This window comes from Rhodococcus sp. P4_B6 (assembly GCF_056402215.1).
The window spans coordinates 1-56,991 of the sequence record NZ_JBFUHV010000034.1 but is presented as its reverse complement, the minus strand read 5'-3'; the positions used below and the strand labels follow the sequence as shown (position 1 = coordinate 56,991).

General features: G+C 66.3%; 54 protein-coding genes and 2 pseudogenes (1 of these 56 only partly in view). 12 read left to right on the top strand and 44 right to left on the bottom strand.

Annotated elements, in window-relative coordinates:
- The 4 genes from AC1DWT_RS18695 to AC1DWT_RS18680 form a co-directional block, all read right to left on the bottom strand.
- On the bottom strand, window positions 1-404 hold the 5' portion of the coding sequence (locus AC1DWT_RS18695) for a dihydrofolate reductase family protein (protein WP_206013962.1). Its footprint begins 217 nt before the window's first position; the window shows 404 of its 621 coding nt (coding positions 1-404); the start codon lies at window positions 402-404; its stop codon lies beyond the left edge, outside the window.
- 285 nt (window positions 405-689) lie between these two features.
- The gene (locus AC1DWT_RS18690; protein WP_095861549.1) at window positions 690-1,172 is read right to left on the bottom strand and encodes a hypothetical protein; all 483 of its coding nucleotides are present in this window, start codon (window positions 1,170-1,172) and stop codon (window positions 690-692) included.
- Complete coding sequence (locus tag AC1DWT_RS18685; protein ID WP_206013963.1) at window positions 1,172-1,930, bottom strand: ParA family protein; 759 nt, start codon at window positions 1,928-1,930, stop codon at window positions 1,172-1,174. Before AC1DWT_RS18685 ends, AC1DWT_RS18690 begins: the two co-directional genes overlap by 1 nt.
- A 305-nt stretch (window positions 1,931-2,235) precedes the next feature.
- The gene (locus AC1DWT_RS18680) at window positions 2,236-2,679 is read right to left on the bottom strand and encodes a hypothetical protein (protein WP_241031392.1); all 444 of its coding nucleotides are present in this window, start codon (window positions 2,677-2,679) and stop codon (window positions 2,236-2,238) included.
- Window positions 2,680-2,756: 77 nt separating this feature from the next.
- On the opposite strand from AC1DWT_RS18680, the gene AC1DWT_RS18675 reads away from it, so the two are divergent.
- From AC1DWT_RS18675 to AC1DWT_RS18655, 5 genes are all read left to right on the top strand, one after another.
- Entirely contained in the window at window positions 2,757-3,110 is a 354-nt protein-coding gene (locus AC1DWT_RS18675; protein ID WP_241031393.1) for a hypothetical protein, read from the top strand.
- Window positions 3,111-3,411: 301 nt separating this feature from the next.
- Window positions 3,412-3,921, top strand: a complete 510-nt coding sequence (locus tag AC1DWT_RS18670) for a Chromate resistance protein ChrB (protein WP_241031394.1) — start codon at window positions 3,412-3,414, stop codon at window positions 3,919-3,921.
- Entirely contained in the window at window positions 3,918-4,349 is a 432-nt protein-coding gene (locus AC1DWT_RS18665) for a chromate resistance protein ChrB domain-containing protein (protein ID WP_477921675.1), read from the top strand. Before AC1DWT_RS18670 ends, AC1DWT_RS18665 begins: the two co-directional genes overlap by 4 nt.
- A gap of 60 nt (window positions 4,350-4,409) precedes the next feature.
- Window positions 4,410-5,807: a chromate efflux transporter gene (chrA, locus tag AC1DWT_RS18660; RefSeq protein WP_477921673.1), complete on the top strand. Its 1,398-nt coding sequence runs from the start codon at window positions 4,410-4,412 to the stop codon at window positions 5,805-5,807.
- 287 nt (window positions 5,808-6,094) lie between these two features.
- A complete protein-coding gene (locus AC1DWT_RS18655; protein WP_072947255.1) occupies window positions 6,095-6,355 on the top strand; it encodes a hypothetical protein in 261 nt (86 codons plus the stop codon).
- Between the two features lie 210 nt (window positions 6,356-6,565).
- On the opposite strand, the gene AC1DWT_RS18650 is transcribed toward AC1DWT_RS18655, so the two are convergent.
- From AC1DWT_RS18650 to AC1DWT_RS18610, 9 genes are all read right to left on the bottom strand, one after another.
- Entirely contained in the window at window positions 6,566-7,357 is a 792-nt protein-coding gene (locus AC1DWT_RS18650) for a D-glutamate cyclase family protein (RefSeq protein WP_072947256.1), read from the bottom strand.
- On the bottom strand, window positions 7,354-8,673 hold the full coding sequence (locus AC1DWT_RS18645; RefSeq protein WP_083395704.1) for an MFS transporter: 1,320 nt from the start codon (window positions 8,671-8,673) through the stop codon (window positions 7,354-7,356). The genes AC1DWT_RS18650 and AC1DWT_RS18645 overlap by 4 nt, the downstream gene beginning before the upstream one ends.
- 141 nt (window positions 8,674-8,814) lie before the next feature.
- Window positions 8,815-9,267, bottom strand: coding sequence for a VOC family protein (locus AC1DWT_RS18640; protein WP_072947257.1), 453 nt, complete (start codon window positions 9,265-9,267; stop codon window positions 8,815-8,817).
- Window positions 9,268-9,325: 58 nt separating this feature from the next.
- A complete protein-coding gene (locus AC1DWT_RS18635) occupies window positions 9,326-10,249 on the bottom strand; it encodes a 5-oxoprolinase subunit C family protein (RefSeq protein WP_072947258.1) in 924 nt (307 codons plus the stop codon).
- Window positions 10,250-10,885 carry a 5-oxoprolinase subunit B family protein gene (locus tag AC1DWT_RS18630; RefSeq protein WP_206013965.1) on the bottom strand — a complete coding sequence of 212 codons (636 nt, stop codon included), beginning with the start codon at window positions 10,883-10,885 and terminating at the stop codon, window positions 10,250-10,252.
- Window positions 10,878-11,672, bottom strand: a complete 795-nt coding sequence (locus AC1DWT_RS18625; protein WP_206013966.1) for a LamB/YcsF family protein — start codon at window positions 11,670-11,672, stop codon at window positions 10,878-10,880. The genes AC1DWT_RS18630 and AC1DWT_RS18625 overlap by 8 nt, the downstream gene beginning before the upstream one ends.
- Window positions 11,672-12,364 carry a GntR family transcriptional regulator gene (locus tag AC1DWT_RS18620; RefSeq protein ID WP_477921669.1) on the bottom strand — a complete coding sequence of 231 codons (693 nt, stop codon included), beginning with the start codon at window positions 12,362-12,364 and terminating at the stop codon, window positions 11,672-11,674. The genes AC1DWT_RS18625 and AC1DWT_RS18620 overlap by 1 nt, the downstream gene beginning before the upstream one ends.
- Before the next feature lie 127 nt (window positions 12,365-12,491).
- Entirely contained in the window at window positions 12,492-13,343 is an 852-nt protein-coding gene (locus AC1DWT_RS18615) for a crotonase/enoyl-CoA hydratase family protein (protein WP_206013967.1), read from the bottom strand.
- Between the two features lie 99 nt (window positions 13,344-13,442).
- Complete coding sequence (locus AC1DWT_RS18610; RefSeq protein ID WP_206013968.1) at window positions 13,443-14,336, bottom strand: LysR family transcriptional regulator; 894 nt, start codon at window positions 14,334-14,336, stop codon at window positions 13,443-13,445.
- Between the two features lie 126 nt (window positions 14,337-14,462).
- On the opposite strand from AC1DWT_RS18610, the gene AC1DWT_RS18605 reads away from it, so the two are divergent.
- Window positions 14,463-15,383: a LysR family transcriptional regulator gene (locus AC1DWT_RS18605; RefSeq protein WP_072947263.1), complete on the top strand. Its 921-nt coding sequence runs from the start codon at window positions 14,463-14,465 to the stop codon at window positions 15,381-15,383.
- Window positions 15,384-15,387: 4 nt separating this feature from the next.
- On the opposite strand, the gene AC1DWT_RS18600 is transcribed toward AC1DWT_RS18605, so the two are convergent.
- The 13 genes and pseudogenes from AC1DWT_RS18600 to mmsA form a co-directional block, all read right to left on the bottom strand.
- Window positions 15,388-17,448 carry a 3-hydroxyacyl-CoA dehydrogenase NAD-binding domain-containing protein gene (locus AC1DWT_RS18600; RefSeq protein WP_206013969.1) on the bottom strand — a complete coding sequence of 687 codons (2,061 nt, stop codon included), beginning with the start codon at window positions 17,446-17,448 and terminating at the stop codon, window positions 15,388-15,390.
- Window positions 17,449-17,452: 4 nt separating this feature from the next.
- Window positions 17,453-18,883 carry an MFS transporter gene (locus AC1DWT_RS18595; protein WP_206013970.1) on the bottom strand — a complete coding sequence of 477 codons (1,431 nt, stop codon included), beginning with the start codon at window positions 18,881-18,883 and terminating at the stop codon, window positions 17,453-17,455.
- A 150-nt stretch (window positions 18,884-19,033) separates the two neighbouring features.
- A complete protein-coding gene (locus tag AC1DWT_RS18590; RefSeq protein ID WP_477921666.1) occupies window positions 19,034-21,337 on the bottom strand; it encodes an acyl-CoA dehydrogenase in 2,304 nt (767 codons plus the stop codon).
- On the bottom strand, window positions 21,328-21,984 hold the full coding sequence (locus AC1DWT_RS18585; RefSeq protein ID WP_477921689.1) for an enoyl-CoA hydratase/isomerase family protein: 657 nt from the start codon (window positions 21,982-21,984) through the stop codon (window positions 21,328-21,330). The genes AC1DWT_RS18590 and AC1DWT_RS18585 overlap by 10 nt, the downstream gene beginning before the upstream one ends.
- A 136-nt stretch (window positions 21,985-22,120) precedes the next feature.
- The gene (locus AC1DWT_RS18580; protein WP_095861542.1) at window positions 22,121-23,119 is read right to left on the bottom strand and encodes an NAD(P)H-dependent flavin oxidoreductase; all 999 of its coding nucleotides are present in this window, start codon (window positions 23,117-23,119) and stop codon (window positions 22,121-22,123) included.
- A 13-nt stretch (window positions 23,120-23,132) separates the two neighbouring features.
- Window positions 23,133-24,278, bottom strand: a complete 1,146-nt coding sequence (locus AC1DWT_RS18575) for an acyl-CoA dehydrogenase family protein (RefSeq protein WP_206013973.1) — start codon at window positions 24,276-24,278, stop codon at window positions 23,133-23,135.
- A 27-nt stretch (window positions 24,279-24,305) separates the two neighbouring features.
- Window positions 24,306-25,439: a thiolase family protein gene (locus AC1DWT_RS18570; RefSeq protein ID WP_206013974.1), complete on the bottom strand. Its 1,134-nt coding sequence runs from the start codon at window positions 25,437-25,439 to the stop codon at window positions 24,306-24,308.
- 140 nt (window positions 25,440-25,579) lie between these two features.
- Window positions 25,580-25,888 carry a DUF202 domain-containing protein gene (locus AC1DWT_RS18565; protein WP_241031395.1) on the bottom strand — a complete coding sequence of 103 codons (309 nt, stop codon included), beginning with the start codon at window positions 25,886-25,888 and terminating at the stop codon, window positions 25,580-25,582.
- 31 nt (window positions 25,889-25,919) lie between these two features.
- Window positions 25,920-26,288 carry a YidH family protein gene (locus AC1DWT_RS18560; protein ID WP_095861539.1) on the bottom strand — a complete coding sequence of 123 codons (369 nt, stop codon included), beginning with the start codon at window positions 26,286-26,288 and terminating at the stop codon, window positions 25,920-25,922.
- The gene (locus AC1DWT_RS18555; RefSeq protein WP_477921662.1) at window positions 26,285-27,499 is read right to left on the bottom strand and encodes a CaiB/BaiF CoA transferase family protein; all 1,215 of its coding nucleotides are present in this window, start codon (window positions 27,497-27,499) and stop codon (window positions 26,285-26,287) included. The genes AC1DWT_RS18560 and AC1DWT_RS18555 overlap by 4 nt, the downstream gene beginning before the upstream one ends.
- Window positions 27,500-27,703: 204 nt before the next feature.
- Window positions 27,704-28,585 (bottom strand): LysR family transcriptional regulator, encoded by an 882-nt coding sequence (locus AC1DWT_RS18550; RefSeq protein WP_206013976.1) that lies wholly within the window; start codon window positions 28,583-28,585, stop codon window positions 27,704-27,706.
- 92 nt (window positions 28,586-28,677) lie between these two features.
- Window positions 28,678-29,217, bottom strand: a complete 540-nt coding sequence (locus AC1DWT_RS18545) for an enoyl-CoA hydratase/isomerase family protein (protein ID WP_095861536.1) — start codon at window positions 29,215-29,217, stop codon at window positions 28,678-28,680.
- Window positions 29,210-30,345: pseudogene (gene mmsA / locus AC1DWT_RS18540) on the bottom strand (CoA-acylating methylmalonate-semialdehyde dehydrogenase); the annotation flags it as partial. The gene AC1DWT_RS18545 and the pseudogene mmsA, both read right to left, overlap by 8 nt.
- A 14-nt stretch (window positions 30,346-30,359) precedes the next feature.
- On the opposite strand from mmsA, the gene AC1DWT_RS18535 reads away from it, so the two are divergent.
- A complete protein-coding gene (locus tag AC1DWT_RS18535) occupies window positions 30,360-30,665 on the top strand; it encodes a LysR substrate-binding domain-containing protein (protein ID WP_095861535.1) in 306 nt (101 codons plus the stop codon).
- A 163-nt stretch (window positions 30,666-30,828) separates the two neighbouring features.
- Here the strand turns inward: AC1DWT_RS18535 and AC1DWT_RS18530 are convergent, their stop codons facing one another.
- The 7 genes from AC1DWT_RS18530 to AC1DWT_RS18500 form a co-directional block, all read right to left on the bottom strand.
- A complete protein-coding gene (locus AC1DWT_RS18530; RefSeq protein WP_167372189.1) occupies window positions 30,829-31,515 on the bottom strand; it encodes a FadR/GntR family transcriptional regulator in 687 nt (228 codons plus the stop codon).
- 148 nt (window positions 31,516-31,663) lie between these two features.
- Window positions 31,664-32,398, bottom strand: coding sequence for a cache domain-containing protein (locus tag AC1DWT_RS18525; protein ID WP_143051431.1), 735 nt, complete (start codon window positions 32,396-32,398; stop codon window positions 31,664-31,666).
- A 149-nt stretch (window positions 32,399-32,547) separates the two neighbouring features.
- Window positions 32,548-34,182, bottom strand: coding sequence for an APC family permease (locus tag AC1DWT_RS18520; protein ID WP_072947277.1), 1,635 nt, complete (start codon window positions 34,180-34,182; stop codon window positions 32,548-32,550).
- A 19-nt stretch (window positions 34,183-34,201) separates the two neighbouring features.
- Entirely contained in the window at window positions 34,202-35,470 is a 1,269-nt protein-coding gene (locus AC1DWT_RS18515; RefSeq protein ID WP_206013977.1) for a D-arabinono-1,4-lactone oxidase, read from the bottom strand.
- 49 nt (window positions 35,471-35,519) lie between these two features.
- The gene (locus AC1DWT_RS18510; RefSeq protein ID WP_083395701.1) at window positions 35,520-37,028 is read right to left on the bottom strand and encodes an aminobutyraldehyde dehydrogenase; all 1,509 of its coding nucleotides are present in this window, start codon (window positions 37,026-37,028) and stop codon (window positions 35,520-35,522) included.
- A 619-nt stretch (window positions 37,029-37,647) separates the two neighbouring features.
- Window positions 37,648-37,968 carry an LAGLIDADG family homing endonuclease gene (locus AC1DWT_RS18505; RefSeq protein ID WP_373560136.1) on the bottom strand — a complete coding sequence of 107 codons (321 nt, stop codon included), beginning with the start codon at window positions 37,966-37,968 and terminating at the stop codon, window positions 37,648-37,650.
- Between the two features lie 346 nt (window positions 37,969-38,314).
- Window positions 38,315-39,775, bottom strand: a complete 1,461-nt coding sequence (locus AC1DWT_RS18500) for a glyceraldehyde-3-phosphate dehydrogenase (RefSeq protein ID WP_072947279.1) — start codon at window positions 39,773-39,775, stop codon at window positions 38,315-38,317.
- 993 nt (window positions 39,776-40,768) lie between these two features.
- Between AC1DWT_RS18500 and AC1DWT_RS18495 the strand changes: the two genes are divergently transcribed.
- Window positions 40,769-41,476, top strand: a complete 708-nt coding sequence (locus AC1DWT_RS18495) for a cutinase family protein (RefSeq protein WP_095861533.1) — start codon at window positions 40,769-40,771, stop codon at window positions 41,474-41,476.
- A 257-nt stretch (window positions 41,477-41,733) separates the two neighbouring features.
- Here the strand turns inward: AC1DWT_RS18495 and AC1DWT_RS18490 are convergent, their stop codons facing one another.
- Together AC1DWT_RS18490 and AC1DWT_RS18485 are read right to left on the bottom strand one after the other, a co-directional pair.
- A complete protein-coding gene (locus AC1DWT_RS18490; RefSeq protein WP_072947281.1) occupies window positions 41,734-42,069 on the bottom strand; it encodes a hypothetical protein in 336 nt (111 codons plus the stop codon).
- A gap of 274 nt (window positions 42,070-42,343) precedes the next feature.
- Complete coding sequence (locus AC1DWT_RS18485; RefSeq protein ID WP_095861531.1) at window positions 42,344-43,204, bottom strand: GNAT family N-acetyltransferase; 861 nt, start codon at window positions 43,202-43,204, stop codon at window positions 42,344-42,346.
- A gap of 325 nt (window positions 43,205-43,529) precedes the next feature.
- Here AC1DWT_RS18485 and AC1DWT_RS18480 point away from each other — a divergent pair, with 325 nt between their 5' ends.
- Window positions 43,530-44,312, top strand: a complete 783-nt coding sequence (locus AC1DWT_RS18480) for a DUF3109 family protein (protein ID WP_477921687.1) — start codon at window positions 43,530-43,532, stop codon at window positions 44,310-44,312.
- A gap of 146 nt (window positions 44,313-44,458) precedes the next feature.
- Here the strand turns inward: AC1DWT_RS18480 and AC1DWT_RS18475 are convergent, their stop codons facing one another.
- The 6 genes from AC1DWT_RS18475 to rpsF form a co-directional block, all read right to left on the bottom strand.
- A complete protein-coding gene (locus AC1DWT_RS18475; protein ID WP_206013978.1) occupies window positions 44,459-44,833 on the bottom strand; it encodes a hypothetical protein in 375 nt (124 codons plus the stop codon).
- Window positions 44,834-45,253: 420 nt separating this feature from the next.
- Window positions 45,254-47,401: a replicative DNA helicase gene (dnaB, locus tag AC1DWT_RS18470; RefSeq protein ID WP_072947314.1), complete on the bottom strand. Its 2,148-nt coding sequence runs from the start codon at window positions 47,399-47,401 to the stop codon at window positions 45,254-45,256.
- 574 nt (window positions 47,402-47,975) lie between these two features.
- The gene (gene rplI, locus AC1DWT_RS18465; protein WP_072947285.1) at window positions 47,976-48,431 is read right to left on the bottom strand and encodes a 50S ribosomal protein L9; all 456 of its coding nucleotides are present in this window, start codon (window positions 48,429-48,431) and stop codon (window positions 47,976-47,978) included.
- A gap of 17 nt (window positions 48,432-48,448) precedes the next feature.
- On the bottom strand, window positions 48,449-48,691 hold the full coding sequence (gene rpsR, locus AC1DWT_RS18460; protein ID WP_005249686.1) for a 30S ribosomal protein S18: 243 nt from the start codon (window positions 48,689-48,691) through the stop codon (window positions 48,449-48,451).
- Between the two features lie 38 nt (window positions 48,692-48,729).
- Window positions 48,730-49,251 (bottom strand): single-stranded DNA-binding protein, encoded by a 522-nt coding sequence (locus AC1DWT_RS18455; protein WP_012690423.1) that lies wholly within the window; start codon window positions 49,249-49,251, stop codon window positions 48,730-48,732.
- Between the two features lie 65 nt (window positions 49,252-49,316).
- Window positions 49,317-49,604: a 30S ribosomal protein S6 gene (gene rpsF, locus AC1DWT_RS18450; RefSeq protein ID WP_005249677.1), complete on the bottom strand. Its 288-nt coding sequence runs from the start codon at window positions 49,602-49,604 to the stop codon at window positions 49,317-49,319.
- A gap of 196 nt (window positions 49,605-49,800) precedes the next feature.
- On the opposite strand from rpsF, the gene AC1DWT_RS18445 reads away from it, so the two are divergent.
- Window positions 49,801-51,162, top strand: a complete 1,362-nt coding sequence (locus AC1DWT_RS18445; protein WP_477921655.1) for a glycosyltransferase family 87 protein — start codon at window positions 49,801-49,803, stop codon at window positions 51,160-51,162.
- Window positions 51,159-51,743 (top strand): GNAT family N-acetyltransferase, encoded by a 585-nt coding sequence (locus AC1DWT_RS18440; protein ID WP_206013979.1) that lies wholly within the window; start codon window positions 51,159-51,161, stop codon window positions 51,741-51,743. Before AC1DWT_RS18445 ends, AC1DWT_RS18440 begins: the two co-directional genes overlap by 4 nt.
- A 15-nt stretch (window positions 51,744-51,758) precedes the next feature.
- Here AC1DWT_RS18440 and AC1DWT_RS18435 read toward each other — a convergent pair whose 3' ends face one another.
- Both AC1DWT_RS18435 and AC1DWT_RS18430 read right to left on the bottom strand, forming a co-directional pair.
- Window positions 51,759-52,703, bottom strand: coding sequence for an alpha/beta hydrolase (locus AC1DWT_RS18435; RefSeq protein WP_206013980.1), 945 nt, complete (start codon window positions 52,701-52,703; stop codon window positions 51,759-51,761).
- Window positions 52,704-52,730: 27 nt separating this feature from the next.
- Complete coding sequence (locus AC1DWT_RS18430) at window positions 52,731-54,407, bottom strand: flavin-containing monooxygenase (protein WP_206013981.1); 1,677 nt, start codon at window positions 54,405-54,407, stop codon at window positions 52,731-52,733.
- A 221-nt stretch (window positions 54,408-54,628) separates the two neighbouring features.
- On the opposite strand from AC1DWT_RS18430, the gene AC1DWT_RS18425 reads away from it, so the two are divergent.
- Entirely contained in the window at window positions 54,629-56,809 is a 2,181-nt protein-coding gene (locus AC1DWT_RS18425) for an ATP-binding protein (protein WP_477921652.1), read from the top strand.
- On the opposite strand, the pseudogene AC1DWT_RS18420 reads toward AC1DWT_RS18425, so the two are convergent.
- A pseudogene (locus tag AC1DWT_RS18420) lies at window positions 56,775-56,991 on the bottom strand (NF041680 family putative transposase); the annotation flags it as partial. The gene AC1DWT_RS18425 and the pseudogene AC1DWT_RS18420 sit on opposite strands and share 35 nt — an antisense overlap.

The window sequence follows — 56,991 nt, the reverse complement described above, 5'->3', positions numbered from 1 at the left end:
TGCACCTGCAGCTCACCGCCCGGCGTGGCCTTCAGGTCCGCGATGACGGTGGCGAGGTCGTCGGACAGGACGGTGGTGTCCGGCCATTCGGGATCGGCGAGCGTGGTCGATGCCACGTACTTGGGCTGTGTGTTCAATGCCCGCATGACGGGCTCCCAGCCGGGGACGTCCTGCTCCGTCAAAGACCCCCAGGAGCCGGCGAACAGCTCGTAGGTCCGGCGGCCGAGCAGGAACGCGTCGGCGCGCTGGTAGGTCTCGTTGATGAACGCGTGGGTCTCGTTGTCGCCCTTGCCCCGGGCCCATCCGCCGCGCTCGAATCCGTTTCTGCGGTCCTCGTCCGACGCGCCGCCGTTGCCCTGCATCACTCCGTCGAGGGTGACCTGGGTCATGGTGGTGAGCTTCATGGTCGCGGTTCCTTTGCCTCGGCGCCGCCCCTCGTGGGCGGCCTCACCCCGTCCACGAACGCCACCGCCCCGATCGGACACCGCGTCCCGGATTTTTTCGAGGAACTTTTCCGACACCGGTGCTTCGGGCGCATGCTTCATCGGCGACCAGGCGATCTGCGCTCGACAAAAGCGCGCCGGTTCAGATGCGTATTTCGTGCGGCAGCGCGGCGGTATCGGCTGCCGCGTGCAGGCCTTGCAGCGCCGCTTTCCCAGGTGCGCGCGCGCCGCTACCGGCAGGATGGCTCAGCGGCGTGGTCTCCGGACAGTTTCGGCGTTGCGCGGGGGGAAGGGTTCGCAATTGTTGTACCTGCGTTCGAGAACGGCGAGGTAGTGGGTGAGGGCTTCGTCGACGAGGTCGGACCAACTCTGGGGGGCGCCGGCGATGTGGCCGATGGCGGCGACGGCGTCCTTGCCGTGCTCGACCCTGGCGGTCTCGATGGAGACGGAAACCTGCTTCTTGCCTGCGGGGGCCCGTTTCGCGGTCATCTTTTCCTCGCCGAGAGCTCCTACTTGCGCGACGTCCACGCACTGTTCGACGAGGTTCGGCAGCCGCCGCTTACGGCGTTCGAGGGGGTTGCTCACGAGTCCGGGCTCACGTGTCACGCCCACCAGGAGCTCCTTTCGACGTGTCCGCGAGTACGTCCCGTCCGGGTGGGCGCCTGCGCGGGCCTGTTCGCGGCGTTCGAGGGGGTTGCTCGCGAGTCCGGGCTTACGTGTCGCGGTCATCAGGGCATCCTTTCGACGAGTTCTCGGGCGGCGTCGCGGTAGGCGCGTGATGCGGAGGAGGACGGTGCCCACCTGACGACGGGTTCTTCGGCGCTGTAGCTTTCGCTGACACGGACGGACTTCGGGATGATGGTGCGCATCGTCTGGTCGGGGTAGGTCTCGCGGAGCGCGGCGAGGACCTGCTGGTCGATGACCTGGCCGAGTTCGACGCGGCCGCACAGAATGTGATTGAGCCGCGCGGTGGGGTTGAGCAACTCGACCTGCTGGGTGATGTAGTTCTCGATCCGCATGAGCGCTTCGAGTTCCATGGCGCCCGTCATGACAGCGGCGAGCACTTCGGTGCAGGCGACGAGTGCGCTGATCGTCAGGTGGTCGAAGTCTCCGGGGCAGTCGAGGAGGTTGAAGTCGACATCGGGGGCGCCGGCGAGGGCCTTGCGCAGGATGCCGTGGGCACCGGGCTTCTTGAGGAAGTAGGGCCCGACGGAATCGAGTTCCTTGGTGGCAGGAACGAGGTGGATCCCGGACGCGGTGATGGTGGTCGCTTCCTCGATGCTCGCCACCAGCATGAGTACCGACAGGACATCGTTGTCGACGGCCTCGGGCGTGGCACCGAGCCAGGTGGTGGCGTTGCATTGCGGGTCGAGGTCGACAACACGGACGGTGTGGCCGGCTTCGACGAGGGCCTGGGCGAGATTGACGGTGCTCGTGGTTTTGGTCGAGCCGCCCTTATGGTTGACCACCGCGATGGTGCGGGTCATGGTGTCCCTTCGGTTAAACATACTGAGGTATCTCAAGATACTTAACTTCGGCGCGACACGCGGACGAGCCGCCGATCTGAGCCGTGTTGCCGGGGACCCGGTCTACGCACCGCATGGTTTCGGGCCGAGTGGCCGCGGCTGATCATCGCCGGCGCTGTCTTCGAGGGTGTCCTCGACGTCGCGGCACTGGTTGATATCAAACACCGGCCGGCAGACCAGATCAGGGGATCGAAGTCGGGGGCAGTACTTGCGTCGGACCAGATTCGAACGTAACCGCACTTGCCGGCGCGCGGGCCGTGCTGTCCCTAACCCTCCGGCGCCTGCTCGAGGAGGGCGGGGTGGCCGTCATTCCCGGTGGGCACCGGGTAGTACGTGTGGCCGGTGGTGGGGTCGACGATCACGACGTGTGCGCCGTCGGCGAGGTGCCCGGATCCGACCTCGGTGAGGTGCTTGTCGTGTTGGTCGAACACGCTGACGGTGCCACTTTCGGCGGCGACGTAAAGGCGGTGCGCGCCTTGGTCGTAGGCGAGGACGTCGGGTTGCTGGCCAACGGTGTTGCTGCAGGCGGTCTGCCAAGTTGCGAGGTCGACGGTGAGCAGGGTGGCGTTGTCCTCGCAGGCCACGAACGCGAGCCGAGCCTCGGAGTCGAGGGCGAGTCCGTGGCCGCTGCGGCAGCCGGGCGTCGGAACCCTGCGGATGACGTCCAATGTTTCGGGGTCGATGGCGGCGAGATCACCCTTCCCTTGCACGGCACGAGCATCTGGTCGGCGACCGGGTCGTAGGCGACGTTGCCGACCTCGCCGCCGAGGTCGACAGTGCCACGTACTTGCGCGGTGCCGGCGTCGACGACCGTTTCGGTGCCGCCGGATTCGTTGGTGGTCCACACCGCACCGCGTTTCGGGTCGTACGCGATCCCGTCCGGATAGTCACCGGTGGGAGCCTGTCCGATCACGGTTCCGGTGTCTTCGTCAAGGATTACCAGGCGGTTGTCGCCGGTGGCGGTGACGTAGACCCGGCGCAATTCGGGGACGACGAGGACTCCATGTGCCTGGGACAGGTTCGGAACCGTTCGGACCACCTGTCGGGTGTGGACGTCGACTTCGATGACCTCGCTGGCGCCGAGGTGGGCAATGAACAGCAGTCCACGCTCGGGGTCGAGGCTCTCGTAATCGAAGCGTGAATTGTCCCCGGTGAGGACGATTTCCGCGACCGGGCGCAATGGCAGCGGGCTACCGCCGGGCGACGATGCCTCGGAGGAACACGCGCCGACCAGGATCAACGCGATGATGAGTGCGGGCAGCAGCCGGGATCGATTGTGATGCATCGAGCACCTCTTCGTCGTCTCTACAGCCTCCCGAACGGCAGCCGCTTTCACGGTAACCACGGTTACAGTACGGTGTCCAGGCGCGCGCCCCGAGTTGCCAGACCGGCGCGCTGACCACGGATGGACATCGATATGAAACCGTGGTTACATCAATGGTGTGGATCTGGAATCGACCTCGGATGAGCGTCCCGACGAGTGGGTGATGCTGGTGTATCGCATCCCCCGCGAGCCGTCGACGCCGCGGATCGCGGTGTGGCGCAAGCTCCGCAAGTACGGGGTGTTCCAGCTCGCCGACGGCGTGGTGGTGCTGCCGGCGTCACCACGAACCCGGGAACAGCTCGATTGGGTCGCCGAGGAAGTCGTCGAGGCGGGCGGGCAGGCGGAGGTCTGGACCGCCGCCCCCACCACCCGAGACCAGCGGGACCGGATGCGGGCGAAGTTGTCGGCGGATCGGGGCGCCGAGTACGACGAGATCACCGACGCCGCCGAGGTCGCACGAGCGTTGCCCGATCCCGCTGGGCGGGCCAAGAAGCTCGCCCAGCTGCGTCGCCGGATGCGGGAGATCGACAAGCGCACCTTCTTCCCGACCGCGCCGCGCGACGGGGCGGAGGCGGCGCTCACGGAGTTAGCGGCCGGCCACACCGTGGAAGCGCAGGTGCCGCGATGAAGTGGGCGACCCGCGCCGGGATCCACATCGACCGCGCCGCGTGTGCGTGGTTGATCCGCCGCAACATCGACCCGGACGCGGAGTTCCTGTGGGTCACCGACCCGGCGGACGTGCCGGCCGAGGCGACCGCATTCGACATGCGCGGAGTCGAACTSTCSCAYCATCACGGGGATTGCAGCTTCGAGACGATCCTGCGCCGCTACGAGMTCACCGACCCGGTGYTSTGGGTGCTCGCCGAGATCGTGCACGAGGCCGACATCGAYGACGSRAAGTTCGAYGCCCCCGAGGCCCCSGGCCTGGATTCGGTGCTGCGTGGGYTGTCSCTGACCGGTACCGACGAYGACACYCTYGCCRTSGCGACCCGSATCTTCGACGGGTTGTACGAGTTYCATCGCCAACGTGTCCTGTCCGGCCGCGAACCGTCCTGACCATCGAGCGGGGCCCGCTCTTCCTGCCGCACTTCAACTTTTCATGTTTCGGAGACCGACGTGAGCAGTAAAGAACCCTCCACCCGCGCCACGCCGACCAGCTCTGGCCGCCGCGACCTGATCTCGCTGCGGCAGGCGASCTGGGCGTGGTTCCTGATCTCSCTGCAGACCTTCGGCGGSCCGGCSGGGCAGATCGCSGTCATGCAGCGCACCCTSGTCGACGAGAARCGSTGGATCGGGCAGAAACGGTTCCTGCACGCSCTGAACTACTGCATGCTGCTGCCCGGCCCGGAGGCSCAGCARCTCGCSATCTACACCGGCTGGCTGCTGGGCGGCACCCTCGGCGGTCTGATCGCCGGGGTGCTGTTCGTCCTGCCGGGGATGATCGCGATGCTGGGTTTGGCGGCGATCTACGTCGCCTTCGGCGCCACCACCATCGTGCTGGCCATCTTCGCCGGCATCGCCCCCGCCGTGCTGGCGGTGGTGGTGCAGGCCGTCACCCGGGTCGCCAAGCGCGCATCGACCCGGCCCGCCCACTGGGTGATCGCGGTCTGCGCCTTCGGTGCGCTGGCGCTGTTCGCGGTCCCGTTCCCGATCGTCATCGCCGTCGCCGGGTTCGCCGGCTGGCTCATCGGCCGCACCCATGGCGCCGACCGCAGCAGTAAACCCGCGAGCGACAGCGACGAGGCGCCGCCGCTGATCGCCGACGACGCTCTGCACGCCGACGCCCCCAGCCTGCGACGCACGATCCTCGTCCTCGGTGTCGGCGTGATCGCCTGGGCCATCCCGATGGTCGCGGTGGTCGTGTTCACCGGCCGCAGCAGTGTGTTCACCGAGCAGGGGCTGTTCTTCTCCGGCACCGCGCTGGTCACCTTCGGCGGCGCCTACGCCGTCCTCGCCTACGTGGCGCAGAAGGCGGTGGAAACCTACGGCTGGCTCGCCCCCGGTGAAATGGTCCGCGGCCTGGGTCTGGCCGAGACCACCCCCGGCCCGCTGATCATGGTGGTGCAGTTCGTCGCGTTCCTCGGCGCCTACCGCAACCCCGGTGAGCTGGATCCGTGGGTGGCGGCCACCATCGGCGCGCTGCTCACCACGTGGGTGACGTTCGTGCCGTGCTTCGTGTTCATCTTCCTCGGCGCCCCCTACGTCGAGCGGCTCCGCAACAACACACAGCTGACCTCAGCGTTGAACGGGATCACCGCCTCGGTGGTCGGGGTGATCGCGAACCTGGCCCTATATTTCGCCGTCCACACCCTGTTCGCGGACGCCGCGATGCTGCACTGGGGACCGCTGCATCTGCTGGTGCCGGAACTCGGCTCGTTCCGCCCGCTCGCCCTGGTCATCGGTGTACTGGCCGGGGTGATGATCTACCGGTTGAACTGGTCGGTGCTGCGCACCCTCGGGGTCTGCGCTCTCCTCGGCCTCACGGCCGGGCTGGTCGGTCTCCCCGTCACCTAACCCTGAGCCGTCGTCGCCGCACACCACCGACACCACAACCCCGACGAGTTCTCCGACATCGCCGGGCGCTACAGATCGAACCGACACGAGACCCCGGCACGGCCGCAGCCGGAACCGCTCGGTCATCCCCTCGTTCGCATCGACCCTTGCTGACGGCCGAACACAAGGCCATCGCGGTGGTCGTCGCCGGCGGAGGGATAGCGTTCGCACTCCGTCCGCAAGGCAAGCGATGCGGGCTCAGGGATCAACGTTCCGGGTAGAATTGCAGGTCAGCGAGGGAGAAGGTGATGGGTTCACCATCGAGTCTCGAGGTCGAGGATCTACGGTGGAGCTGGGCCTTCGCCGGATTGGTCCTCGGCTGCGGCGCGGTGCTGATCTTCACACCGATCTATCTGGTGCTGGCCGCGGCAGCCCTCGGACTGACCGGGCCGGCCGTGTTCCAAATAGCCGGTCACCGCGCCACCGGGGCCCGGTTCGCCTCGCTCGGACTGGGCGTGCTGATCCCCGCCGCCGTCGGCGCGGTCCTTGTGGGCATCAACTCCTTCTGACCATCAAACCTTCTGCCCACCGCAGGGGGCGACGGCAACGGCTTCCTCGTGCGTCACCGCGAGGTCAACCTGCCCTTGCCGCGCAGCCTTCGCCACCTTCTCCGCGCAAGGAACGGCCGACGCCGCTGAGCAATCGAGCTGACCGCGTGTCGTACGCACTCGTGACCGGATTCCATTGCTTCCCACCGAGGATTGGACTACCCAACATCGTCAACGATCTCGGGTGAGGGGTTCGGATGCGTCGAGCAGTGTGTCGAAGACGAGCATGTGACCGGCGAAATGGGTGATCGCGTAATCGAGGTGCGCCTCCGGTATGGCGAGTTGCGGTGTCACTCCGCAGGCCCAGAACACCGGTACGGCGTGCTCGCCGACGCCGGGGTAGACCCCGAAGTCGGGTCGAGCGAGGTCGGCGATTCCCAGTGCCGATGGATCGCCGACGTGCACGGGGACGCCGTGGCCGGTCGGATACCGTCCGGTGACCTCGATTGCGGTGTCGACCAGCGACGTGGGCACGGGGCGCATGCTGACGGCGAGGGGTCCGGCGAAGATCCCGGCCGGCACGGTCTCGCGATCGGTGACGTACACCGGGGGTGCGGCATGGCTGACGGGGATCCCGGCTCGGCGGAGCGGGGCGTCGAAGGTGTGGCTGCATCCGAGAGCGAAGGCGACCGCGTCGTCGCGCCAGTGTTCGGTGAGGTCGGTGGGTTCGGCCACCAGGGTGTTGCACTCCCAGACCCGGTAGCGCGGGAGCATGGTGCGCACGTCGACCGTGCAGTTGTCGTAGGTCAACTGTGGGTCGCCGGGATTCGTCCTGGCGAGCAGCGGACACACCTCGGGGTTGCGGCGGCAGTACTCCGCGAAGTCGTCGGCGGCGGCGGACGGCACGACGACGAGGTTGGCCTGCTGGTAGTCGTCGAGGATCCCGGCGGTCGGTGCGGTCCACTGCCCCGCAGCGACCAGTCGGCGCAGATCCTCCGGGTGCGTCGGTGACGGCAGCGTCATTGCAGTGTCTCCTTGGCTGATTCGCGCACGGTGCGCAGGGTGATCAGGGCGAGCACCACCGCGGCCATCAGCAGGAACCCGGGGGCCAGGAGGTTGTCGGTGCGGGAGATGAGATAGGTGGCCAGGTACGGGGTGAGCCCACCACCGATGATGGTGCCGATGTTGAAGGCGATCGACAGGCCGGTGTACCGCACGCGGGTGGGGAACTGTTCGGCATAGGTCGGGTAGGTCACCGATTGCACGATCGGCATCGGCAGCGCGAGCACCACCATGGCACCCACTGCGAGGGCGAAGCTGCCCTGATCCATCACGATCATGGCCGGCAAGACCAGGATCGCGTAGCCGAGGAAACCGATCGTGATGACCTTCTTGCGGCCGACCCGGTCGGACAGTCCCCCGAAGAACGGCATCAGGATCGCGACGAAGAAACTGATGGCGCCCATGATCCAGAAGGTGTTCGACTTCGGGTACCCGAGGTAGGTGGTCAGGTAGATGTTCATGAAGATCAGGCCGACCCAATATCCGGCGTTGGATCCGATCGACAGGAAGATGACCTTGAAGACGGCCGCGGTGTGCTCGGTGAGCACCTCCATGAGCGGAGACTTCGCGGGCGCGTGCTGCTGGGTTTCGGCGACGAACGCGTGCGAGTCCTCGAGTTTGCTGCGAGCGATCAACGTGATCGCGATCAGCGGGAGTGCCAGCAGAAATGGTATGCGCCAACCGAAGTCGCGGAGTTGATCGTCAGTCAGTGCCGTGGTGGTGATACCGGCCACGACGGCGGCCGTACCACCACCGAGGGCGACACCGACCGGGGTGAAGGCGCCGAAGAATCCGCGGCGGCCGGCGGGTGCTGATTCGGACAGATACGTCGCCGATCCGGTGACCTCGCCGCCGGCGAAGAAGCCTTGTGCCAACCGCACGAGCAGCAGGGCGATCGGGGCGGCGATACCGATCGATCCGGCGGTGGGAAGCAGCCCGACGGCGGCGGTCGCCGTTCCCATGCCCACGATGGTCGCGATGAGCACTGGCTTGCGTCCGACCCGATCGCCGAGGCGGCCCAGGACGATTCCACCGAGTGGGCGCATGACGAAGGCGCTGCCGAAGACCGCCAACGTGGCCAGGAGCGAGGCGGTCGGGTTGTCGTTGGGGAAGAAGAGGGGCCCGATGATGACGGCGAGGTAGCCGTACACGCCGAACTCGTAATACTCGACGGCGGTACCGGCCGCGGCCGCAACGGCGGCGCGGCGGGGTTGCATGGGGGGCGGGGCGGGCAGGTGATCGCCCGTGTGGGGCACGGAGGCAGGTACGGTGGTCATGGCGAACTCCAACGAAGAAGTGGCGGAGGTGCTGCGAGGAGGTCCCGATCGCGGGGTCGGAAAACGTGGCACCGCGGCGCTGGGGTGCCCAAGCGGTCATCGGCAGGATGGCAGTCCTGCCGATGACCTGTGTCCGCGGACTCAGACGGCGAACAGTTGGTCCAGGTCGGCGAAAGCCTTGAATTCCATAGCATTTCCGGCGGGGTCGAGGAAGAACATCGTCCACTGTTCGCCCGGCTCGCCCTCGAATCGCACGTACGGTTCGATCACGAACTCCGTCCCGATGGACGTGAGTTTCTCTGCGAGAACTTTGAACTCGTCGACCGGCAGAACCAGCCCGAAGTGAGGAACCGGAACATTGTGTCCGTCGACCGGGTTCGTCCCGGCCACCCCGTCGCGGGGCGTCGCGCTGGGACCGTCACCGACCTGATGGGTGACAACCTGGTGTCCGCCGAAGTTCCAGTCGATCCACTTGGTGTCGGACCGACCTTCGCTGAATCCGAGTACACCGCCGTAGAAGTTGCGGGCGGCGTCGATGTCGTCGACGGGAATGGCGAGGTGGAAAGGAACAAGGTTCGTCAGTTGGGCGGTCATACTTTTCCTCTTCTGTGATTCGTGAACTCGGAGATGGACGGGACGTGCGGGGTTCGGGTCAGTCGTGTCCCCTCGGGAGCGCTGCGAGTCGGATCCGGGTGCCTGGTGCTGCCTGCGCCACGAGGTCGACGTCACGTTCGATCACCACCCCGATGACCGGGTAGCCCCCGGTCACGGGATGATCGGCGAGGAACACGATCGGTTCCCCGGACGGTGGAATCTGGATCGCCCCGAGAGCCATGCCTTCGCTCGGCAAGTCCACCGACCCGACGGTCAGCGGCGGTCCCGTCAGCCGGGCGCCGACGCGGTCGCAGTCCGCACTCACCGTCCACGTCGTGGCGGTCAGCGCGGCCCGATCCTGTGGCGCGAACAGGCCGTCCCGGGGGCCCCACCGGAATCGCACCTCTGCCGCCCCGACCGGAAGTCGGGGCACAGTCAGCTCGAGCGGGATGTCGTGGGGTACCGGATGACCCGCCCCGAGCGCGAGGGTCGTGCCGGACCGGACCTGTGTCGGACCGACCCCGGACAGGCAGTCGGTGGCGGCGGAACCGAAGACCCGATCGGTGTCGATTCCGCCTTCGACCGCGACGTAAGTGCGCAGTCCCGTGACGGGACGGCCCAGCGAGAGAATCTGCCCGGCCCGCAGCAGGATTCGCCGGCCCTCCGCCGGAGCGCGGCCGTCGACACGAATCTCGACGGTGGCACCGGTGATCGCCACGTACCGGTCCGCGGACACGGCGATCGCGAGCCCGCCGAAGGTGTTCTCGAGCGCGGCGGCGCCGTCCGCGTTGCCGACGAGGCGGTTCGCCAACGTCAGGCTGGTTCGGTCGGCGGCACCGGACGCGGTGACCCCGAGGTGCGCGAATCCGGGCCGGCCCAGATCCTGGAGCGTCGTGCTCCGCCCGGCGTCGATCACCGACACCTGCGCGCACACCGTAGTACCGGAAGGTAGTCGAACGGGCCTGGTCAGCACCGAGGTCATCTACTCCACCGCCTCGAAGACGACGCGGTCACCCACGGACAGCCGGCTGGGATTCACCGCGTCGATGTCCCACAGGACCTCCGACGTCGAGCCGATCAGGTGCCAGCCACCCGGTGTGCCGCCGGGATAGACAACGGTCTGGGTGCCGGCGATGGCGACGAGTCCCGCACCGACCCGTCGGCGCGGCGACGTGCGGCGAGGCAACTCGAGCGCGTCGGGCAGGCCGTCGATGTAGGCGAACCCGGGGGCGAAACCGAAGAATCCCACGCGATGCTCGGCGGAGGTGTGTGCAGCGACAACCGCCGCCGTGGTCATGCCCAGTCTCCGTGCCACCTCCTCGAGGTCCTCGCCGTCGTAGCGCACCGGGATGACTACCGGTTCGCGTTCGAGGAATGCCGCCGACGCGTCTGCGCCGGCAGTGTCCACAAGGTGACGGACATGGTCGGAGAGCAGCCGCATGTCGGATGAGGTGTTGGCGCGGAACATGATCGAACGCGCGGCAGGGACGACGTCTTCCAGCAGAGCCGACCAGGTCTGAGCACGCGCCGCGGCCACGACACCGGCGATCCGCTCGGGTGCGACATCGACGAGCCAGGCACGATCGCCCGCGCGGAGGAGGTTGCCGGATTCAGTCATGGCGTCCACCCCCGATCCCGACCAGAGCCACGTCGTTGCGCCCGAGCAGTTCCCGGGTCTGCCGGGCGATGTCGACCGCACCGGGGGTGTCGCTGTGCACGCACATCGCGATCGTCGCCGCCCCGTCCGGCAGTACCGTGGCCGTCCCGCCGTCCACCGCGTCGACCGAACCGGTCACGACCATGTCCACGGCCCGTTTCGCGGCTGCGGACGGGTCGACGACCAATGCGTCCGGGTGCGACCGTGGTACCAGCAGCCCCTCATCCGTGTACGACCGATCGATGAATACCTCCGCCTGAGGGGTCAGTCCGGCGTCGAGAGCGGTGTGCCACAGCACCGTGTCGTACTGGCAGAGCACGGGCAGGTCCGGGTCGACCCGTCCGATCGCTTCGGCGATGGCGTGCGCCTGGCCCGGATGCCGTGCGGCCGTGTTGTACAACGCCCCGTGCGCCTTGACGTAGGACACGACCGTCCCGGCGATCCGCGCAAAGGCCTGCAGGGCGCCGATCTGATACACGATGTCGTTGACGAGCGTCGGGGTGGGCACGTCGATGAATCGGCGACCGAAGCCGGCAAGGTCGCGGTACGACACCTGCGCGCCCACCGAAATCCCACGGGCGGCGGCCATCTCACAGGTGCGGCGCAGGATGTCGGGATCACCGGCGTGGAAGCCGCAGGCGATGTTCGCGGCGGTGACCTGATCCATCAGCGGCGCCTCGTCACCGACACCCCAGACGCCGAACCCCTCACCGATGTCGGTGTTGATCGAGACCGTCCGAGTGCCCATCAGCTGCGCTCGGCCCAGTAGGTGCGCATGTCCTCGGCCGAGTTCTCCCAGGCGCGGTGCAGACCGGTCTGCCCACCGTCGATGTGCAGGATGATCTGCCGAGCCAACTCCTCGGAATTGCCGTCGGCGAGCGCCTGAACCATCGCCTTGTGCTCGTCCTGGACCCGGTCGTACGCACACGTCCCGTGCACGTAGAACCGGGAATAGGGCTCGAGCCGGTGATACATCTGGGCGATGATTTCGTAGCGCATCGGCAGGCGCGAGAGCCGGTACATGTCGAGATGGAACGCCAGGTTGGTCCGCGACCACGCTCCGGCGCCGGTGTCGGCCACCTGATCCATCTGCTCGGCCATCGTCTCGAAGCGGCTGATGTCGCGCCGCGAGACTCGCTCGGCGACGTGCTCGGCGAAGCTCGGCTCGACCAGGCGGCGCAGGTCGTAGATCTCGTCGATCTCGTCGAGGTCGAGCGCGGTGACGAACGTGCCGCGGCCCGGGACCGTGCGCAGCAGGCCCTCCCCCGCGAGGGTCCGCATGGCTTCGCGCAGCGGAATCCGCGACACCCCGAACCGGTCGGCGAGTTCCTCCTGCACCAAGCGGTGGCCAGGGGGATAGATGCCCTCGACGATGGAGGTTCGGAGCCGGGACGTCAGGTCCCCTTCCGGAGACCCGAACTCGTGTGACGTAGGCGACATATTCACTGTATACAGTGGATCCGGTTGCCCTGTCCAGCCCAATTCGCCCTGGGAGTGGATGTTTTACAGAACCGAAGCATCACGAAACACACCGATAACCGGATTCGATCGGCGCCCTGACGAGGGCCTACCGGTACCCGGGGCGGACCCAGCCCGGGAAGATGTCCGGAAGATCAGAGGTGACTTTGCGGGTGAACCGGGGTGGGCGCTTTTCCAGGAAGGACGTGACGCCCTCGTAGGCGTCGCTGCTGGCGCCCTGTGCGCGCATACCCCGGGACTCCGCGATGTGCGCGTCCATCGGATGTGCGGCGCCGAGCATCCGCCACACCAATTGCCGGGTCAGCGTCACCGACACGGGTGCCGTGTTGTCGATGATCTCCGCCGCGAGAGACCGAGCGGCAGCGAGCAACGTTTCCGGCGGATGGACGGCACTGATCAGGCCGCCTTCGTGCGCCTCCGCTGCGGTGAACAGCCGTCCCGTGTACAGCCATTCCATCGCCCGCTCGACCCCCACCAGACGCGGGAGAAACCAACTCGAGCAGCTCTCGGGAACGATGCCGCGGCGGGTGAAGGGAAACGCGAACTTCGCCCCCTCCGAGGCCAATCGGATGTCCATGGGGAGGGTGATGGTCGCGCCGACTCCCACTGCCGGACCATTGATCGCCGCGATCACGGGCTTCGTCGAATCGTAGATCCGCAGGGTCATCTCACCGCCGCCGTCGCGGGGCACTCCACCGTCGGTCTCCTCCGGCGCGTCGAATCGCGAACCCCCTCCAGAGAGGTCGGCGCCGGCGCAGAACGCTCTACCGGAGCCGGTCATGATCACCACGCGGACCGCATCGCTGGCGTCGGTGTGATCGAAGGCTTCGATGATCTCCGATTTCATTTCCGTCGTGCATGCGTTGAGCTGATCGGGACGGTCCAGCGTGACCGTGGCGATGCCGTCGTCGACCTCGAGGCGAATGGTATTGAACTTCATCGGGAACCTGTCTCTTCGGACTTGTCGAGCACGTCGGCTTCACCGTCCTCGATTCGGCGGCTCGGGTCAAAGATCCGTTGCCTTCCAGAGCAATCGGCTTCACGCATGCCTCTCCCCGGGGGCCGAGCCGGTGGCGAGAGCGGCGAACGCTGCGGCCGCCGGTGACAACGGTCCCGACCGGAACACCACACCGTAGTCGTGCCCCAACTCGGGCTCGGTTCGCATCACCCGCACTCCGCGACGCTCGGCTCGACGGGCCTCGGAGTCGGTCAGGAAGGCCGCGCCTGCTCCGGCCTCGACGAGTAGATACACGTTGTGTTCATGTTCGACCTCCACCGCCACGTTCGGGCTGAAACCGTGTTGAGCGCAAGCACGTTCGACCTCGTCGCGAACAGCTGTACCCCTCGGTCCGGCGATCAACGGTAGCTCGGACAGTCGATCGATCGGGAAGATCGGCGTCTGCGTCTGGGGTGCCTCAGCCGGTAGCCCCAGCAGCAGTCGGCGACGGCCGAGCACACGGGTCGACAGCTTGTCGTCGTCGGCCGGGAGATAGTCGATCCCGACTTCGCATCGAGCGGTTCTCAGGAGAGTCTCCACGTCGGCGTTGGGCCCCGGATCCATCAGATTGACCCACACGCCCGGGTACTGTGCCCGAAATTGTGCCACCAACGAGGCGAGCGGTTCCACCGCGAGGTCCGGCGGGCTGGCCACATCGAGCCAGCCGTTCTCGAGCGTGGCGATCCCCCGCACGATCTCGTCCGCACGGCGGGACGACTGCAGCACCTGGCGCGCGGGCCCCAGCAATGCCGCACCCGCATCGGTCAACTCCATTCCTCGTGGCACCCGCCGAAAGAGTTCGACCCCCAGTTCACCTTCCAGCGCCCGCAGCGACTGCGACAGCGCCGGCTGGGCCACATACAGAACCTCAGCTGCCCGGGTCACGCTGCCGTTCTCGACGACAGCGAGGAAGTAGCGCAGTTGACGTGAGTCCACTTCCCGACCCTACCCAACGTGACGTGGGCGATAAGGTGACACTGGCGAAGCAGTGGTCTTCGCGTTTCGCGCTCCGGACGGCGGTCACGTCCCTCACGCGCGGGCCACGGTGGCATGGAGGTGGACATGGAGTTCCGGCAGGCCGAGCATTTCCTTGCCGTGGTCGAACACGGCGGTGTGGTCCGCGCGGCCGCCGCGCTCCACCTCGCGCAGCCCTCTCTGTCGCAGTCGATCCGCGTCCTCGAACGTGATCTGGGCACCCCCCTGTTCCATCGTGTCGGCCGTGGGCTCGTTCCGACGACGGTGGGTGCGGCGCTGGTTGCTCCTGCCCGGCAACTACTCCGGGACATGGCCACCGCGCAGGCCTCCGTTGCCGAACTCTCCGGCCTCCATGGTGGACACGTCGATATCGGCACTACCGCGGGCCTCTACGAGTCCCCGCTCCCCGACCTGATCGGTGACCTGAGGCGGGCGTACGGCACGGTTACCGTCCGCATCAGGGAGTTTCGGTCCGAGAACGACGTCGCCGGGGCGGTGCGCGACGGCACCGTGGAGTTGGGGTTCGGGTTTCTCGAACCGGCCGACTCCACAGAAGTGACCGACCGCCGCGACCTCGACACCCACAGCTTGGGCACCGACGAATTGTGTATCGCCCTTCCGCGGGTGATCGCGGACGGTCTCCCCGATCCCCTGCCGTTCGAGCAGATCCCCGATCTTCCGGTGATCGCGGTGACCGGTGGCGCGCAGGGGCGGGTCTCGGTGGAGTCCGCGTTACGCCGTGCATCACGACGGACAACGCTCGGTGTGGTCACGGCGCATCGCCAGGCCACCGTGCCGCTGGTTGCTGCAGGCGCCGGAATGGCCTGGGTCACCAGGGCAGTCGTCGACAACGCCGGTGAGCCGGGCGTGGTGGCACGGGCAATGGAGCCGCCGGTGATTCTCACGGTCGCGGTCATGCATCGGCCGGGTGTGCTCTCCCCCGCTGCGCGCGCGCTCCTCGACGCGGCCCTCCGCCGACGGGACCGGGACGATGGAACGACCCGGTAACGGGTCAGTTGAAGGTTCTTCCTTCCTTCGCCAATCTCGTCAACAACGGCGCGTGTTCGGTGTTTTCGTCGAACCTCCGCAGCGCTTCTTCCACTCGGTCGAGCCCGACACCGTCGGCGTGGAACATCGGTCCACCGCGATGGCGCGGAAAGCCGTAGCCCGCGAGATACACCACGTCGATGTCGGAGGCACGCAACGCTATCCCTTCGTCGAGAATCCGTGCGCCCTCGTCCACGAGCGCGAAGACCAGTCGCTGCACGATCTCCTCCGCCGAGAAACTCTGCCGCCGAATGCCGGTGTCCCGGTAGTACGACTCGAGCAGCTCTGCCACGACCGGACTCGGGATCGCGTCACGCCGCCCGGGCTCGTAGTCGTACCAGCCCGCCCCCGTCTTTTGCCCGAATCGGCCCATCTCGCACAGCCGGTCGGCCAGTTCGTTATGTGGCGCGGCGGGATTCTCGGCATAGCGCCGCTTGCGAATCGCCCAGCCGATGTCGCCGCCGGCCAGGTCGCCGGCCCGATACGGGCCCATCGCATATCCGAAACCCTCCATGGCGGAGTCGATCTGCTCCGGCGACGCTCCCACCTCGAGGAGACGATCCGATGCCCGTCGATATCGGGCCAGCATGCGGTTGCCGATGAACCCGTCGCACACGCCGGCCACCACCGTCACCTTGCCGACGCGTCTCCCGAGAGCCGACGCCGTTGCCAGAACGTCGTCGGCGGTCTTGTCCGCTCGAACGATCTCCAGCAGTGTCATCACGTTCGCGGGACTGAAGAAATGCATCCCCACCACATTGGCAGGCCGACCGGTGAACTCGGCGATGACGTCGACATCGAGCGTCGAGGTGTTCGACGCCAGGATTGCACCGCGCTTCATCACCTCGTCGAGTTTCGTGAATACCATGCGCTTGACGTCCATGTCCTCGAACACGGCCTCGATCACCAGGTCGCAGTCCGCGAGGTCTGCGTAGTCGACGGTCGGATCGAGCAGTCCCATCCGCCTCTCCAGGGCCTCGGGCGTCAGCTTTCCCCTGTTCACCTGCGACTGATAATTGCGGCGAATCGTGGCCAGACCGCGGTCGAGCGGTTCCTGCGACGTCTCGAGCATGGCGACCGGGATGTCGGCGTCGAGGAAGTTCATGGCGATGCCGCCGCCCATCGTGCCTGCGCCGACGACCGCGACTTTCTGCACCGGCCGTGCGACCGTTCCGGCCGCCATTCCCGGGATCTTCCGCGCAGTCCGTTCAGCGAAGAACGCGTGCCGCAGCGCCGCCGACTGATCACTGCCCACCAATTCGAGGAAGGCCGCCTGCTCGGCGTCGAGCCCCTCCGCGAAGGGGCCGCGTGCCCTCTCCACGAGGTCGAGGGCGATCAGGGGAGCTGCGAACCCTCGACTCCGTTTGGTCAGTTGCGTGTGCAGGGTCCCCAGGTCGTCGCCTTCGGCGGCAACGAGGTCACGTATCCGCGGACGCCGGCCGCTCGCGGCCATCCGGGTTGCGAAACGAATTGCGGCAGCCACGGTATCGGCATCCACGACGAGATCGAACAGCTTCTGCCCGGGGATGGCAGCGAGCGAACCGGCGGTGCGGGTCGATCCGCCGGTGATCATGTCGGCGGCTGTCCGCATGTCGAGCGCCCGCGGCAGTCGCTGGGTGCCACCTGCGCCGGGTACGAGCCCCAGCTTCACCTCCGGCAGAGCGACTTTCGCCGTCGTTGCCGCGACACGATAGTGCGCGCCCAGAGCGAGCTCGAGGCCGCCGCCGAAACAGGTGCCCTCGATTGCCGCGACAACTGGTTTGCTCGAGTCCTCGAAGGCCTCGATCAACTCACGCAGCGACGGCCCGGCAGCGGACCGGGGTGCGGCGACTTCGGAGATGTCCGCACCGGCCGAGAAGTCGGCGGCATTGCCGGTCAACACGATCGAGTCGATCCCGGGTGCGTCCAGAGCGCGGGTGAAGTCCCGCAGAATCCCCTGCCGGGTGGAGAGCGAGAGCCCATTCAAAGGCGGATTGTCGAGGTGAATGATCGCGACACTGCCGGCGACGCTGTACTGCGTGGACACAGCGTCACGATCCTTCTCTGGTTCGCCCGGATTCCTCGCCGTGGGTGGCGGCATACAGCTCCTCGTCTTCGGCCGAGCCGTCGGCGTTGGTCAGCGGATCGATCGCCGCGATCCGCGCCCGGTCCCGCTCCGGGTCGATGGTCAAGAACATCACCACCGCACCCACGATCGCCACCACACCGAGTATCTGGAACGCCGAGGTGTACCCGTCCGCTGGGGTCGGTGCCGCGTCCACCAGGTACCCGGTGAGCCACGGGGCCAGGATCCCGGAGGCCTGGAACAACGCGACGAACACTCCCAATGTCGACGCGACCTGACGATCCGGGCTGATGTAACTCACGGCGACGAACATCAGCGGGAGGGTGGCGACTCCGACGCCGTAGCCGGTGACCACCAGCGCCACGGCGATCCACGATTCGGTGACGAACGGGATCACGGCGAGGCACACACCGCACAAGACCAGAGCGACCACCGTCACGAGCCCGCGCGACACCCGCACCGTCGTTCCTCGTCCTGCCAGACGGTCGGTGACAAACGAACCGAGCAACATCGCGGTCATTCCGGTGACGCTGGGCAGCGCGAACAGCAATCCGGAGTTGATCCGGGTGTAGCCGAGGCCCTCCTCGAAGTATGACGGCAGCCAGGTCAGGACGACCGCGACCATGCCGTAGACCGCAAACATGCCGAGCACTCCGCCCCAGAACGTGGGGAGCGCCGCGATCCGGAGGATGCTTACCCGCGTCACCGTGTCCGTGTCGCCGGTCTTGGCGCGCTCGCGGGCGCTGTTCACGGAGTAGGGGCCGTCCTTGCCGACGACCAGCCAGACCGCGGCCCAGACGGCGCCGATGATCATCATGGTGATGAACGCCGCCCTCCACCCGTATGCGGCCACGATGAGGGTCAGCGCGGGAGCCATCAGAATCTTCGCCAGAGAGGAGCCGGACGAGACCACGGCGGACGGCAGCCCACGTTCTTTCTTGGGGAACCAGCCGAACACCGCGACGTTCACGAGCGATGCAGCCGGACCCTCGGCGGCGCCGAGGAGAACCCTGCTGACGAGTAATGCCCCGAATGTTCCGACCAACAGGATCGGGATCTGCACCAGCGACCAGAGCAGTGCCATCACTAACAGCACCCAGACGATCTTCACGCGGTCGGCGATGAATCCACCCAGGAGCCCGGTCACGACGAACAAAACGTAGAAGACGCTGCCCAACAGACCGATGTCGGCGTTGGACAGGCCGAGATCCTCCGACAACGGTCGGGCGACAATCCCCAACACGGCTTTGTCGGCGAAGTTCACCGTTTGCAGAATCATCACGAGAAAGGTGATGCTCCAGGCGGTGCGTGCGGTCCGCGCGCCCACAGGCGTCCTGGCCTCGGGCATCGTCCCCGCGGAATTGTCCGCACGATGTGGGCCGTTCGCGACAGTCATAGGTAGGCCTCCGCCTCAACAGTTGTGATTGTATTCAGTGAAGTCAATTCAAATGACGTGGGTCACAGACATCAAAGACCAGACCCCTATTGCGACGATCGATGAAACATATGCCGTCCGGCTCACCGATTGGAGCGACCGATCGGTCCCCTACTTCGGCAGGCCCAGGATCCGCTCACCGATGATCGTGCGCTGAATCTGATTCGAGCCACGTGCGATCCGGCGTCCCCGGCTCTCCAGGAACACCCGCTGCAGGGGGTCGAGTTGATAGCCGTCCCCCTCGGGGCGGTTCAGAGCCGAAGCACCGAGAAGTTCGAGGCTGGTCGAACCGAAGTTGCAGTGATATTCCGACCAGTTGATCTTGTCGATCGCGAGCAACTCGTCGACGGACTGCCCCTCGGCGATCCGGGCGCTGATCACGGACCCGACGGCGCGCATCAGTTCGACCTCGATCACGAGTTCCGCCAACTGCCGGCGCACGATCGCGTCGTCGAGTCGCGCGTTCTTGTCCAGCCGCTCCACCAGGACGTCCCATTCGTGGCGATAGCCGACGTACTGCGTGGCAGCCTTGCCGGCCCGCTCGGCGCCGAGTGTGGTCATCGCGACCGCCCAACCGTTGCCGAGCCCACCGACCACATTGCTCAGAGGCGTTCGGGCATCGGTAATGTGTTCCTGCGCAAAGCCGCTGGCGCMCGACGCCATCCGGATCGGATCGACGGAAACGCCGTTGTCCGTCATGGGAACGAGCACGAACGAGATGCCGCGGTGTTTCGGCGCGTCGCGGTCGGTGCGGCACAACAGGAACATCATGTCGGCCTGATCGCCGTGGCTGGTCCAGATCTTGTCGCCGGTGATCCGCAACTCGTCGCCGGCCACGGTTCCGGTGGTTCGCAGGGAGGCGAGGTCGGATCCGGTCTCGGGTTCGGAAAATCCTTGGCACCACGTGTCTTCGCCCGACAGGATGCGCGGCAGGAATCGCCGCTTCTGGGCCTCGCTTCCATGTGCCAACAGGGCAGGCGCCAGGAGGATCTCGCCCATGCCGAGTTGCGGGCGACGCAGTCCCGCGCGGGCGAACTCCTCCTCCACCACAAGCGTTTCGACCGGACCCAGGCCCCGCCCACCGTGTTCCTCCGGCCACGACAGGCACAACCACCGCCCCTGACGCAGCAGGTCGATCCAGCGCTTCTCGGTGTCGGTGTCTTCGTGCCCGAACGGTTCCTGCGCGTACTCGAGTGGCATCCCCTCGGTTCCATGCTCGACCAGCCACCCGCGGACCTCGGAGCGCAGTTCCGCCAGCGGCGCGGGTTCGTCGGTCCGCACACAGCCCTCGACCGCAGCGGCGGAGAGGGCTCCGGCGAGTAGGCGCTCCCGGTGCCACGTCGACGATCCGAACATCAGTTGATCCGTCTTCGCCCTCTTGAGATGGATGTGAGCCCAGTGCTCCCAGGTGAAGCCGATCGCGCCGTGCAGTTGAATGGCTTCTCCGGCGATCTGCAGGTACCTCTCCGGCCCCGCAACACACAACAGGCTCACCAGTGTCGGCAGCTCCGGGGAATCGGTATCCGCGGCGTGAGCGGCAACGTCGACCGCAGCGGCGACCGGTTCCAGCGCGCGGATCAGATCGGCGAGCCCGTGCTTAACGGCCTGGTTGGCACCGACCGGACGACCGAACTGGTTTCGGGTCTTCGCGTATTCGGTTGTCAGATCAAGGCACCGGCGAGCTCCGCCGACCCTCTCCGCAGCCTGCACGACGAGCGACTTGTCGAGTGCCCTCGACAGCGCCTCGGAGATGTCGACGGCACCACTGATCCGTTGCGCCGCCGCCCCGGCGAAGGTGAAGGTCGTCAGTGGTCGAGTCAGGTCCAACGCCGGGCACCGGACCCGCCGAACATTCGGATCCGATGGATCCACGAGAAAGAGTCCGGTCCCCTCTTCGGTGCGGGCGGCGACGACGACGGTGTCGGCGCAGTGACCGAAGAGCACGTGGTGGGCCCGTCCGTCGAGCCGCCAGCTGTCGCCGTCCGGGTGTGCACGCACCGCCTCCGTCCCGGCCTGCCACCACCCGTCGGCATCGGCGAACGCGAGGCACCCGAGCCGTGTGCCCGCAGCGAGACCCGGCAGCAACTCGGTGCTCCACGCTTCCTGGGCGCAGTCCGCGATCGCGAGCGTGGTCAGCACGGAACTCGAGAAGAACGGACTGCACGCCGCGGAGCGCCCGAATTCCTCGGCGACGACGACGAGGTCACGGATCCCCGCGCCGGAACCGCCGTGCTTTTCGTCGACGAGCATTCCCTGCAGTTCGAGTTGTTCCGCCATCGTCGCCCACATCTCGGGGCGGTAGCCGAGTTCCGAGTCCTGAACGAGCAGGATTTCGGTCGGCCCGCTGGTGTCGGCGAGAAAGCCCCGAACCGCCTCGCGAAGTGCGCGGTGTTCCGCGGTTGTCGCTATTCCCATTCGATTGTCTCCTTCGCGATTCCCTCGAGCGCGATGATCGCTTGTTTCATCGCGATTCCCCCGCCATGGGGGTAGGCGGCCACTTTCTCGGCGAGTTCGGTTGCCCGGGCCAGAACCCGGTCGTCCGGCACCATGTCGTAGGCGAAGTTTCGGCGCAGCAGCGCCGGCCCGTAGTGGCGTTCACATCCCAATGTGAGTTGCAGTGCCTGGTTCACGTCGTACTTCGCGAGCAACCAACGTAGGTTGTTCGGGGCCGCCACTCCCATCTCCGCCTCGCCGACCATCAGGAACGACGTCTGCCCCACCACGAGCAGGTCGCAGGCCAGCGCGATCGCCGCAGCGCCGTTGACAGCGGCCCGCTGCAGGGCACCTATCAACGGCTTGCCGAGGGCGGCGAGGCATGTGTGCAGTTCGGCGATTGCGGAGGAAATCTCCGGGTCCCCCGGGCGCACCTCGGCGAGGTCCAATCCGGAGCTGAAGCAGCCGCCTGCCCCGTGCAGCAACACTGCCGTCACGGTGTCGTCGCCTCGGGCGTCCGCGAGGGCGTCCGCTAGTTGGATCACCATCGGGACAGTCAAGGCGTTCTTCCGCTCGGGGCGGTTCATTTCGATGTCCAACCGCCCGCTCGGATGGTGCCGGAGGAGCACCGAATCGGTCTCCGGGTGACTCACAACGCACTCCCGATGACCCGACTTACGTTGCAGCCCAGTAGAAAAGATGTATTCACGGCATTCCTTCCAGAATCGCGAGCGACAGGTTTGCCGTTCGGGCCGGCTCTCACCATCAGGAGTCGACGAGGACGGCCGCATTGCGATCACAGAGACCGGCGAGCCGACCCTGGATCAGGTCTGCCGCCTCCGCGACGATCCGCGTGACAAGCTCGTCAACCGTGGGGATGTCGTGAATCAGGCCCTGCGACAGACCTGCCGACCAAATGCCTGCCTCGGGGTCGCCGAGTTCGTACACCGTTCTGCCGCGCGCACCGGACACAAGGTGCCGGATATCGTCGAACGCACCCCCGCCAGCGAGCGCACTGACCACTTCCCGGCTGACGGTGTTGCTCGCGACGCGGGCCGTGTTCCGCAGCGACCGGAATATCAACTCGGTGTCGAGTTCGGTGGCGTCGACAATCTGCTGTTTGATCGTCCGATGGATCGGCGACTCCGCCGTGCACATGAACCGGGTGCCCATGTTGACACCCTCGGCGCCGAGCGCCAACGCTGCCGCCAGCCCCCGCCCGTCCGCGAAGCCGCCCGACGCGATGACAGGAACTCGCAATGCCCGCGCTGCGGCGGGAATCAGGATGAGGCCCGGAACGTCGTCCTCACCGGGATGTCCGGCGCATTCGAACCCGTCGATGCTCAGCGCATGGACGCCCAGCGCCTCGGCCTTCACTGCATGTCGCACGCTGGTGCACTTGTGCAGCACCTTCACTCCAGCGGCTAGGAACGCCGGCATGTGCTCTGCCGGACTGTTCCCCGCGGTCTCGACGATCTTCACACCGGAGTCGATGATCACGTCGCGATACTCCGCGTACGGCGGCGGAGTGATCGAGGGAAGCATCGTCAGGTTCACACCGAAAGGCATGTCCGTCATCTCGCGACAGCGGGCGATCTCCGCGGCCAACGCGTCCGGAGTGGGTTGGGTCAACGCGGTGATGAACCCGAGCGCTCCCGAGTTCGCCACCGCCGCGACGAGTTCGGCACGCCCGACCCACTGCATGCCACCCTGCACCACCGGGTGGGTGATCCCGAACAGCTCCGTAAATCGTGTACTCAGCATGAATTCCCTACCCCTACAGACCCAGCGACTTGCTGACAATCGACTTACACACTTCGGTGGTACCGGCGAAGATTCGCGTCACCCGGGCATCCGCATACATCCGGGCGATCGGGTACTCCATCATGAACCCGTAGCCGCCGTGCAACTGCAGGCAGCGGTCGATCACCCGGGACTGCAGCTCGGTGCAATAGACCTTGGCCTTCGCCGCGTCCGCCGCGGTCAGCGTGCCCTCGTCGAGTTCGTCGAGCGCCCTGTCCACCATCGCGCGACCCGCCTCGATTTCGATCGCGCACGACGCCAGTTCGAACTTGGTGTTCTGGAAGCTGCCGATGGTTGTCCCGAAGGCCTTGCGCTCCTTGACGTACTCGACGGTCAGATCCAAAGCCGTTTCCGCGCTGGCCTGAGCATTGATCGCAGTGGACAGCCGCTCCTGCGGGAGGTTGAACCCGAGGTACCCGAAGGCCTTGCCCTCCTCACCGAGCAGATTCTCCACCGGAACCCGCACGTCGGTGAACGACAACTCCGCGGTGTCCTGCGCTTTCAGACCCAGCTTCGTCAGGTTCCGGCCCCGCTCGTACCCGGGCATGCCGTCCTCGACGATCAGCAGGGACAGCCCGTCTCGACGGTCGGCCCCCTTGTCGGTCCGGGCCACCACGACGACAAGGTCGCAGTTGATACCACCCGTGATGAAGGTCTTGGCGCCGTTGAGAACATAATTGTCGCCGACCCGCCGTGCGGTCGTGGCCATGCCCGCCAGGTCCGAGCCCGTGCCGGGCTCCGTCATCGCGATCGCGCCGACGATGTGGCCGCTGGCCATGCCGGGCAGCCAGCGCCGCCGCTGCTCCTCGGTTGCGTACTCGAGGAAGTAGGGGAGCAGCACATTGGTCTGCAGTGCGAGACCACCCAGAGTGACGCCGGATCGAGCCAGCTCCTCGGCGACGACGGCGTTGAATTTGAAGCTCTCGATACCCGCGCCGCCGTACTCTTCGGGTATCTGGAGGCCGGGAATGCCGATCTCGCCGGCTTTGTGAAAGACAGTCTTGTCGACCCTGCCCGCCTCGGTCCACGCCTCATAGTGCGGTTGGACGTCGCGAGCCAGGAAGTCCTGGACCACTTTGCGGAATGTCTCGTGGTCCTCGTTGAATACGGTTCTCTTCATATCAATCAGACACCTTCTGTCGGGTGGTCAGAGCAATTCGACGATCGTGGCGTTGGCCATGCCGCCGCCCTCACACATCGTTTGCAAGCCATATCGAATGTTGTTGTCTCGCATGTGATGCACCAGCCTCGTCATCAGAACGGCACCGGAGCCGCCGAGAGGATGGCCGACGGCGATCGCGCCGCCCAGCGGGTTCACCAGGGCCGGGTCGGCTCCCGTCTCCGCGAGCCAGGCCAGAGGCACCGAGGCGAATGCTTCGTTGACCTCGAATGCGCCGATGTCGGCGATCGACAATCCGGAGCGCTCGAGGACCTTCGCGGTCGCCGGGATCGGTCCGGTCAGCATGATCACCGGATCGTCACCCACTGTCACGGCGGTGTGGATTCGGGCGATCGGTGTCAGACCGAGCTGACGTGCCTTCTCGGTCGTGGTCACCAGCAGGGCTCCGGCACCGTCCGAGATCTGCGAGGCGTTGCCGGCGTGGATCGCTCCGTCCGCTTTGAAGGACGTCTTCAGTCCGGCAAGTGTGTCGGCGGTGGTACCGCGCCGAATGCCCTCGTCCGAGTCCAACACGCCGGGCAGAGCGGCGACCTGGCCGGTGAACGCGCCCGAATCGGTCGCAGCGGCGGCTTTCTCGTGCGAGTCTGCGGCGAACTCGTCGAGTCGCCGGCGCGAGAGCGCCCATTTTTCGGCAATCATCTCGGCGCCGATGCCCTGGTTGAACGCCTCGACTCCGAATCGGTCCAGCACGGTCTGTCCAAACGGCTGTCCCGTGTGGCGACTGGTCCCCATGGGAACCCGCGACATCGACTCCACTCCACCGGCGACCGCAACGTCGTACTGACCGGCAATCACGCCCGCCGCGGCGAAGTGCAGCGCCTGTTGGCTGGACCCGCACTGGCGGTCCACTGTGGTCGCCGGAACCGATGTCGGCCAACCTGCAGCGAGTACGCCGCTCCTGCCGATGTTGTTCGCCTGATCCCCGACCTGACCCACGCATCCCCACACGACGTCGTCGACGACACCCGGATCGATATTCGTTCGCTCGACGAGAGCGTTCAACACGTGTGCGGACAGATCCGCTGGATGAATCTCCGCCAGCGATCCGTTGCGTTTTCCGACCGGTGTCCGTACCGCATCGACGATGACTGCGTCCCGCATGTGTGGCTCCTTTGCGCCCTTGTTCAACTCACACTCAAATCAATCAGCGCCATGCACGTCACACAAAGACGCGAATGCGCATTCTGCGATCGGATCGGCTTATGGGTTTGGACAGATCACACGGGCCCGCAGGACACGCACTACACCGCGATCGACGCGATGCCGGCTACCGCCACGAGAATCGCACATCCCCCGAGAACCACGCACTCCATCACACTCGGAGTTCCTGCGCCGAGCTGAAGTTGCCGGATCCGGCCGGAATGCGCCGCACGAGAACGGATAAGTGTGGCCGAGCAGAAGGTGATCACCGTCGCGGCGGCCGGCACCGTGACGACGGGGGGACCCAACCGCAACAGCAGCAGTGTGGGTACGGCCAGCGCCGCGGTTGTCCGGATCCACGAGAGCGCGGTCCGCTCAGGTTGCAGTCCCGGGTCGTCGTGGGTGATCACACACCCACGCCGTCCGTCGCGCGTCCGGTCGTCACCCGATCAGCACCACAATCGCGGCGGCGCCGGCACCGGCAACCAGAAGGGCCACCACGACAATCGATCCCGGTAGCGGCAAGCTCTGCCGACGGCGAAGGGCAATCTCGATGCGGAGCCAACGCCACAATGCCAACCCGACAACCAGGACAGCACCGATCAGTATCGTGATTGCTGCGGGTAGACGAATCGTCGTCGGCACGACGGTTCCCCCGAACGCTTCGAGCGCCAATGCGGCCGCAATGAGTGCCAGCGCAGTCCGGATCCAGGCGAGATAGGTTCGCTCGTTTGCCAACGTGAATCGCGGGTCGGGGTCGACGCCCTGGCGAAGACCGGCCAACGAGTTCGTCCTGGGTCTCACTGTCATGCCGGTGTCCCGACCGCACTCGACTCCTTGCACGAGAGAACGCCCGCCTGCAACAGTGCGTCCAACTCTTCTGCGCTGTAACCGATTCCGGTGACAATTTCAGCGGAGTGCTCGCCGAGGGAAGGCACGCGTCGCATCGTTCGCTCGCATTCACCACCCAGGCGAAACGGAACTCGGACGACGTCGAATGCTGATCCGTCGAAGTGCTCTCCACGGGTGAACATCTCACCGGCGATGACATCGTCGGATTCGCGCACCTGATCGTAGCTACGGACAGCCCCGACGACGAGGCCATTGCTCGCCAGCAGTTGAACGCATTCCTCGCTGGTGCGGCCACCGAGAGCGACCGCCAGCTCGCTCAGGAGCTTTTCGCGATTGGCCACGCGCGCTTCGTTGTCGGCGAAGCGTGGATCGGTGGCGAGATCTGCACGCCCGAGAACCTCACACAGTCGCGGCCAATGCTGCGCCGAGTAACCGGACAGCACGATGTACCCATCCGACGTTTCGATCAGATCGGCCGCCGGCGCGACTCCTGGCTGACCGTTGCCACGGCGACACGGCGTCGACCCGGTGATCGAGTAGCCGGTCCAGTCCGCCGACTGTAGGTGCAGAGCAACCTCGAGCAGGGAGACCTCGACAGCTGCAACCCGCCCGAAACGCTCACGCTCGAGCAGCGCCGCGAGGACGGCTTCGGTCAGTACGTGCGCCGTGGCCGCATCCACGATGGTCGTTCCCACCCGCAACGGCCGCCCGCCGAGCTCACCGGTGATGGCCATCAACCCGCTTTCGGCCTGCGCCGCGATATCGAGTCCGGGCCGGTGGCGCGAAGGTCCGTGGAGACCGAAGCCGCTGACCGTCGCGTAGATGGCACGCGGGTTCAACTCCCGGACCCGGTCCGGGCCGAGCCCCAGCGCCTCCATCGCACCTGGACGCATATTCTGGATGACGACGTCGGCGTCGGAAACCAGGCGCTCGGCCACCTCCAGGCCACGAGAGTCTTTGAGATCGAGTGCAATCGATCGTTTTCCTCGGTTGTACGCGCGCAGGATGGATTCACCGAACGATGTGCCCGAGCGAACCCAGTCACCCTCCGGCGGTTCGACCTTGATTACCTCGGCGCCGAGATCGACGAGAGATTGTGATGCGCCGGGCGCGGCGACGAATTGGCCGAAGTCGACAACGCGGATTCCTTCGAGTGGGCGGTGAATCATCAGCGGGTCCGATCGCGAGCAGGGTTCAGGTCAGATGCATGCACGGCGGTGTGAGAACACCGATCCCGCAGCACATTGGGGACCATCCGCGGTACGCGGCCATCCCTCCATGCACCTTCGACCCTACGATCGATCCACACAGAGGTATAGACGCAATCACCCGATACAAAACATAGGTACCACTTATGCCTTGCCCCGGCTGAGTCACGCCACCGTCGACTCCCGCACCAGCGCGACGAACGCACGCGCAGCCGGCGACAGTTCGTCGGAGCGGTAGTACAGCGCATGACCGGTCGGGAGACTCACATCCAGCGGCCGAACGACGGCGCCGAGCCGCGCCGCGAGATCCGCCTCGGTCCCGTGCAGAATCGTGCCGCCCACCCCAGCCAGGATGAGCGGTATCACCGCGTGCCGATGCGCGGTCTCCAGCACCGGGACCAAGTTGCCCAATCCGCGGGCAGCCAGCAGCCGGTTCATGTGCGCGCGTCCGATGGCACCGGGAAAGGGTGCGGAGATGACCTCCCGATCGGCCAGTTCCTCGATCCTCATCGGACGATCGGCGAGTGGCGTGCCCGGCGGGAACACGGCGACGAGCGGGCGCTCCCCGAATGGAACCTCCTGATAGCCGGTCGCCGCCGGTGGATACTCCGTCAGGAGCAGTTCGACGTGACCGCGGGCCAGATCGTCGAACCCACGCGCACCGACGTGCACCCGGCGAATGTGGATCGTCACTCCCGGATGGCGGGCCCGGTATCGCTTCACCAGATCGACGAGCGGGTCGACCGCGAGATTGACGACACTGCCGATGTCGAGTTCGCCGGACTTCAACTCCGAGACGTCCTCGATCGCCCAACGCGCCGTGTCCAGAGCACGTAACGCCGACCGCGCCGGTCCGATCAGCGCGCGCCCATTCGACGTCGCGCTCATCCCGCGGCCGCGGGTGAACAGCGTGCACTCCAGCTCCCGCTCGAGTTCGTGGATCGTCTGCGACACCGAGGGCTGACTCAAACCCAATTTGCGAGCGGCAGCCGAGATGGATCCCTCGTCCACGACGGCGAGGAAATGCACGATGTGCCGCCTATCCATAAGCCTTGATTATATTCGGCCTCGGAAGATCCTGGAATGTCGATATTCGGCCGATGTTGCGGTGGGAGTCGAGACGCCCGATGGAAGCGGTGCTACTCGCCTGTTCGCAATTCACCGTCGGCCAGTCCGCATCGCACGTCTCTGGCGAAAGCAACGGCTCGCTCCTGCTCGGGTGTGGTGGCGCCGTTGAGGATCGCCGAGATGTCGATATTGGGGGGTCTCGTCGATCGGAAGGTCCCGTGAATCGACAGGCCCATCCCGCCGCCCATGCAGATGCCGTCGATGAGCGAAATGAACGGGACCGGGTAGTCGGCGATGCGGGCGTTGAGGCGGTACTCGGTGGCGAAGAACCGCTCGCTCGCCTCCGGGTCGCCGGCCAGGCTGTTCTGCCGAACGGCGCGGATGTCACCGCCCGCGCAGAACGCCTTCGGGCTGGCGCTGTCGAGCACCACGGCCCGAAGGCCGGCGTTCTCCCACTCGGCCAGCACCATGTCGAGGGTGTCCACCATCTCGGTGTTCAGGGCGTTGAGGGCCGTGACCCGGTCGAGGGTGATGACGCCGATGTCGCCGCGCCGTTCGGCGCGGACGGTGTCGGCGAGAGCGGCGGTGGTCACGGTCGCTCCGTCACTCATGGGTAGGCATGGAAAAGTCGGCGCGGACCTGGGAGTCGTTGGGCCAGCGGGTGGTGGCGGTCTTGTTGCGGGTGTAGAACCGGACGCCCTCGGGGCCGTGGATGTGGTGGTCACCGAACAGCGACCGCTTCCAGCCGCCGAAGGAGTGGAACGCCATCGGCACCGGGATCGGGACGTTGATACCGACCATGCCGGCCTTGAACTGCGCGAGGTAGGTGCGGGCGGTGTTACCGTCGGCGGTGAAAATGGCGGCCGTTGCCGAATTCGTGGTCGTTGACCAACTGCATTGCCTCCTCGAAGGATTGGGCGCGCACGACGGACAACACCGGCCCGAAGATCTCCTCAAGGTAGATCCGCATGGTCGGGGTGACGTGGTCGAACAGGGTGCCGCCGAGGAAGAACCCCTCCCCACCGGCCGCCGGAATACTCTTCCGCCCATCGACGACCAGCTCGGCGCCCTCCTCGACCCCGATGTCGATGTAGGAGGCGACCTTGTCGCGGCGCACCCCCGTCACCAGCGGACCCATCTCCACCTCGGGGTCGGTGCCGGGCCCGACCTTCAGATCGGCCAGGGCGGCGATCAACCGCGCGCAGCGCGTTCGCGGTGCCCTCCCCGACCGGCACGGCGACGGAGATCGCCATGCACCGTTCCCCGGCGGAACCGTAGGCGGCCCCCATCAGCGCGGACACGGCCTGGTCGAGGTCGGCGTCGGGCATGATCACCATGTGGTTCTTCGCCCCGCCGAGGGCCTGAACGCGTTTGCCCTGCGCGGCGGCGGTGCTGTGGATGGACTCGTCGATCGGGGTGGAGCCAACGAAGCTGACCGCCTCCACCTGCTGGTGGGCGAGCACGTCGACGGCGATCTTGTCGCCGTGCACGACGTTGAACACCCCGTCCGGCAGGCCGGCCTCGGTGAGCAGCYGGGCAAGTTCGACACTGAGGGTGGGGTCCTTCTCGGACGGCTTCATCACGAACGTGTTCCCGCAGGCGAGGGCGACGGGGAACATCCACATCGGGACCATGGCGGGGAAGTTGAACGGGGAGATCCCGGCGACGACGCCGAGCGGTTGGCAGAAGGTGACCCCGTCGACGGCTCGGCCGACATTCTCGGAGAACTCACCCTTCAGCTCACGTCCTCGACCTGCACGACCATCCGCTGATCGGGTACGTCGACTCCCTGCTCGACGTTCCGGCGCTGCGCATCCTCGACGAAGTCCTGCCCGGGCACCGCACACGCATCCAGACCAACAACATCACCGGCCAGTGGACCGCCACCGCCGCCGGCCTCGGCGTCTCCGCCCTCCCCCTCTACGTCGGCGACCCGGACCCGACGCTGGTGCGGATACTGCCCGAGGAGGTCACCGTACTGCGCAAGTACTGGCTGATCGTGCCGCGAGAACTGCAACGGCGCGCCAGGGTCCGAACCACCATCGCGACACTGCGATAATCGACGCGAACCACGACAGCTTGATCACCCGCGTCGGATGACCGGAGCCGAAGGACAATCGCATACCCGAAACGTTCAAACGCCCGCTCCCCTCAAAGGGATTCCAGTAGCGCCGCCATAAAGTACCTGTTCATCCGGGCCCGCGATGAGCGACCGGCAGACTTCAGCGACCGTCGAGTGCCCGATTCATCATCAGTTCGAGGCGAGCCTCGATGAGCAATTCGGTCTCGTGTGCGCCGTGAGCTATGGCCGTTTCCTGGGCGCGGAATTCGTCGCCGTCGGTGATGGCTTCGAGAATGGCGGCGTGGGCGGTGGCGGCATCGGTGGTGTCGACCCCCACGTCCGAAGGCGCCCACAGTAGCGGTGCGAGCTCGCCTTGGATCTGCACCGTCGCGGTGGCCAGGCGCCGCGACTGGGCGGCGATCGCCAGTCCGATATGGAAACGGCTGTCGGCTCGGCGCAGATCCTGTACGCTCTCGGCTTCGCGGAACTGAGAGGCGAGCAGCTCGAGACGGTCGATCTCGGGGCCGTCGGCCCGGGCGGCAGCGAACCGGGCCGCCGCTCCGGCCAGCGATCCGGACAGATCCCCGAGGTCTCGCAGTTCCTCGGTGCTACGTTCACGCAGTCGGCGTTCTACTTCCTCACGGCTGACAGCGGAGGTATCGCAGACGATGCTGCCGCCGCCGCGTCCGCGTCGCGTTTCGATCAGACCGCGGTCGCGCAACGTGGCCAGGGCGTGGCGGATCTGCAGCATGGTCACGCCGAGCTGCGCAGCAAGTTCCCGCTCGGGGGGCAGTCGTTCGCCGACCCCGATGAGTCCGACGGCGATTGCGGTCTCGAGCTGATGCATGACCTGATCCGGTCTGCTCGCACCGTCGAATTCACTGGTCCGCAGAAGCGCTACCAGAGCAAAGGGGGCTCGAGTGTCGAGATGCTCGAGACCGGTCACTGATTCAGAATAGGACAAACCCGGAAGCATCTGAGTCACACCTGGTCAGTCATGAGTTGTCCAGCACCAGTAGTCGCCAGCGCAGCCGCTCGGGGTCCGGGGAGGGAACGGGGACGGTGCGCACCACTGTCGTGTTGGGCCGCAGGCGGGATCCGGTGACGTATCGCGCACTGTTGGAAACGATGACACGGTCGTTCGCCGCGACCAAGGCGATCGGCGGGCGCAGGGTTCCCAGGCTCTCGAGCAGGAGATGTTCCATCGCCGGTATGGACAGGTCTCCGCCCACCACGCTCACGTCACCCGTGGCGAGCGGCAGAGGCATCGTCAAGGTAACCGTGCAGACCTCGATGCCGCCGGCATCGACGTACGGTCCGATAGCCAGGGGGCGTTGCTGTTCGATCGGGTGGACGAACCATTCTCGTGACTGGTAGTCGTAGAATCCGACCGCGTCGGGGTTGAGAATGTGCCGGACGAAGTGACTGCTGTCCGCAGTGTCTCGTCGCCACCATTCGAGCCATCGCGGGGTGTCGACGAGGGCTTCTCGCCCGACGGCCACCCCAATCCCTTCGAGGAGCGGTTCGTCGCGCTGGAGGATGTTCTGCACCAGCGGGCGGATGGTGGCGAGTGCAGTGCGGTCGAGTGGCTTGCGGTGCTCGGCCGCGCGGGCGGCGACGTCGTCGACCCGGGCACGTACTTCGGCGACGAACTGGAAGAGGCCGTCGATCCTCTTGCCGATCGCGGCAGCGGTCGTTTCGAGCAGTGCGTTCAGCTCCTCGTCGTTCACGTCTGCGCTCCCACCACCATCATCGCCGATCCTGTACACGGGGAATGTACCTGCACACCCATGTCGACTTGCTTCGATCGCGGAGGCGGCGGTGCCACCGACCGATGGCACCGCGACCCCCACGTTCCGCTCCCACACGGCGCCGTGACTCAGACCCGCTGCACGGGTTCGACCGGGTCGACGTCGCTGGGCTCGGACAGGTCCGTTTCTAACGGTGCCTGCGAGGCCGGCCCGCTCGAGGCGGGCGTGACGACCGCGGCGTGCTCTGCCAGAATCCCGGTCCGGTGCCGGATCCGTACCCGGTAGAGCACCAGGCCACCCACGGTGAGCAGCGCCGGAATCAGAACTCCCGACCACTGCAGGTACCAGTGGAACGGCGCGGCGGGGTTGTAGACCTCGGCGCGAGGCCAGACCAGATTCACGATCATGGCGGCACCCCAGACCACAGCGATGGCGTTGACCACCAGGCCGAGGGGCCGTCCGAGCGAGAACTCGTCCTGTGCGGGTGCGCCCGGCAGCGGCCACCGGCCCCGCAACCGGTTCCGCAGCATCGGACCGGTGACCAGCAGGTACGCCGCGTAGATCAGGACGATGCCGATCGCCGAGAGCACGACGTAGATCTGCGGCTGGGTGATCATCAGCACCAAGATCGCAATTGCCAGCACACCGACGGTGATCGACGCATTCGCCGGCGTCTTACGCTCGGGGTGCACGTGAGCGAGCCAGCGACCGCACGGCAGATTATTGTCCCGCGCCATGGCGAACACCATGCGCACCGCGGCAGCTTGAATAGCCAACGTGCACACTGTGATTGCCACCGCAATGCAGATCAGGAACAGCTTGCCCAGGGTCCCACCGAGCAGCGAGAGGATCACGTACTGCAGACCACCGGACGGCGATCCCAGCTGCGGATCGCTCAGATCGGGTGCGGCGAGGATGCCGAAGAACAAGATGGCGCCACCGAGCAGGAACGAGGCGGTGATGGCCCGGATGATCGCGCGGGGCGCGGTCTTCTTCGGGTCTTTGGTCTCTTCGCCGAGCGAGCTCGCCGTGTCGAATCCGTACATGACCCACGCCGAGGCGAGGGACGCGACCAGGAATACCCCGAAGTAGCCGAGCGAGTGGCCTTCTCCCAGTCCGTGTGTCTCGAGGAGTACACCGGGTCCCCGGACGACGTGCACACCGAGGATGATCACCAGCAGCACCGCCGCGATCAGCTCGACGAACACACCCACGCTGTTGATCAGCGCGGTCAACTTGACTCCGAACGCGTTCACCAGGGTGGTGAACACGATCAGCGCCCCGGCCAGCAGCACACCGTTGAGGGAGAAGTCGTGTTCGCCGGTGCCGTCGCCGACGATCTGGAAACCGGACCAGATCTGCGGGAGCGTGATCTGGTACGCCAGCGCGACCGCGCCGACGGTCACGATCGAGGAGGTCAGTAGCAGCCAGCCCGCCATCCACGATGTGGTCGGTGAGGCAAGCTTTTTCGCCCAGTTGTAGACCGACCCGGCGACCGGGTAGCGGCTGGCGAGCTCGGCGAAACAGAGCGCGACCATGAGCTGGCCGACGAAGACCATCGGCCACGACCAGGCGTAGGCCGGGCCGCCGGTGCCGAAGCCGACGTAGAAGAGCCCGAAGACACCGGTCAGGATCGAGATGTAGCTGACGCCGGCGGCAAAGCTGGCGAACTTGCCGATGCTTCGGTCGAGCTTCTGGTTGTAGCCGTACTCGTCGACGCCGCCCTCGTCGGAACCATGGTGTGACGGTTGCGTAGTGGTCATGACGTAGTCATCCGTCCGGTTAGCCTACGAGGGAACGCAGATTGTCGTTGAGGAAGACGCCGTCGGGGTCGAACTCTCGGCGCACGGCGACGAACTTGTCGTATTCGGGGTACATCTTCTCGATGCGGTCGCGGGTGAGGAAGTGGATCTTGCCCCAGTGCGGGCGGGCATCGAAGTCCTCGAGAAGCGCGTCGAGGTCGCGTAGGTAGGGCCAGTAGTCCGTGCCGGGGGCGCCGGAGACCGACAGCACGGTCGTGTCGCGCTTGTAGAACGGGGACAAGTAGGCGTCGTCGCCCTGGACCCAGCGGACCTCGATCGGGTAGCGCTCGGCGGTGTGCTTGGTCGTCAACAGGTTCTGCACGGCTTCGACTGCGGCCAAGCCCTTTTCGGCGGATACGTAGTACTCGAGTTCGTGGAAGGGGATCATGTACCCGCCGGCGTAGATCTTGTATGCCCGGTCGGCGCGACGGTTCTCGGTGGTGACGATCTCGCCGGCCTCGTCGAGGTTCGCGGCGACGTACTTCTTGGTGTAGGTGCGGTTGACCATCGATTCACCGGCCGGGGTGGGCAGTTCGTACAGAGCGGCCGAGTCGTCGGCCTGGCACCAGATGAACGAGTAGTGCCGGTAGTCGGCGATGTTCTGGTCCCACCCGGCTTTGGTCTCGTCCCACGTCGGGAAGGTGATCTCTTCCTTGATGTGGTAGCGCGGCGACACCTCGAGTTCGACCTCGGTCATGATGCCGAGAGTGCCGATCGCGACCTGGGCGGCGCGCAGGGTGTTCAGATCGTTCTCGTCTACTTCGACAACCTCGCCGTGGCCGTTGATGATTCGGGCCCAGCGGAGACGGGAGGAGAAACTGCCCAGGTTGATGCCGGAGCCGTGGGTGGCGGTCGCGATGGCACCGGAGATCGACTGCTTGTCGATATCGCCCTGGTTCGACAGGGACAGCCCGGCGTCCCACAGGGGTGCGCCCATGTCGCTGATACGGGTGCCGCCGAGGACGCGGGCACGGTTCTTGGTGGTGTCGGTTCCGGTCACGCCGGTAAGCAGTTCGGTGTCGATGAGCACACCGCCGGTCTGCACGATCGGGGTAAAGGAGTGGCCGGCGCCGACGGCGCGGACGGGCAAACCCTCACGGATTGCGAAGCGGACGACGTCGAGGACCTCCTGCTCGTTCTTCGGGCGGACCGTGAATGCGGGCGTACAGGCCTGGTTGCCGCCCCAGTTCGTCCACGGCTTCTCGGTGACGTAYGGGATCGGCGGGGTGGCGTAGAGCTTGGTAGGCATGTCTGTGTGAACCTTTACTCGAGAGGTGTGGGTGGACTATCGGGGATGGTCAGCGGTTGTGGTTGTGCATCACGTGCTTGGTGCGGGAGTAGTCGTCGAGTGCGTAGATCGACAGGTCGCGGCCGTAGCCGGACCCCTTGAAACCGCCCCACGGCACTTCGTTGGCCAGGACGAGGTGGGAGTTGACCCAGACCGTCCCGAAGTCGAGTCGGGCGGGCAGGTCGTGACTGCGGCGGGCGTTTTCGGTCCACACCGAGGCGGCGAGACCGTAGGGCACGTCGTTGGCGCGGTCGATGGCGTTGTTCTCGTCGGTGAAGGTTTCGACGGTGACGACGGGGCCGAAGATCTCTTCCCGGGAGCATTCGGCTCCGTCGGGAACGTCGACCAGGACGGTGGGCGGCACGAAGTAGCCGGGGCCGTCGATCGGGGCGCCGCCGAGTGCGGCACGGATACCCTGTTCGCTTGCCCGCGTGAGGAATCCGGAAACCCGATCGAAGTGCGCCTTCGAAACCAGGGGGCCGATCTCGATGTCGTCACCGGCGCCGGGCTCGCCGACGACCAGTGATCCGACCTCGCGGACCAGGTGCTCGGTGAATTCTTCGGCAACCGATTCGTGCACCAGCACCCGGCATCCCGCGCCACATTCCTGGCCGGAGTTCCAGTAGCCGGCCGCGCGCAGGGACGTCGCGGCCTCCTCGAGGTTGGCGTCGTCGAAGACTATGACCGGCGCCTTGCCGCCGAGTTCGAGGTGCACGCGTTTGAGGGATTCGGCTGCCTTCTGCGCCACCGCCTTTCCACTGCCGACGGATCCGGTCAGGGCGATCATGTCGATCTGGGGATGCCCGGACAGCCGGTTTCCGACGACGGGACCGTAGCCGGTGACGACGTTGAACACACCGGCGGGAAGCAGGTCCGCGACCAGTTCGGCGAACTTGAGGGTGGTCAGCGGCGTCTGCTCGGACGGCTTGATGACCATAGTGTTGCCGGCGGCGAGGATGGGGGCGATCTTCCACGCCGCCATCAGCAGCGGGTAGTTCCAGGGCGTGACGACACCGACGACACCCAGGGGTTCACGGAGGATGACCGACAGGTGCCCTTCGGCATAGTCCGCGGCAGCCTGGGAGGTGATGGCCCGGGACGCCCCCGCCATGAACCGGAACGTATCGATCGATCCGGAGACATCGTCCTGCGAAACCATCAGCGGCTTACCGGTGTTCGCCGATTCGAGCCGGGCGAGGAGGTCTGCGTTGCCGGCGAGGCGATCGGCGATCTTGTGCAGGATCTCGGCGCGTTCCTTCGGGACCAGCCGCGCCCAGCCGGCTTTCGCGGCAAGGGCTGCGTCGACCGCCTTGTCGACGTCGTCGGCGGTGCCTTCGAGAACCGTGGTGAGCACCGAGCCGTCAGCCGGGTTGACGACGTCGATGGATGCACCGCTAGCGCCGGTGACAAACTCGCCTGCGATGAAGTGCCTGCGAGGTGCAAAGTCTTCGGCCGACACGAGTGAGGTGCCGTCACCGCGACGGACCTGGGTGGGGGTCGACGCGACAGTCTGGGTCATGAAACTTGCCTTCCGCAGTGGGTGATTGTCGTGGATTCCGAAGCGCGATCCACGGGGAGTTCTACCGAGGGGAGCCATGAGGAACGGATGCGTTCCTCATCCGCCAATAAAAGATTCGAATTAAAGTTTCATATGAGCATCTTTCACTGTGATGGCGGCCACGTCAACGTTTTGCTGCAAGATCATCTTGAAAAGATCCCTTGAACTGGGAAAATTCGCTCCAGCCGAGGGCCCGACATGATGACAATCGCCGTGCGGTGCCACATTCCCCGGTTGCGCAGTAGCCCGAGCGCCTGTCGACAGAACTGTCCGGTTCCGCCCAAATCGGGCAGTTCCCCTATGCCGACGCCGGCATGGCAACACCCGTCGGCCGCGGTGCACGACCCGGTTATCAGTGGGTATCAGAGCGTCGCCCAGCCCACCCATCGGTCCACGGCGTCGAAACGGTTGGCGTGAGAAGCGCGCTCGGGTGAGGTTCCCGGCAGCCATAGCCCGGTCTCGTCGGCTGACCCGCCGCGATGCTCGTCCCGACCATGGATCTCGACCATCAGGCAGGACGAACCCCGCAGAACCGACTCGACGCAACTATCCCGATAGGAAGCGGTCTCGCGGCGCAGGATTACCGAACCCCTCCCGCAGATTGCAGATGGCGGGCTGGCCGCACCCTTCGCGCAGCTTCGCCCCTCGCGCCATGAACACCCGCCACGGAGAGAAACTGCGTCTGGTTCTGGGAGCCGGCAATGGTCAGGTGCCAGCAATCACGATAGCCCTTCTTACGGACCCGTTTGATCCGGCCGTGAACACCGAGCCGCAGCAGTAGCATCGCGACATCGTCGACCAGGCGACGGCTCGTCGACGCCGCGATGGTCGTCCATGACAAGCATCCTGAGTCGATTAATTGCTTGTTGCTACAACATGTTTCGCGATTCAGCGGCCACACGGTGGCGAGACGATTTACAACGCTGCGAAAAAGGAAACTCCGAGTACAGAACCGACGACGCACTCCGAATTCCCACGCGAGTTCGCCACGTGCTGAAGCGCTCGCAATCACAGCGGCGGCGCCACCCCAAGAGCAATGGCGCCGCCGCTCGAACTACGGCTTCGGCTACTGGTGCTTGACTTGCTGCTGCGGGTTTCGGGATCGACGGGCCTCGGTGCCGGAAATTTCAACGTCGAGAACCATACGAACGATGAGCCTTCAGCGGCGAGGCCCACCGAATACACGACGACGCCCGGGAGAGCAGCCACTGCTCGGCCCGGGCGTCGCAAACCTACGGTACCGCCGGTCAGCCCACGGACATCGCATCAGCGGCGTCGACCGCGGGGTAGATGGGGTACTCCACACCGGACAGGTACTGGACAGTGCGCACCACCTGGCACGAGTATCCGAACTCGTTGTCATACCAGACGTAGAGGATGGCGGTGTCGCCGTCGACGATCGTCGCATTCGCGTCGACGATGCACGCGGCGCGCGAACCGATGAAGTCACTGGACACGGCATCGGTTGCAGCGGTGTAGTCGAGGTTCCGGCTCAGCGCTCCGGTGAGCGACTCCTGGCTGAGATGCTCGAGCACCTCCTCCTTGGTGGTCTCCCGACCCAGCTGAAGGTGGAGGATGGCGACGGACACGTCCGGAGTGGGAACGCGAATCGAGTTGCCAGTGATCTTGGCCTTCAGCTCGGGGAGCGCCTTGGCGACCGCCGACGCGGCGCCGGTCTCGGTGAGCACGAGGTTGAACGGCGCCGAACGACCACGACGGTCGGCCTTGTGGTAGTTGTCCAAGAGGTTCTGGTCGTTGGTGAACGAGTGCACGGTCTCGACGTGGCCTCGCGACACACCGAATTCGTCGTCCATCGTCTTCAGCGGCGGGACGATGGCATTGGTGGTGCAGGATGCGCACGACACGATCTGCTCGTTCGGGTCGAGGTCGCGGTGATTGACGCCGTGCACGATGTTCGGGACGTCTCCCTTGCCGGGTGCGGTGAGCACCACCTTCGCGACGCCGGGGCGGAGGTGCTTCGACAGTCCGTCGCGGTCGCGCCAGATTCCGGTGTTGTCGATCAGGATGGCGTTGTCGATGCCGTGCTCGGTGTAGTCGAGGCTCTCCGGGTCGTTGCTGTATATGAACTTGATGACGTTGCCGTTGGCGATCAGCGTGTTGTTGTCGGTGTCGACCTTGATCGTGCCGTTGAACTGCCCGTGGACGGAGTCACGGCGCAGCAACGATGCGCGTTTGGTCAGATCGTCGCTGCCACCCTTGCGGACCACCACGGCACGCAGGTTCAGCCCATTGCCCGAGCCGGCCTTCTCGATGAGCAGTCGAGCGACGAGGCGACCGATACGCCCGAATCCGTACAGGACCACGTCCTGCGGCTGCGCGGGGCTCGTCTGGGCGCCGCCGACCAGGTCGGCGAGGCTCCGTGCAACGAACTCCGGGACCGATGCTCCGTCACCGTTGGCGCGATAGGCCATCACCAGCAGTCCGAGGTCGATCTTCGAGGGCCGAAGATCGAGGTGAGTGAGCGCTTCGAGGAAGGGGAACGTCTCCTCGACCGACAGTTCATCGCCGCTGATCTGCCGGGCGAACCGATGGGTTCGCAGGATACTGATGACCGATTTGTTCACCAGGGAGCGACTGTGAAGCAGAATGGTCACCGAGTGTCTACGGTGTAGACCGCCGATGATCGGGATCATTGCCTCCGCGAGAGCTTCCTCGGAGTTCCACTGGGCCAGTTCCACTGTGCTCACTGCGCTTGTCTGCCTTCCCGGCTCATGTGGCGTGTCCTTGCGTCGGATGCCGGCGAGCGCAACCGCTCCACCAGCGGTGACCTGGATCACCGGACCCGGTTTCGCGACTCGCGGACACCGGCGCGCCCGACGCACACATCATATGGAAGCGTTTCGTCGGGCCGACAAGCCGGTCGCCGAAACGTCCGGTGGGACGAGACGCCGGCAGGCAACAGGCCGAGTGAGGAGGAGGGGAGTGCGGCGGCAGCAAGCAGGCAAGCTGCCGACTGCTTGCTGCTGTAGGTTCCCGATCTGGTGGTTCGTCAAGCAATCGGGGCCCGACAAAGTCGGTACTCGGTCCACGACCGGATCGGTGACTCACGACCGGATCAGGAGCAAACCGAGTTTTCGGTTCGGCACGAGCATTGCGCCCCGCATGTACGCCCCGATCGCTGCGTTCGGCCCTGCATGACTGCGGTGATCGGTGCCGTTCACCGCGAAGTACCGCAACGCCGTGAACCGAAGACTCGATCCAGTTCAACCACGACCCGTAGGTCGGTAAGAACACGAGTTCGACATCGTTGCCGGCCACCGACGCACGGCCGGATGTCGGTGCGGGGAGAAGTTATCGAGCACCACATACAACTTCTCCCCGGTCCAACAGGCGCGAAGATACTTCAGAAAATCGAGGAACTCGCCCGATCGCTTACGCGGCCTGATCCGGTAATACAGTCTGCCGCTACACAAATCGAGGGCAGCGAGCATGTGCATCACTCCGTCGCACCCGCCGACCGCAGGCTCCGTCGCCTACCGCCGCGCACTCCACAGCATGGGCCTGAGCGAATTCTTCACCGTCTGACCGGGTGGCACTGCGGGATTGTCGCCGAGGGTGGGGCCGGGCTCGGGGGACCGGGTGTGCACTGGACGTGTGGTAATCGACCGGTCGGTGGCGAACGGTTCCCGAGTCGGCAAAGGAAGCTTGATCGGGTCGGGACTGAATGTAGTGTTTACCTCATGGCGACACGCACGCTCGCTCGATTCCTGTGTACGGCGATGCTGGCGTTTGCGGCGCTGCTTGTCGTACCCGTCGAACCCCCGCTCGCGTCCGCCCAGCCATGTCCCGATGTCGAGGTGGCGTTCGCCCGTGGTACGGATCAACCGGATGGCGTGGGCATCACAGGACTTTCATTCGTCGAATCACTGCGCTTGTTCGCGGGCGCGCGGTCGATCGGGGTGTACGCCGTCAACTACCCTGCCGGTAGCAATTTTGATGATCGGCAAGCGTTTGTCCGCACCTTCGTCGACGGGATGCGGGACATGCATTCTCGGATTCAGTTCATGGCGACAAATTGCCCCGGCACGAGGATGGTAGTGGGCGGTTACTCTCAAGGTGCGGCTGTGGCAGGGTTTGTCACCGCAGACGGAAATCCAGCCGGATTACCCACGGAGTTAGGCCTACCCGGGCCGTTATCGCCGGATGTGGCGAGCCACGTTGCCGCGGTCGTCTTCTTCGGAAAACCGTCGGAGCGGTTTATGCGTGATGCAGGCAGTCCGCCGATCGTTGTCGGGCCGCTGTACGGTCCTAAGGCAATCGATTTGTGCGCTCCCGGCGACAACATCTGCGATGGTGCCCCTCTGGGGCGCCCCAATGCCGTGCACGCGTTGTATCCCGTGAACGGGATGACCATTGCGGCTGCACAGTTCGCCGCCGCTCGCCTCTAGTCGGTCCGCGGGCTTGGTGCATCGCCTCAGATCTCGAGGATGGGCTGGCGCGCGTCGGACGCGCCTCGATGGAGATCACCTGATCGCGGACAGGGAGATCAGCTGTCCGCAGGCGGGGGATCAACTGTCAGCCCGCCGGGACGCCCTCCTGTGCCTTGGCGTGAGACCCCGCGTTTCGCGCGCGAGAGTCCGCTGCCCGCGAGCCGCCAGGCGTTCGTGGGCCGGGTCGCGCCGGAACCGCGGGGTGGGTGTCCGCGTCAGGAGGAGCCGAACATCGGCGGCGGAGACATCCTGAAGGGTGCCGGCGGGTTATTTTGCTCGCGGTTCCGRTCCCGTTGCATTTGGCCGCCATTGTTGCCGCACATRTTCATCTGCTGCTGAATTTGGTCCGGCGGCAGCAGCCAGTTGTTGTTGGGATCGCACGGGTCCTGCCCCGGCGGGGCGGTCGATGCGGCGGCGGACGCCACCGCGGGTGCGGCGACCGAGGCCACCGCGGGTGCGGCGGCGAGTCCCGCCGGTAACGTGACGATCGATCCGGCCACCGCTAGCCTGATCAGAAGGCTTTTCGTGCGTGCCTTCGTGGTTGTGTTCATTGTCGGTGCTCCATCGGCATGAATTGAAGCCGTCGGATACGGCACCCCGCGAGTGACGCCGTTCGCGCGTTGATCGTGAGCCAGCATCGTGCCGTGTCGCGCTGCTGTTGTACGTGACCGCCTCGGTTGCCCCGGATGCCCGCTCAGTGTGGCGCTCCAAGGCAGCCCGATTGCGAGTCCATTCCCATCATATCTTTTGAGCTGTCGCGCGGCCCGCGGGGATTCGCGCATTTCGATACGACTGGAACGGCCGCCCCGGTCGACTCCTGGGCCACTAGTAGCCGATCGACGGCAGCCACGCGCCTTGCGGCTCGTTGTAGAGCCCGGTCGTCATCAGCGTCGACTGCTGGACGAGCTGCAGCCCGGCATCGAAGCACCAGGCCATGAGGCGGGTATTGCGTGAGGGCACGAGGAACCCGAGTCCGGTGAACTCGTCGGCGCCGGCCAGCAGTGCGATGACGTCGTCGTCGGCCTGGCCAACCGCATGCCAGATGTAGCCGAAACCCGTCGCATAGCCGGTGATCCGGCCGCCACGCTCGACCACGCGGGCGGTTCCGGCACCGACCCACTGCTGCAGCTCGCCGTGGCGGTCGTGGCCGTGCACCTGCCGACAGATCTCGTCGCAGGCGGCGATGTCGTCCGGTGTCGCTGCACGTACGACTGCGCCGGGTATCGCGGACCCATGTGCTGTTCCCTGGAAGACGGACAACAGCTCACGGACGGCAAAGCCGAGCTTGGCGTACAGGGAGAAGGACCGATAGTTGTACGTCGTCTGTACCAGCCGCACGCCCGCGACCTCACGCTCTCGCGATCGCTCGAGCAGAGCATTCATCAGCGCACGGCCCGCCCCCGCGTCCGATGCCACCGGGTCGACACTGACGGGTCCGATGCCGACGATCTTTCCGCGCTCGTCCTGTAGGGCACTGCCGACGATGTGGCCGTCACGCTCGGCAACCAGGCCGTAGATGCCGTCGGTGTCCAGCATCGCCTTGATCTGGAAGTCGGCGAGTTCGGGTGTGCCCGCTTCGATCGGAAAGTGATGGCGCGTGGCGAGCGCCTCGAAGGCGTCGAACATGATTCGCCCACACATCTGGGCATCGTCCGGCGTCGCCTCGCGGATCTGCAGCTCGGTCATTGACCTATTGTCGCGCGTGCGTTGCCGACGGTGACCGCTAATGGCGGCTTCAGAGGTGGGTTCATCTGTTGAGGCAACGGCCGACGCTCCACGGGGCGCGGGCGCCAGACGTTGTGGGCTGTGCCCATCAACGGTTGTCCGTTGTGCGGCAATGGTGCTGGGGTTGATCGGTCGTCTATCGCAGCGGTGGTCTCCCTGGCGTATCGGCGCGATTCGTGGCGGCATTGTTTGATCCCGGACGGGGATCGGATCAGTCCTTGGCTGTTATGTGGGTTGGCTAGCGTGGGGGTTTGTGACAGCAGGTAGTGCGCGGCGTGCGCACAAGATGGCGCCCAGCCCCGAGGTTGCGCTCGACTTCGCTCGGGAATGGGTCGAGTTCCTCGATCCCGACGACGCCGAGCATCTCATCGCCGCGGACATGACGTGGCTGCTCTCRCRCTGGACCTGTGTGTTCGGCACCCCGGCCTGCCAGGGCATCATCGCGGGCCGACCCGACGACGGCTGCTGCTCGCACGGCGCGTTCTTGACCGACGAGGARGATGTCGAGAGGTTGCACGAGTCGGTGAAGCTGCTCAGACCTGAGGATTGGCAGTTCAGGAAGGAGGGTCTCGGGRAGMMGGGGTACATCGAGGAGGATGAGCTCGAGGACRAGCCGGCGCTGCGTACCCGCCGCTACAAGGGCGCGTGCATCTTCCTCAACCGTCCCGGCTTCGAGGGTGGGATCGGGTGCGCGTTGCATTCGATGGCRCTGCGGCGTGGGATCGAGCCGCTCGAGGTGAAGCCGGACGTGTGCTGGCAGCTGCCGATCCGGCGGACCCACGAATGGGTGGAGCGACCCGACGGTGAGCAGGTCCTGAAGACGACGATCACCGAGTACGACCGCCGCGGTTGGGGTGAGGGCGGATCGGATCTGGACTGGTACTGCTCCGGCTCGCCGGATGCGCATGTCGGAGCCAAGGCGGTGTGGGAGTCGTATGCGCCGGAGCTCACCGAGTTGCTCGGTGAGGCCGCGTATCGGGAGTTGGCGCGGCTGTGCAAGCGACGCGAAGGTCTCGGCCTGATCGCCGTGCACCCGGCGACCGCGGTCGCCGAGAAGAATTCCCGGTAACGGAGCGGCGGTCCCTGAGGATGGCGACCCCGGTCACCCCGTTGTGTGCATCTTCGGCAGGGTCGACGTACCGGCGGACACTCTCGGCGTCGCGTCACAGATGGGCTCCGGCGGCGGGGGGAACTCGGCGCCGGAGCCGGCGGTGGTCACATCCAGGGCATGTCGGGGTCGAGGGAATGGGAGATCACGCCGTCGTCGGGTTCGAGGGGGTAGTTCGCGGCGTGGTACGGGGCGCTGGAGGACCCGAAGAGGTCGACGCCGCCCGGCTCGGTGAGTGTGGTGCCCGGTTCGTAGAGTTCGACCTGCTCGGGAACGTCCTCGTCGGGGGCATCGCAGGCGACCATGGGCCACGCGTTGGCGCATCCGATGCGGTCGCGCACCTGGACGGTGTACGGGACCTGCGGGGCGGCGCCATCCGCGGGTGCGGCGGCGGCGGTGGCGCCCTGGGCCAGCACGGCACCGAAGCCGAGGGCGACGCCGATCGCTGCTGAGGCTGCGGTGCGTGTTGTGATCGAGGACATTCTGTGGCTCCTGAAGTTCGGGGGTGGTTCTCGGACGACCACTAGTTTTCGCCGGAAGCCGCCGTTCGATAACACCCCCGAGGGGGTGATCGGCGACCCGACAGGGGGTGGAAGATCACCCCTGGGTGGCGGTTCCGGGGGTACCGCACGACCCCGTTTTCGCCTACCCGGAACAGATGTGGCCGGCTTCTCACAGACCACAGGCAGTCGCTGCACCGGAGTCGGACATGTCGACCCCCGCCCGTGAGCACGACTCCGCGCGCACCCCCGCCCGCCGCCGAGCCGAATCGCTCGTCGTCGACCATGTCGGAAACGCAGAGGGCTAGGCCACGTGGGGCGATGTCGCGGATTACCGGTTCAGCGCAGTGGACCGCCCTCATTCTCTCTGCAACGGAGGGCGGCGCCTCAGATGGCTGCTGCCTAACCTCTCGCCATGTCCACGAACTTGGACAGGTGAAGCTGGTGCGCCACAGTGATCGTCGCGGTCGGGCCGTTTCGGTGCTTGCCGAGGATGAGGTCGGCCTCGCCGCCGCGGGGGTCGTCGCGTTCGGTCGCGTCGGGGCGGTAAAGGAGGATCACCATGTCGGCATCCTGCTCGAGCGATCCCGATTCACGCAGGTCAGCAACCTGCGGGCGCTTATCTTGCCGCTGCTCGGGACCACGGTTCAGCTGGCAGATCGCGACCACGGGAACTTCGAGTTCCTTCGCCAAGAGCTTGAGGCTTCGGGAGAATTCGGAGACTTCCTGCTGACGCGACTCAACCTTCTTACCCGAGCTCATCAGCTGCAGGTAGTCGATGACGATCAGTTTGATGTCGTGTTTCTGCTTGAGCCGCCGCGCTTTTGCACGGATCTCCATCATGGTCAGGTTGGGGGAGTCGTCGATGAACAGCGGCGCCTCACTGATCTCACTCATACGGCGAGCGAGTTTCGTCCAGTCGTCGTCGGTCATCTTGCCGGAGCGCATGTCGCCGAGTTTGATCTTCGCCTCCGCCGACAGCAGACGCATGACGATCTCGGTCTTGCTCATCTCGAGGGAGAACATGACGCTGGCCATGCCGTGCTTCACCGAGCAGGAACGCAGGAAGTCCATGCCGAGCGTGGAGTTGTGGGTGGGCACCATCGAACGACCCGCCAGATACAGATGGTCGGCATTGTCGACCTCGACGCACCGCACTGCGACACTGTCGATCGGACGTACCGCGACGATGCGGCGGAAACCACTCACCTCGCCGCGAAGTTCCTTGTGCTGGATGGCCTTCCGATGAAGCTGGAACACCTCGTCGTCGGCGTAGAACGTGACCCCGCCGTCGATCGGACGGCAGTCGTATCCCAGGCTGACGACGAGTTCGGCGAGATCCTGCGACAACGGGGGATTCCCGGTCTGGAACCGCACCGCGCCGTCGTCGGCGACCGACCCTGCGGCATCGAGCAGGCCGGCCAGCAACTCGCGACGCTCCGATTCCGACCCACGCAACAGTTCCGCCGGGATTCGCTTGCCCCCGACAGTGAGCGAGGCGCCCAGGGCGTAGGGGTCGACGTGCACGGTCGACGTCGGCAGCTGCAACGCGCGTGTGTGCGCGACCTTGTGCCCGAGGTCGATCGATCCGGCGATCTGAGCGGTGGTGCGCACGGCGCCCCGCCCGTCGACGCCCGTCAACCACTGATGCTGCTCGTCGGCGACGAGGACGGTGCCGTCGGAGAACTCCACCTCGTAGCAGGGCCGGCCGACCATGACGTCGGTGGCGGCAACGACGCGGGTGGGCTTGCCGTCGGCGTCGATGAGGTGGTCGCCGACCTGGACGTCACCCATGGTGGTCCAGCCGGTGGGCGTGGCCAGGGGAGTGTCGAGGGCGAGCGCCTTACCTACACCGGGCCGCGCCGCGACGATGATCATCTGCCCGGGGTGGAGGCCGTTGGTGATCTCGTCGAGTTCGACGAAGCCGGTGGGGACGCCGAGGGAGATGCCGCCGCGGCTGGCGATGGAGTCGATCTCGTCCATCGTGGGCTGCAGGAGCTCCTCGAGGGGGACGAAGTCCTCGGTGGTGCGGCGTTCGGTGACCTCGAAGATCTCGGCCTGCGCACGGTCGACGACCTCGGCGACGTCCTGTCCGTCGGCTCCGGTGTAGCCGTACTGGACGATGCGGGTGCCTGCGTCGACGAGGCGACGCAGGATGGCCTTCTCCGCCACGATCTCGGCGTAGTAGCCGGCGTTGGCGGCGGTGGGCACCGTCTGGGTGAGCGTCACCAGGTAGGGCGCGCCGCCGATGCGACGGAGCTCACCGCGGCGATCCAGTTCCGCGGACACCGTCACCGGGTCGGCGGGCTCACCGCGACTGTAGAGGTCCAGGATCACGTCGTACACCGACTGATGCGCGGGACGGTAGAAGTCGCCGGGACGGAGCACCTCGAGCACGTCTGCGATGGCGTCCTTGCTGAGGAGCATGCCGCCGAGCACCGACTGCTCCGCCGCCATGTCCTGCGGGGGCTGCCGACCGAACTCTTCACCGGGCTCCGCGTCGGGCGGACCCGGGTATTCGGAATGGCCCCGATCGTCTACTACAGCCACTCGACCGACCTTCCCCATCACTGTTGCGCCGCCCCGGGAAAAGCTTCCCGGTGTTGGTGCTACGAACTCTTTGTACTCGCCCCCACCGACAACCTTCGCAGGCTCTTCCTGGCAGCCGGCGTCGTGATCGCGAGACACGCCGGGACGACGTTAGGGATTAGCTACCCGGTGTTCAAACCAGCCTGTGTACACAGCTGGGGACAAATTGTGTAAACCGCTGGGTACGTTTGTTAACCCCATGGGGACAACCTGAGGATAAGTGCATATCACAATCCCAAGTACCCAGCTCAGAGCCATTTTTTGGATTCTCACAACTGTGGATGAAAACCCGTTCGGCGTGTCTTTCGCATTGACGACTCGGGCGTGTTGAGTTGGTCGCCCCCGGGTGGCAATATGATTCACCTCACAGATCTCCGGCGCGGGCGGCTAACTTCCAGACACACCTGGAAGCCGCTCCTCTGCATGCTTCACACCCGCGAAAACGGGCCGGAGAGGGCGGCTGAGAGCCGGAATCGACAAGCGCAGGCCCCCCGCACGCCAAGGCGTCCGGGGGGCCTGTGTGTGAACGGGTCGACTAGGCGCCGACGACGTTCAGGTGGAACTTCGCAACCACGTCGGGGTGCAGGTTCACGACGACGGCGTGCTTGCCGGTCGCCTTGATGTGAGCCTTCGGCAGCTCCAGGCTGCGCTTGTCGACGACGGGTCCACCGGCAGCCTTGATGGCAGCGGCGACGTCGGCGGCGGTAACCGAACCGAAGAGCTTGCCCGAGTCACCGGCGGTCTTGACCGTCAGCGAGATGTTCTCGATGCCCTCGATGGCGGCCTTGAGCTCCTTGGCGTGGTCGAGACCGCGCACGGCGCGGGCTTCCTGCGCACGACGGATGCCTTCGACCTGCTTCTCGGCGCCACGGGTGGCGACGATGGCCAGGCCGCGGGGCAGCAGGTAGTTGCGGCCGTAGCCGTCCTTGACCTCGACGGTGTCGCCAGGCGCACCGAGGTTGTCCACGTCAGCGGTGAGGATGAGCTTCATGTCTTTCCTCCCTTTCCTTAGCGAGCCACGGTGGCGTAAGGCAGCAACGCCACCTCACGTGAGTTCTTGACGGCAATGGCAACGTCGCGCTGGTGCTGGACGCAGTTGCCGGTGACACGGCGCGCACGGATCTTGCCGCGGTCGCTGACGTACTTACGCAGCAGCGTCGTGTCCTTGTAGTTGATCTGCGTGTTCTTCTCTTTGCAGAAGATGCAGATCTTCTTCTTCATTACCTTGTCGCGCAAGGGCGGCTTCGGCATTTGTTTGCTCTTTTCTGGATGTTCCGATCAGGTACGGATCAGAACGGGGGTTCGTCGCTCCCACCACCAGAGCCTCCGAAGGAGCCGGACGCCTGCGGCGCGCTGCCCCACGGATCATCTCCGCCGGTATTGGATTGCGGACGTCCGCCGCCCGATCCGCCGGAGGAACCGAAGCCTCCACCGCCGCCGCCACCACGGTTGGCCTTGTTGACCTTGGCCGTGGCGTACCTCAGCGAGGGGCCGATCTCGTCGACCTCGAGCTCGACGACAGTGCGCTTTTCACCTTCACGAGTTTCGTAGGAGCGCTGCTTGAGCCGGCCGCTCACGATCACTCGCGAGCCACGGGTCAAACTCTCCGCGACGTTCTCGGCTGCCTCGCGCCAGATGTTGCAACGCAGAAACAGTGCTTCGCCGTCTTTCCATTCATTGGTCTGACGGTCGAAGGTGCGGGGCGTGGACGCGACAGTGAAGTTCGCGACCGCGGCACCCGCGGGGGTGAATCGAAGCTCCGGATCAGCCGTCAAGTTTCCGATGACGGTGATGACGGTGTCGCCTGCCATATGGTTCCTCCTGCAGAATGTGGAGTTCGGTTGGGCACGAGCCTAGGGCTGGTGACCGACAGAAATCACTTGTTGTGGCGCAGAACCTTCGTACGCAGCACCGACTCGTTCAGACCGAGCTGACGATCGAGCTCCGCGACGGTGGCGGGCGTAGCGCTGATGTCGATCACCGCGTAGATGCCTTCGCTGTGCTTCAGGATCTCGTAGGCGAGACGACGCTTACCCCAGACATCGACCTTGTCGATCTTGCCGCCGTCCTGGCGAACAACATTGAGGAACGTATCCAGCGAAGGAGCAACAGTGCGCTCGTCCAGGCTGGGGTCAAGGATGACCATCAATTCGTAATGACGCATAAGACCTCATCACCTCCTATGGACTAGTGAAAACGGCCACGGACTGTCCGTGGCAGGAGGGTCGTTGCGTCAGCAACCTTTGCAGGGTACACGACGAGCCCCTGACCAGCGAAATTGGGCAATGCCCTGTGCGCCTTTTTGGTAGTTGTGGCTACCAGAAAGGCGCACGGGGCGCGGAGCGCCCTAGTGTGGATTCATGCATATCGGAGCTCGGCAGCGGTCGCCGATCACGGCGGTCGTCGTCGGGTTGGCGGGCCTCGCCATGCTCGCCGGCTACCTGCAGAAGGCGCGGTGCGCGGGGGCGCCGTTCGACGGCGTCGGGCGCAGCCTGATCTTCGACCGCATCAAGGACACGCAGGTCTGCTATTCCGACATCCAGTTCCTGTGGCTCGGCCGCGACGTCAACCTGCACGTTTTCCCGTACATCACCGGGGGGATCAACGCCGACGGCGTCCTCACCGGCGGCACCGTCGAGTACCCGGTGCTGAGTGGCGTGCTGATGTGGCTCGGCGGCATCGGTTCGCACACCGACGCCGACTTCCTGCTGCACTCGGCGCTGATCCTCGCGCCGTTCGGCCTGCTCACGGCGTGGATGCTGGGACGGCTGGCCGGCTGGTGGGCGCTGCTGTGGTCGGCGACGCCGCCGCTGGTGCTGTACGCCTTCCACAACTGGGAACTGCCGGTGGTCGCGACGTCGGTGGCCGCGATCTTCGTCATGACACTCGAACGGATCCCGCTCCGCACCCGCGCTGTCCTCGCGGCGGTGCTCCTCGCCGTCGGGTTCTGCCTGAAGCTGTATCCGGGTGCGTTCGTGCTGCCGCTGATCGCGTACGTCCTCACCCGGAACGGCACCGCGGAGCGACGCTACGACGTGCGCGGCGCGGTGCTGGTCGCGGTCGCCGCGATCACCACGGTGGTGGCGGTGAACCTGCCGTTCGCCCTCATCTCCTACAGCGGATGGCGGGCGTCGTTCACGTTCCAGGAGAACCGTCAGGCCGATCTCACCACCAACTCCATCTGGTACTGGGGGCTGCGTCCGCTGTTCGGGCCGGTCGCCGACGACGTCCCGCTCCCCGCGTACGACCAGACGGTGAGCCTGCTGTCGCCGCTCCTCGTGTGCGCCGCGTTCGCGATCGCCCTGCGACTCGGCTGGTTGCGATTCCACCGCGACGGCGTGTACCCGTGGATCGCCGTCAGCGCCGCCATGCTGTGCGGATTCCTGCTGCTGCACAAGGTTCATTCGCCGCAGTACACGCTGTGGCTGATCCCGTTCTTCGTGCTGCTGCGCGTCCCGTGGGGGCTCGTCGCCGCGTATCTCGTGGCCGACCTGTCGATGGGGATCGGCGTCTTCAAGTACTTCGGCGCCCTCGCCGCCCAGACGGACGCGTCGACGTTCGWGGTGCTGGTGAAGTTCGGGGTGTGGGGTCGGGCGGGACTGCTGGTGGTGCTGTTCTTCGTGTTTCTGCGCGCGACTCTCCGGCATCCGCCCGTCCGCGGGCGCACCGGTCCGGGGTCCGGCCGGCGGCCGATGCTGAAATCTCCCGAGCCGGCGCGATGAGCGAATCCTGGTTCGCGCATCCCACTCTCACCGGACGGCACGTACGCCTCGAACCGCTGGGCGAGAACCACGTCGACGGCCTGCTGGACGCGGTCGACGACCCCCGCATCTTCCACTGGACGTCCGTCGCCATCGCCGACCGTGACGACGCCGCGGCGTTCGTCCGCGGCGCCGACGAGGATCCGACCCGGTTGGCGTACGCGCAGATCGACGTTCACGCCGGGCGGATCGTCGGTTCGACGTCGCTGTATCTGATCGACCCGAAGAACCGCAGTCTCGCGATCGGGCACACCTGGTTGTCGCGTTCCGCGCAGGGAACGCTGATCAACCCGGAATCGAAACTGCTGTTGCTGCGGCGGGCGTTCGAGGACCTCGGCGCCGTCCGCGTCGAATGGCACACCGACGAGCGCAACGCCCACTCCCGCGGCGCCATCGCCAAGCTGGGTGCCGAGTTCGAGGGCATCCTGCACAAACACCGGCGCCGCCGCGACGGATCGTGGCGCAACACCGCCCTGTTCTCGATGGTCGACGAGGAATGGCCGCGCCTCTGCCCCCGACTCGAGGCGCGAGTCGAGGGCTGACGCGGCCGGGTCACGTCACAGGACGGGCGCGGTGGCCGTCACCCGCTTCACGAACTCGACGACGGCCGAGCGCATTTCGCTGCTGCGCGGAACCGCCCCGGACATCCAGAACGCGCCGTGGAGGAGTCCGTCGAAGCGGATCGCCTCCGTGTCGACACCCGCCTGCCGCAGCGCCCCGGCGTACGCCTCGGCCTCGTCGCGGGCCACCTCGTTCTCGGTGGTGAGCACGAGCGCGGGCGGAAGTCCCTCGAGGCTCGCGGCGCGGCTCGGGACGGCGTACGGATGAGTCGCGTCCTCGGGCGAGCGCAGGTAGTTGCTCCAGAACCAGTCGAGGTCGCCGGCGCCGATCACGTATCCCTCGGCGAACTCCCGCCGGGAGGGGAACTCCGCGTTCGGGTCGATCACCGGATAGATCAGCACCTGCCCTCGCAGCCGCGGCCCGTCCTCGTCGCGTGCGCGCAGCGCGGTGACCGCCGCCAGGTTGCCGCCGGCGCTGTCACCCATGACGACGACGTTGCCGGGGTCACCGCCGTACGTCCCGACGTTGGCCGCCACCCACTGCAGGGCGGCCGCCGCGTCGTCGGCGGCGGCCGGGAACCGGTGTTCCGGGGCGCGCCGGTACGTCGCGACGACGACGATCGCGCCTGCGCCGTTCGCGACCGCGCGTGCGGGTTCGTCGACGACGTCGAGGTCGCCCGCGACGAATCCGCCGCCGTGGAAGTACAGGACCACCGGGTGCGGCGCCTGCCCCTCGGGGATGTAGACCCGCAGCGCGATCTGCGCTCCGCCGCTCTCGTAGTGCGCGTCCACCACGCGGGCGACGGGTTCGGGCTGCGCCTGCAGTCCGGTGAACGTCGCCACCACCGCCCGCACCTCCTCCACGGTGCTGTGCTCGAACGCCTTCAGCCGCTGCGCCTGTAGTCCGGCGATCAGGTCGGCTGCGTGTGAATCGAGTGCCATGTCGGTCTCCTCTGTCGGGGTTCGGGGTCAGGACACTGTGGAAGCCCGGCGGACACGCTGCCCGGCGGGGGAGGCCACGCGGGCCTCCGCCCGGGTGAGCGCGAAGCCGGAGTAGCCGCCGGCGACGACGTCCTCGCAGGTGGCCCGGTAGGTGGGGGCGCCGCCGAGATAGACCATGCAGGCACGGGGCTTGCCGGGAATGTTCGCGCCCATGTACCAGGAGTTCGTCTCCGGCAGCAGGGTCTGGTTGGCGATGTCGTTGGTCAAAGCACCCCACTCGCTTTCGGCCTGCGGCGTGGGCTCGATGACGTCGAGGCCGCGGCGGTCCAGGTAGTCGATCGCGTCGGTCGCGAAGTCGACGTGGTCCTCGATGGCGAGTGGCATGTTGTAGAGCACCGACGGCGACTGCGGCCCGGTGATGACGAACAGGTTCGGGAACTCGTTGACCATGATGCCGAGGTACGTCCTGGGTCCGTGCTCCCACTTCTCGGCCAACGGCAGACCGCCCCGACCGCGGATGTCCATCGCCATCAGCGGGCCGGTCATGGCGTCGAATCCGGTTGCGAGCACGATGGTGTCGACCTCGTAGACGCGGTCACCGACCCGGACTCCGGTCGGCGTGATCTCGTCGATCGGCGTGGTCTTCACGTCGACGACGCTCACCGAGTCGCGGTTGAACGCCTCGTAGTAGTTGGTCTCGAGCGGGGGACGTTTGGTGCCGTACGCGTAGCCGGTCGGGGCCAGTGTCGCCGCCTTCGCCGGGTCCTGGACCCGCTCGAGGATCCGCTCCCGGATGTAGTCGGCGATGGTGTCGTTGGCCGCCTTGTCGAACAGGATGTCCTGATAGGAGTCGATGAACAACCGGAACCCGCCGGCGTTCCAGCGCTCGTCGAACGTGCGGCGACGCGCGTCGGCGTCGACGGCGAGCGCGGACGGCTGCACCTGATCGAACGGGACGCCGAGGAAGTGGTTGCGGGCCGCGTTCCGCACGTCCGCGTAGTTGCCCTTGATCTCGGCCACCTCGTCCGGGTCGATCGGACCGTTGCCGAGGGGCGTCGCGAAGTTGGGGGTGCGCTGGAAGACGACCAGTTCGGCGGCGTCCTCGGCGATGAACGGGATGGCCTGGATGCCGCTGGCCCCGGTCCCGATCACGGCGACCCGCTTGCCGGTGAAGTCGGCGCCTTCGCGCGGCCAGTTGCCGGTGAGCAGCACCTCCCCGCGGAAGTTGTCGATGCCGCCGAACTCCGGCGTCTTCGGCACGGACAGGTTGCCCGCCCCCGAGATGAAGTACCGGCTGCGGACGACGGCGCCGTCGTCGGTGCGGACCGTCCACACCGAGTTCTCGTCGTCCCAGTGCACGCCGACCACGCGGGTGTCGAACGTGATGTCCTTCCGCAGGTCGAAGCGGTCGGCGACGTGTTCGAGGTAGCGGAGGATCTCCGGTTGTCCGGCGAACCTCTCACTCCACTGCCAGTCCTGCTGCAGATCCTCGTCGAACGAGTACGAGTAGTGGACGCTCTCGATGTCGCAGCGGGCGCCGGGGTACCGATTCCAGAACCAGGTGCCGCCCACGTCCGAACCGGCCTCGAACACCCGCGTCGACAGCTTCATCGTGTCGCGCAGCTTGCGGAGCGCGTAGAGGCCGGCGAACCCGGCACCCACGACGACGACATCGACGTCGGCGGAAGAATTGGTCTTTGACATGTGTTGGGCTCCTCGGGGCGATGGGTTCCGGCTGGAGTCGAGCGGGCAACCGGGGTATGCCAACGACAATGACCCACGTCACAGCACCCCCACACGGGGTGAAACACCCCCTTGATTACCTGTGTTGTCCGTCACAGCAGGTGGGAGTAGGTTCGTGCCACACCTGGCCGACCGGACACGGGAGACATCCGCTGACTCGATCGAGAGAACTCACCAGGTCGATGACCAGCTTCATCGGCCGGCGGCGCGAGATCGAGGAAGCCCGCGCCCGACTCCAACAGTCCCGGCTGGTGTCGCTGCTCGGCGCGGGCGGCGTGGGCAAGACGCGGTTGGCCGAGGAACTCGCGGTCCGCTCGGCGCGCGCCTTCCGCGACTCGGTCCGGTGGATCGACCTCGCGCCCGTCCGCGATCCCGACGCACTGCCCTCCGCCGCCGCGGCCGCCCTCGGCGTCACCGACCAGTCGAGCCGTGCGGTGATGGACAAGGTGATCGACCACCTGCAGTCCCGGCACCTGCTGATCGTCCTCGACAACTGTGAGCACCTATTGTCCGCCGCAAGCGAATTCGTCGGCACCGTCCTCGCCTCGGCACCGGAGGTCCGGATCCTCACCACGAGTCGCGAACCGCTCGGAATCGCCGGCGAATTCACGTACCTCCTTCCGCCGCTGAGCACTCCGGGTGATATCGAGGGCTGCCGCGCAGCGGACATCGCCCCGTTCGAATCGGTGTCGTTGCTCGTCGAGCGCGCGCAGGGCGTCGTCGCCGACTTCCGCCTCACCGACGCGAACGCCCCCGCCATCGCGCAGTTGTGCAACCAGCTCGATGGGATCCCGCTCGCCATCGAACTCGCCGCGGCCCGAATGCGGTCGCTGTCCGCGTCGCAACTCGTCGAACGCCTCGACCAGCGTTTCGCGCTCCTCACCGGCGGCGACCGGGCGGCACTGCCCCGTCAGCAGACGCTGCGCGCCCTCATCGACTGGAGTTACGAACTGTGCTCGGACACCGAGCGGTTGCTGTGGTCCCGGCTCGCCGTGTTCCCCGGAAGCTTCGATCTCGACGCCGCGGAGGCGATCAGCGGGTTCGGTGCGCTGTCGGACTCACCGGTCATCGACGTCCTCGATCGGCTCGTCGGGAAATGCCTTGTCACCGTCGACCGTTCGACCGAGCGACTCCGCTACTCGCAACTGATGACGGTTCGGGAGTACGGGCACGAGCTCCTCGAGCTGAGCGGGGAGCGCGACGAGATGTACCGGCGACACCTCGAGCACTATTCGGAGCGCGCCCGCCGGTCGTCGCTCGACTGGTGCGGGCCAGGACAATCCGAGACGCTCGCGGAACTGCGGATCGACCACCCCAACCTCGTCGCCGCCCTGGACTGGGCCCTGCACGACGACTCGCAGCGGGCCGCGGCCGCCGAACTGGCCGTCGCCCTGCGGTATCACTGGATCGCCGGCGGCAACCTGTCCGACGGGCGGATCCGGCTCGAGCGGATCCTGCAGCGGCTCACCGAACCGACCCGGGAGCGGGGCGACGTGCTGTGGGTGACCGCGTGGACCGCGCTGATCCAGGGCGACCGCGACGCCGCGCGGGAACACCTCGACGAATGCACCGCGATCGCGACGGCACTCGGCGACGAGCGACTGCGCGCGCACGCCGATCACTGGGCGGGGATCCACGCGGTGTTCTCCGGCTGCCCCGCCGACGCGATCCTGCTGTTCCGTGACGCGATCGCCGTCCACCGCGCCGTCGGCGACACGGCCTCGGCTCTGACGGCGTCGTTCGAACTGGGCATGGCGCAGACCTACGACGGCCGCCTCGACGACGCACTGGAGACGTGCCGCGACGTGATCGCGGTGGCGGACCGGCACGGCGAGAAGTGGAACAAGGCCTACGCCCTCTGGGTTTCGAGCGTCGCGTACTTCCACCTGGGCCGGGCCGACGACGCCGTCGACGCCGCCCAGCAGGCGCTGCGGATCCAACGCGACTTCAAGGACAAGATCTGCACGGCCCTGTCGATCGAGGTGCTGTCGTGGGTGGCGACGTCGAGCGGCGACGCGAACGCGGCGGCGACCCTGTGCGGCGCCGCGAAGGGGGTGTGGCATCGGCTCGGCACGTCGGTCGCGGCGTTCGGCCCCCAGATCACCGACGACTCGCAGTCGTCCGAGCGGGACGCCGCCCGCATGGTGGGGCCCGGCGAATTCGCCCAACTCGCAACGCCCGCGATCCGGCTCACCATCGAGCAGGCGGTCGATCTCGCGCTCGGCACCCGGACCGAGGACGCGGCGGCGCCCGTCGCCGAGGCGTCGCCTCTGACGAAACGGGAACAGGAGATCGCCGAACTGCTCGCGCAGGGTCTCAGCTTGATCTTTAACCTGGGCAGGCGGCCCCGACGGGTTTTCTAGCTTTGGTTTCGGCGCGTTTGCCCACGTGGTGATGCGGTGCGCGGTGGGTGTTTTTCGATCCGGGTGGGCGTCCGGGTCCGGGTCGACTGGGTTTCGGTGCACTGGCCGGAACAGGCATCGTCGCGCGGGTGCGCGAAAACCCTCGACGAACCTGTGCCGGCGTCAATCGTGTTGGTGTGGGA

Excerpts from the sequence above, each read along its gene's own strand:
- AC1DWT_RS18690 (WP_095861549.1), bottom strand. The coding sequence starts at position 1,172 with ATGACCGCGACACGTAAGCCCGGACTCGCGAGCAACCCCCTCGAACGC.
- AC1DWT_RS18685 (WP_206013963.1), bottom strand. The coding sequence starts at position 1,930 with ATGACCCGCACCATCGCGGTGGTCAACCATAAGGGCGGCTCGACCAAA.
- AC1DWT_RS18655 (WP_072947255.1), top strand. The coding sequence starts at position 6,095 with ATGGGTTCACCATCGAGTCTCGAGGTCGAGGATCTACGGTGGAGCTGG.
- AC1DWT_RS18650 (WP_072947256.1), bottom strand. The coding sequence starts at position 7,357 with ATGACGCTGCCGTCACCGACGCACCCGGAGGATCTGCGCCGACTGGTC.
- AC1DWT_RS18645 (WP_083395704.1), bottom strand. The coding sequence starts at position 8,673 with ATGACCACCGTACCTGCCTCCGTGCCCCACACGGGCGATCACCTGCCC.
- AC1DWT_RS18640 (WP_072947257.1), bottom strand. The coding sequence starts at position 9,267 with ATGACCGCCCAACTGACGAACCTTGTTCCTTTCCACCTCGCCATTCCC.
- AC1DWT_RS18635 (WP_072947258.1), bottom strand. The coding sequence starts at position 10,249 with ATGACCTCGGTGCTGACCAGGCCCGTTCGACTACCTTCCGGTACTACG.
- AC1DWT_RS18630 (WP_206013965.1), bottom strand. The coding sequence starts at position 10,885 with ATGACTGAATCCGGCAACCTCCTCCGCGCGGGCGATCGTGCCTGGCTC.
- AC1DWT_RS18625 (WP_206013966.1), bottom strand. The coding sequence starts at position 11,672 with ATGGGCACTCGGACGGTCTCGATCAACACCGACATCGGTGAGGGGTTC.
- AC1DWT_RS18620 (WP_477921669.1), bottom strand. The coding sequence starts at position 12,364 with ATGTCGCCTACGTCACACGAGTTCGGGTCTCCGGAAGGGGACCTGACG.
- AC1DWT_RS18615 (WP_206013967.1), bottom strand. The coding sequence starts at position 13,343 with ATGAAGTTCAATACCATTCGCCTCGAGGTCGACGACGGCATCGCCACG.
- AC1DWT_RS18605 (WP_072947263.1), top strand. The coding sequence starts at position 14,463 with ATGGAGTTCCGGCAGGCCGAGCATTTCCTTGCCGTGGTCGAACACGGC.
- AC1DWT_RS18595 (WP_206013970.1), bottom strand. The coding sequence starts at position 18,883 with ATGACTGTCGCGAACGGCCCACATCGTGCGGACAATTCCGCGGGGACG.
- AC1DWT_RS18580 (WP_095861542.1), bottom strand. The coding sequence starts at position 23,119 with ATGCTGAGTACACGATTTACGGAGCTGTTCGGGATCACCCACCCGGTG.
- AC1DWT_RS18575 (WP_206013973.1), bottom strand. The coding sequence starts at position 24,278 with ATGAAGAGAACCGTATTCAACGAGGACCACGAGACATTCCGCAAAGTG.
- AC1DWT_RS18570 (WP_206013974.1), bottom strand. The coding sequence starts at position 25,439 with ATGCGGGACGCAGTCATCGTCGATGCGGTACGGACACCGGTCGGAAAA.
- AC1DWT_RS18560 (WP_095861539.1), bottom strand. The coding sequence starts at position 26,288 with ATGACAGTGAGACCCAGGACGAACTCGTTGGCCGGTCTTCGCCAGGGC.
- AC1DWT_RS18555 (WP_477921662.1), bottom strand. The coding sequence starts at position 27,499 with ATGATTCACCGCCCACTCGAAGGAATCCGCGTTGTCGACTTCGGCCAA.
- AC1DWT_RS18550 (WP_206013976.1), bottom strand. The coding sequence starts at position 28,585 with ATGGATAGGCGGCACATCGTGCATTTCCTCGCCGTCGTGGACGAGGGA.
- AC1DWT_RS18545 (WP_095861536.1), bottom strand. The coding sequence starts at position 29,217 with ATGAGTGACGGAGCGACCGTGACCACCGCCGCTCTCGCCGACACCGTC.
- AC1DWT_RS18530 (WP_167372189.1), bottom strand. The coding sequence starts at position 31,515 with ATGCATCAGCTCGAGACCGCAATCGCCGTCGGACTCATCGGGGTCGGC.
- AC1DWT_RS18520 (WP_072947277.1), bottom strand. The coding sequence starts at position 34,182 with ATGACCACTACGCAACCGTCACACCATGGTTCCGACGAGGGCGGCGTC.
- AC1DWT_RS18510 (WP_083395701.1), bottom strand. The coding sequence starts at position 37,028 with ATGACCCAGACTGTCGCGTCGACCCCCACCCAGGTCCGTCGCGGTGAC.
- AC1DWT_RS18495 (WP_095861533.1), top strand. The coding sequence starts at position 40,769 with ATGGCGACACGCACGCTCGCTCGATTCCTGTGTACGGCGATGCTGGCG.
- AC1DWT_RS18485 (WP_095861531.1), bottom strand. The coding sequence starts at position 43,204 with ATGACCGAGCTGCAGATCCGCGAGGCGACGCCGGACGATGCCCAGATG.
- AC1DWT_RS18475 (WP_206013978.1), bottom strand. The coding sequence starts at position 44,833 with ATGTCCTCGATCACAACACGCACCGCAGCCTCAGCAGCGATCGGCGTC.
- rplI (WP_072947285.1), bottom strand. The coding sequence starts at position 48,431 with ATGAAGCTCATCCTCACCGCTGACGTGGACAACCTCGGTGCGCCTGGC.
- rpsR (WP_005249686.1), bottom strand. The coding sequence starts at position 48,691 with ATGCCGAAGCCGCCCTTGCGCGACAAGGTAATGAAGAAGAAGATCTGC.
- AC1DWT_RS18455 (WP_012690423.1), bottom strand. The coding sequence starts at position 49,251 with ATGGCAGGCGACACCGTCATCACCGTCATCGGAAACTTGACGGCTGAT.
- rpsF (WP_005249677.1), bottom strand. The coding sequence starts at position 49,604 with ATGCGTCATTACGAATTGATGGTCATCCTTGACCCCAGCCTGGACGAG.
- AC1DWT_RS18440 (WP_206013979.1), top strand. The coding sequence starts at position 51,159 with ATGAGCGAATCCTGGTTCGCGCATCCCACTCTCACCGGACGGCACGTA.
- AC1DWT_RS18435 (WP_206013980.1), bottom strand. The coding sequence starts at position 52,703 with ATGGCACTCGATTCACACGCAGCCGACCTGATCGCCGGACTACAGGCG.
- AC1DWT_RS18430 (WP_206013981.1), bottom strand. The coding sequence starts at position 54,407 with ATGTCAAAGACCAATTCTTCCGCCGACGTCGATGTCGTCGTCGTGGGT.
- AC1DWT_RS18425 (WP_477921652.1), top strand. The coding sequence starts at position 54,629 with ATGACCAGCTTCATCGGCCGGCGGCGCGAGATCGAGGAAGCCCGCGCC.